This window comes from Paraburkholderia sp. RL17-373-BIF-A (assembly GCF_046030175.1).
Classification (GTDB): Bacteria; Pseudomonadota; Gammaproteobacteria; order Burkholderiales; family Burkholderiaceae; genus Paraburkholderia.
In genome coordinates, this window is record NZ_JARESO010000019.1 from 111,138 (window position 1) to 166,765 (window position 55,628).

The 55,628-nt window shown below is 63.1% G+C and carries 55 protein-coding genes and 1 tRNA gene (1 of these 56 only partly in view); 21 read left to right on the top strand and 35 right to left on the bottom strand.

What is annotated here, in order from left to right:
• The 3 genes from P0D80_RS23735 to P0D80_RS23745 form a co-directional block, all read left to right on the top strand.
• A protein-coding gene (locus P0D80_RS23735) for a ClpXP protease specificity-enhancing factor (RefSeq protein WP_132376758.1) crosses the window boundary here: on the top strand, positions 1-60 show its final stretch. 450 nt of this gene lie to the left of the window's left edge; the window shows 60 of its 510 coding nt (coding positions 451-510); the start codon falls outside the window, past its left edge; its stop codon occupies positions 58-60.
• A 19-nt stretch (positions 61-79) separates the two neighbouring features.
• Positions 80-155 (top strand) — tRNA-Thr (locus P0D80_RS23740).
• Between the two features lie 392 nt (positions 156-547).
• Positions 548-1,669, top strand: coding sequence for a methyltransferase (locus tag P0D80_RS23745; RefSeq protein ID WP_408286958.1), 1,122 nt, complete (start codon positions 548-550; stop codon positions 1,667-1,669).
• A gap of 48 nt (positions 1,670-1,717) precedes the next feature.
• On the opposite strand, the gene P0D80_RS23750 is transcribed toward P0D80_RS23745, so the two are convergent.
• Complete coding sequence (locus tag P0D80_RS23750; RefSeq protein WP_408286959.1) at positions 1,718-2,998, bottom strand: TIGR03862 family flavoprotein; 1,281 nt, start codon at positions 2,996-2,998, stop codon at positions 1,718-1,720.
• Positions 2,999-3,380: 382 nt separating this feature from the next.
• Between P0D80_RS23750 and P0D80_RS23755 the strand changes: the two genes are divergently transcribed.
• The gene (locus P0D80_RS23755) at positions 3,381-3,590 is read left to right on the top strand and encodes a DUF1059 domain-containing protein (protein ID WP_132376761.1); all 210 of its coding nucleotides are present in this window, start codon (positions 3,381-3,383) and stop codon (positions 3,588-3,590) included.
• Between the two features lie 90 nt (positions 3,591-3,680).
• On the opposite strand, the gene P0D80_RS23760 is transcribed toward P0D80_RS23755, so the two are convergent.
• Complete coding sequence (locus tag P0D80_RS23760; protein ID WP_012434486.1) at positions 3,681-4,001, bottom strand: type II toxin-antitoxin system HicA family toxin; 321 nt, start codon at positions 3,999-4,001, stop codon at positions 3,681-3,683.
• 384 nt (positions 4,002-4,385) lie between these two features.
• Between P0D80_RS23760 and P0D80_RS23765 the strand changes: the two genes are divergently transcribed.
• Positions 4,386-5,228, top strand: a complete 843-nt coding sequence (locus P0D80_RS23765) for a class I SAM-dependent methyltransferase (protein WP_408286961.1) — start codon at positions 4,386-4,388, stop codon at positions 5,226-5,228.
• Positions 5,229-5,273: 45 nt separating this feature from the next.
• Here the strand turns inward: P0D80_RS23765 and P0D80_RS23770 are convergent, their stop codons facing one another.
• Both P0D80_RS23770 and P0D80_RS23775 read right to left on the bottom strand, forming a co-directional pair.
• Positions 5,274-5,828: a DUF1415 domain-containing protein gene (locus tag P0D80_RS23770; RefSeq protein WP_408286963.1), complete on the bottom strand. Its 555-nt coding sequence runs from the start codon at positions 5,826-5,828 to the stop codon at positions 5,274-5,276.
• Between the two features lie 91 nt (positions 5,829-5,919).
• Positions 5,920-6,567 (bottom strand): TetR/AcrR family transcriptional regulator, encoded by a 648-nt coding sequence (locus tag P0D80_RS23775; RefSeq protein ID WP_408286965.1) that lies wholly within the window; start codon positions 6,565-6,567, stop codon positions 5,920-5,922.
• Between the two features lie 155 nt (positions 6,568-6,722).
• Between P0D80_RS23775 and P0D80_RS23780 the strand changes: the two genes are divergently transcribed.
• Entirely contained in the window at positions 6,723-8,006 is a 1,284-nt protein-coding gene (locus tag P0D80_RS23780; RefSeq protein ID WP_132376765.1) for an MFS transporter, read from the top strand.
• Between the two features lie 178 nt (positions 8,007-8,184).
• Positions 8,185-8,778: a nitroreductase family protein gene (locus P0D80_RS23785; protein ID WP_132376766.1), complete on the top strand. Its 594-nt coding sequence runs from the start codon at positions 8,185-8,187 to the stop codon at positions 8,776-8,778.
• 54 nt (positions 8,779-8,832) lie between these two features.
• Here the strand turns inward: P0D80_RS23785 and P0D80_RS23790 are convergent, their stop codons facing one another.
• On the bottom strand, positions 8,833-10,308 hold the full coding sequence (locus tag P0D80_RS23790) for an MFS transporter (RefSeq protein ID WP_408286967.1): 1,476 nt from the start codon (positions 10,306-10,308) through the stop codon (positions 8,833-8,835).
• Between the two features lie 188 nt (positions 10,309-10,496).
• Here P0D80_RS23790 and P0D80_RS23795 point away from each other — a divergent pair, with 188 nt between their 5' ends.
• Positions 10,497-11,747, top strand: coding sequence for an Hsp70 family protein (locus P0D80_RS23795; RefSeq protein ID WP_408286968.1), 1,251 nt, complete (start codon positions 10,497-10,499; stop codon positions 11,745-11,747).
• Between the two features lie 109 nt (positions 11,748-11,856).
• Here the strand turns inward: P0D80_RS23795 and P0D80_RS23800 are convergent, their stop codons facing one another.
• Entirely contained in the window at positions 11,857-12,060 is a 204-nt protein-coding gene (locus tag P0D80_RS23800; RefSeq protein ID WP_007180251.1) for a cold-shock protein, read from the bottom strand.
• Positions 12,061-12,541: 481 nt separating this feature from the next.
• Between P0D80_RS23800 and P0D80_RS23805 the strand changes: the two genes are divergently transcribed.
• Entirely contained in the window at positions 12,542-14,137 is a 1,596-nt protein-coding gene (locus P0D80_RS23805) for an APC family permease (RefSeq protein WP_408179086.1), read from the top strand.
• An 86-nt stretch (positions 14,138-14,223) separates the two neighbouring features.
• Here P0D80_RS23805 and P0D80_RS23810 read toward each other — a convergent pair whose 3' ends face one another.
• From P0D80_RS23810 to P0D80_RS23840, 7 genes are all read right to left on the bottom strand, one after another.
• The gene (locus P0D80_RS23810; protein ID WP_408286969.1) at positions 14,224-15,009 is read right to left on the bottom strand and encodes a DODA-type extradiol aromatic ring-opening family dioxygenase; all 786 of its coding nucleotides are present in this window, start codon (positions 15,007-15,009) and stop codon (positions 14,224-14,226) included.
• Between the two features lie 158 nt (positions 15,010-15,167).
• A complete protein-coding gene (locus P0D80_RS23815) occupies positions 15,168-15,767 on the bottom strand; it encodes a UbiX family flavin prenyltransferase (RefSeq protein WP_408179088.1) in 600 nt (199 codons plus the stop codon).
• Positions 15,768-15,811: 44 nt separating this feature from the next.
• Positions 15,812-16,123: a Grx4 family monothiol glutaredoxin gene (gene grxD, locus P0D80_RS23820; RefSeq protein WP_408286971.1), complete on the bottom strand. Its 312-nt coding sequence runs from the start codon at positions 16,121-16,123 to the stop codon at positions 15,812-15,814.
• A 118-nt stretch (positions 16,124-16,241) separates the two neighbouring features.
• On the bottom strand, positions 16,242-17,102 hold the full coding sequence (prmC, locus tag P0D80_RS23825) for a peptide chain release factor N(5)-glutamine methyltransferase (protein WP_408286973.1): 861 nt from the start codon (positions 17,100-17,102) through the stop codon (positions 16,242-16,244).
• 7 nt (positions 17,103-17,109) lie between these two features.
• Positions 17,110-18,192 carry a peptide chain release factor 1 gene (prfA, locus tag P0D80_RS23830; RefSeq protein WP_408179090.1) on the bottom strand — a complete coding sequence of 361 codons (1,083 nt, stop codon included), beginning with the start codon at positions 18,190-18,192 and terminating at the stop codon, positions 17,110-17,112.
• Between the two features lie 123 nt (positions 18,193-18,315).
• Entirely contained in the window at positions 18,316-19,602 is a 1,287-nt protein-coding gene (gene hemA, locus P0D80_RS23835; RefSeq protein WP_132376774.1) for a glutamyl-tRNA reductase, read from the bottom strand.
• Between the two features lie 63 nt (positions 19,603-19,665).
• Positions 19,666-20,376, bottom strand: a complete 711-nt coding sequence (locus P0D80_RS23840; RefSeq protein ID WP_408286974.1) for a response regulator transcription factor — start codon at positions 20,374-20,376, stop codon at positions 19,666-19,668.
• 204 nt (positions 20,377-20,580) lie between these two features.
• Between P0D80_RS23840 and P0D80_RS23845 the strand changes: the two genes are divergently transcribed.
• From P0D80_RS23845 to P0D80_RS23855, 3 genes are read left to right on the top strand one after another with little or no spacing between them, the layout of a single operon-like run.
• On the top strand, positions 20,581-20,835 hold the full coding sequence (locus P0D80_RS23845) for a hypothetical protein (RefSeq protein ID WP_408179091.1): 255 nt from the start codon (positions 20,581-20,583) through the stop codon (positions 20,833-20,835).
• Positions 20,836-20,854: 19 nt separating this feature from the next.
• A complete protein-coding gene (locus P0D80_RS23850) occupies positions 20,855-22,669 on the top strand; it encodes an aminopeptidase P family protein (protein WP_408286975.1) in 1,815 nt (604 codons plus the stop codon).
• 31 nt (positions 22,670-22,700) lie between these two features.
• On the top strand, positions 22,701-23,324 hold the full coding sequence (locus P0D80_RS23855; protein WP_408286976.1) for an HAD family hydrolase: 624 nt from the start codon (positions 22,701-22,703) through the stop codon (positions 23,322-23,324).
• Positions 23,325-23,515: 191 nt separating this feature from the next.
• Here the strand turns inward: P0D80_RS23855 and P0D80_RS23860 are convergent, their stop codons facing one another.
• The 7 genes from P0D80_RS23860 to ugpB form a co-directional block, all read right to left on the bottom strand.
• On the bottom strand, positions 23,516-24,637 hold the full coding sequence (locus tag P0D80_RS23860) for a DUF748 domain-containing protein (RefSeq protein ID WP_408286978.1): 1,122 nt from the start codon (positions 24,635-24,637) through the stop codon (positions 23,516-23,518).
• A 283-nt stretch (positions 24,638-24,920) separates the two neighbouring features.
• Positions 24,921-26,588, bottom strand: a complete 1,668-nt coding sequence (gene ettA / locus P0D80_RS23865) for an energy-dependent translational throttle protein EttA (RefSeq protein WP_408179095.1) — start codon at positions 26,586-26,588, stop codon at positions 24,921-24,923.
• A gap of 234 nt (positions 26,589-26,822) precedes the next feature.
• On the bottom strand, positions 26,823-27,122 hold the full coding sequence (locus tag P0D80_RS23870) for a DUF3761 domain-containing protein (protein ID WP_408286980.1): 300 nt from the start codon (positions 27,120-27,122) through the stop codon (positions 26,823-26,825).
• Between the two features lie 50 nt (positions 27,123-27,172).
• A complete protein-coding gene (locus P0D80_RS23875) occupies positions 27,173-28,261 on the bottom strand; it encodes a sn-glycerol-3-phosphate import ATP-binding protein UgpC (protein ID WP_408286981.1) in 1,089 nt (362 codons plus the stop codon).
• Between the two features lie 85 nt (positions 28,262-28,346).
• A complete protein-coding gene (gene ugpE, locus P0D80_RS23880; protein WP_007180267.1) occupies positions 28,347-29,192 on the bottom strand; it encodes a sn-glycerol-3-phosphate ABC transporter permease UgpE in 846 nt (281 codons plus the stop codon).
• Positions 29,189-30,073, bottom strand: a complete 885-nt coding sequence (ugpA, locus tag P0D80_RS23885) for a sn-glycerol-3-phosphate ABC transporter permease UgpA (RefSeq protein WP_012434461.1) — start codon at positions 30,071-30,073, stop codon at positions 29,189-29,191. Before ugpA ends, ugpE begins: the two co-directional genes overlap by 4 nt.
• A gap of 71 nt (positions 30,074-30,144) precedes the next feature.
• The gene (gene ugpB / locus P0D80_RS23890; RefSeq protein WP_132376782.1) at positions 30,145-31,470 is read right to left on the bottom strand and encodes a sn-glycerol-3-phosphate ABC transporter substrate-binding protein UgpB; all 1,326 of its coding nucleotides are present in this window, start codon (positions 31,468-31,470) and stop codon (positions 30,145-30,147) included.
• A gap of 270 nt (positions 31,471-31,740) precedes the next feature.
• On the opposite strand from ugpB, the gene P0D80_RS23895 reads away from it, so the two are divergent.
• The gene (locus tag P0D80_RS23895; protein WP_408286983.1) at positions 31,741-32,709 is read left to right on the top strand and encodes a glycerophosphodiester phosphodiesterase family protein; all 969 of its coding nucleotides are present in this window, start codon (positions 31,741-31,743) and stop codon (positions 32,707-32,709) included.
• Positions 32,710-32,830: 121 nt separating this feature from the next.
• Here the strand turns inward: P0D80_RS23895 and ychF are convergent, their stop codons facing one another.
• The gene (gene ychF, locus P0D80_RS23900; RefSeq protein WP_408179100.1) at positions 32,831-33,925 is read right to left on the bottom strand and encodes a redox-regulated ATPase YchF; all 1,095 of its coding nucleotides are present in this window, start codon (positions 33,923-33,925) and stop codon (positions 32,831-32,833) included.
• 315 nt (positions 33,926-34,240) lie between these two features.
• Between ychF and P0D80_RS23905 the strand changes: the two genes are divergently transcribed.
• The 5 genes from P0D80_RS23905 (at position 34,241) to P0D80_RS23925 (ending at position 39,350) form a co-directional block, all read left to right on the top strand.
• Positions 34,241-34,606: a hypothetical protein gene (locus P0D80_RS23905; RefSeq protein WP_408179101.1), complete on the top strand. Its 366-nt coding sequence runs from the start codon at positions 34,241-34,243 to the stop codon at positions 34,604-34,606.
• A gap of 78 nt (positions 34,607-34,684) precedes the next feature.
• Positions 34,685-35,857, top strand: coding sequence for a UbiH/UbiF family hydroxylase (locus P0D80_RS23910; protein WP_408286985.1), 1,173 nt, complete (start codon positions 34,685-34,687; stop codon positions 35,855-35,857).
• A 132-nt stretch (positions 35,858-35,989) separates the two neighbouring features.
• On the top strand, positions 35,990-36,715 hold the full coding sequence (locus tag P0D80_RS23915) for a DsbC family protein (RefSeq protein ID WP_408253554.1): 726 nt from the start codon (positions 35,990-35,992) through the stop codon (positions 36,713-36,715).
• 94 nt (positions 36,716-36,809) lie between these two features.
• Entirely contained in the window at positions 36,810-38,600 is a 1,791-nt protein-coding gene (locus tag P0D80_RS23920; RefSeq protein ID WP_408286987.1) for a M61 family metallopeptidase, read from the top strand.
• Between the two features lie 153 nt (positions 38,601-38,753).
• Positions 38,754-39,350, top strand: a complete 597-nt coding sequence (locus tag P0D80_RS23925) for an FMN-dependent NADH-azoreductase (protein ID WP_132376788.1) — start codon at positions 38,754-38,756, stop codon at positions 39,348-39,350.
• Positions 39,351-39,460: 110 nt separating this feature from the next.
• Here P0D80_RS23925 and P0D80_RS23930 read toward each other — a convergent pair whose 3' ends face one another.
• From P0D80_RS23930 to rpe, 8 genes are all read right to left on the bottom strand, one after another.
• Complete coding sequence (locus tag P0D80_RS23930) at positions 39,461-40,309, bottom strand: uracil-DNA glycosylase (RefSeq protein ID WP_408286989.1); 849 nt, start codon at positions 40,307-40,309, stop codon at positions 39,461-39,463.
• 46 nt (positions 40,310-40,355) lie between these two features.
• Complete coding sequence (locus tag P0D80_RS23935; RefSeq protein WP_408286990.1) at positions 40,356-40,982, bottom strand: CYTH domain-containing protein; 627 nt, start codon at positions 40,980-40,982, stop codon at positions 40,356-40,358.
• A 46-nt stretch (positions 40,983-41,028) separates the two neighbouring features.
• Positions 41,029-41,814 (bottom strand): indole-3-glycerol phosphate synthase TrpC, encoded by a 786-nt coding sequence (gene trpC, locus P0D80_RS23940; protein WP_408286991.1) that lies wholly within the window; start codon positions 41,812-41,814, stop codon positions 41,029-41,031.
• 18 nt (positions 41,815-41,832) lie between these two features.
• Positions 41,833-42,864: an anthranilate phosphoribosyltransferase gene (trpD, locus tag P0D80_RS23945; protein WP_408179107.1), complete on the bottom strand. Its 1,032-nt coding sequence runs from the start codon at positions 42,862-42,864 to the stop codon at positions 41,833-41,835.
• Positions 42,865-42,881: 17 nt separating this feature from the next.
• Complete coding sequence (locus P0D80_RS23950; protein WP_408286992.1) at positions 42,882-43,484, bottom strand: aminodeoxychorismate/anthranilate synthase component II; 603 nt, start codon at positions 43,482-43,484, stop codon at positions 42,882-42,884.
• A 13-nt stretch (positions 43,485-43,497) separates the two neighbouring features.
• Positions 43,498-44,991, bottom strand: coding sequence for an anthranilate synthase component I (gene trpE / locus P0D80_RS23955; protein WP_132376793.1), 1,494 nt, complete (start codon positions 44,989-44,991; stop codon positions 43,498-43,500).
• Positions 44,992-45,361: 370 nt separating this feature from the next.
• A complete protein-coding gene (locus tag P0D80_RS23960; protein WP_132376794.1) occupies positions 45,362-46,078 on the bottom strand; it encodes a phosphoglycolate phosphatase in 717 nt (238 codons plus the stop codon).
• Positions 46,079-46,093: 15 nt separating this feature from the next.
• Complete coding sequence (rpe, locus tag P0D80_RS23965) at positions 46,094-46,777, bottom strand: ribulose-phosphate 3-epimerase (protein ID WP_408286994.1); 684 nt, start codon at positions 46,775-46,777, stop codon at positions 46,094-46,096.
• Positions 46,778-47,056: 279 nt separating this feature from the next.
• Between rpe and apaG the strand changes: the two genes are divergently transcribed.
• Positions 47,057-47,431: a Co2+/Mg2+ efflux facilitator ApaG/CorD gene (gene apaG, locus P0D80_RS23970; protein WP_132376796.1), complete on the top strand. Its 375-nt coding sequence runs from the start codon at positions 47,057-47,059 to the stop codon at positions 47,429-47,431.
• 57 nt (positions 47,432-47,488) lie between these two features.
• Here apaG and P0D80_RS23975 read toward each other — a convergent pair whose 3' ends face one another.
• Positions 47,489-47,650 (bottom strand): hypothetical protein, encoded by a 162-nt coding sequence (locus P0D80_RS23975; RefSeq protein ID WP_012434443.1) that lies wholly within the window; start codon positions 47,648-47,650, stop codon positions 47,489-47,491.
• A 28-nt stretch (positions 47,651-47,678) separates the two neighbouring features.
• Between P0D80_RS23975 and mltA the strand changes: the two genes are divergently transcribed.
• Positions 47,679-48,803 (top strand): murein transglycosylase A, encoded by a 1,125-nt coding sequence (mltA, locus tag P0D80_RS23980; protein WP_408179110.1) that lies wholly within the window; start codon positions 47,679-47,681, stop codon positions 48,801-48,803.
• A gap of 59 nt (positions 48,804-48,862) precedes the next feature.
• Here the strand turns inward: mltA and paaK are convergent, their stop codons facing one another.
• The 5 genes from paaK to paaN all read right to left on the bottom strand — a co-directional run bounded on the left by paaK (position 48,863) and on the right by paaN (position 54,680).
• Positions 48,863-50,167, bottom strand: a complete 1,305-nt coding sequence (gene paaK, locus P0D80_RS23985) for a phenylacetate--CoA ligase PaaK (RefSeq protein WP_408286996.1) — start codon at positions 50,165-50,167, stop codon at positions 48,863-48,865.
• A 180-nt stretch (positions 50,168-50,347) separates the two neighbouring features.
• Positions 50,348-50,809, bottom strand: a complete 462-nt coding sequence (paaI, locus tag P0D80_RS23990) for a hydroxyphenylacetyl-CoA thioesterase PaaI (RefSeq protein ID WP_408286998.1) — start codon at positions 50,807-50,809, stop codon at positions 50,348-50,350.
• Position 50,810: 1 nt separating this feature from the next.
• Positions 50,811-51,602, bottom strand: coding sequence for a 2-(1,2-epoxy-1,2-dihydrophenyl)acetyl-CoA isomerase PaaG (paaG, locus tag P0D80_RS23995; RefSeq protein ID WP_408287000.1), 792 nt, complete (start codon positions 51,600-51,602; stop codon positions 50,811-50,813).
• Between the two features lie 50 nt (positions 51,603-51,652).
• Positions 51,653-52,855, bottom strand: coding sequence for a 3-oxoadipyl-CoA thiolase (gene pcaF / locus P0D80_RS24000; protein ID WP_408179115.1), 1,203 nt, complete (start codon positions 52,853-52,855; stop codon positions 51,653-51,655).
• Between the two features lie 124 nt (positions 52,856-52,979).
• Positions 52,980-54,680 (bottom strand): phenylacetic acid degradation protein PaaN, encoded by a 1,701-nt coding sequence (paaN, locus tag P0D80_RS24005; protein ID WP_408287001.1) that lies wholly within the window; start codon positions 54,678-54,680, stop codon positions 52,980-52,982.
• Positions 54,681-54,816: 136 nt separating this feature from the next.
• Here paaN and P0D80_RS24010 point away from each other — a divergent pair, with 136 nt between their 5' ends.
• A complete protein-coding gene (locus P0D80_RS24010; protein WP_408287003.1) occupies positions 54,817-55,593 on the top strand; it encodes an enoyl-CoA hydratase in 777 nt (258 codons plus the stop codon).
• The last annotated feature ends 35 nt before the right edge of the window (positions 55,594-55,628 follow it).

The following is a 55,628-nucleotide window of genomic DNA, read 5'->3' on the forward strand; positions in this document are numbered from 1 at the left end:
CAGCCTGACGACGATGGATCGAAAGGCGGCGGAAGGGCTCGCCTCAAGATCGTAAAATGAAGTAGAATCACGGCCTCATGCCGGCTTAGCTCATCAGGTAGAGCGCTTGACTTGTAATCATGAGGTGGCGGGTTCGAGTCCTGCAGCCGGCACCAGTTGTACTAAACGGGGTTTCTGTTCAGTCAGAAACCCCGTTTTTATTTGTCCGCGCTTATCGATAAAGGTGACGTATCCGAGCCGCTGCACGGCCTTTCAGCCTGCAGAAAGAACCGGCTTAGTGAAGCATCGGTGAGCTGCGAAACGGTCCAAAATCACCATATCTCTTTCACCTTGTCGATCGTAGACTTTTTAGTCTACGAGTTGCCAGTCGAGGCCTGCAGATAACGCGCTTCAGCCGTCCCGCCGACGAATAGCGCACCGCGAACCCGGACGACAGAGGTACTATGCGGGCGTCAGTCGGCAACGCTATCCAGTACTCCGGCGGGCAACGCCCCCGATGACGCGGCTTATCAGCGCGTCGCTCCCGCAACACCGACCCCACCTCACCATGACCAGCCCTGCAACCATCACCTGGCCCGAAGCCGACGGCCCCCGTTCCGCGCGTTGGCGCTCCGAAGCGGCCGTGCCGCCGCCCAAGCGCGTCATCGTCGCGGACGACCGCACCACCGCCGATTCCGCGTACCGACTCGCATGTGAAGGCACGGCGCTGCTGTGGAACGGCGACTTCCAGAACGCTCGCCAACTGCTGCAAGCGGTCACGCGCCGGCTCGAGCGCAAGCCTCGCAAACACGGCGAAACGCCGATCGACGCGTTCAATCTGCATCGGCAGGCGCAGTCGCAACGCGCGCGCACGCTCGGCATGATCCTGATTCCGCTCGACGCCGCGTACGGTATTCCGCTGCGCCGCGCGCCGGAGGTCCAACAGGCTTGCATCGAGACGTACGGACCGTCCACCGACGAGCCGTCCGTCGTGTCGCTGCGCGAACTGCTTGGCATGATCGGCGCGCATGAATGGCGCAAGAAGGGCGTCGAGATCCCCGCGCTGGGTGACCGGATACATCCGCACTACGGTGTGTTCTCACCGGTGCGCGGCGAGTATGTGGATCTCGTTGCGCGCACGCCGCTGCCTTCGCTGAACAAGGCGTTCGATATCGGCACCGGTACGGGCGTGTTGTCCGCGCTGCTCGCCAAACGCGGCGTGAAGAAAATCATCGCTACCGATCAGGATCCCCGCGCGCTCGCTTGTGCGCGTGAGAACCTGACGCGTCTCGGCTATGACCAGCAGGTCGAGGTCGTGCAGGCCGATCTGTTTCCGGAAGGCCGCGCGCCGCTCGTCGTATGCAACCCGCCGTGGGTGCCGGCGAGACCCGCTTCGCCGATCGAGTACGCCATCTACGATCCGGAAAGCCGCATGCTGCTCGGTTTCCTGAACGGCCTCGCGGAGCATCTGTCGCCGGGCGGCGAGGGCTGGCTGATCATGTCGGATTTCGCCGAGCATCTCGGTTTGCGCACGCGCGACTGGCTGCTTGCCGCCATCGACAAGGCGGGGTTGACCGTGGTGGGACGCGAGGACATTCGTCCGCGACACCCCAAGTCGACCGATGAAACCGACGCGCTGCATGCGGCGCGCATGGCCGAAGTGACGTCGCTGTGGCGTCTGAAGGCGTGAAAAGCGGTGAAGCGCGCTGCTCTCTCTTCCAAGAGCGAGGGCAACACGTCACGCCGCCGCGTCGCTCCCCTTGAGTTTGCCGACATACGCCGCCGCGCCGCGTCCTGCCGCGAGGCCGCTGGCAAAGCAAGCGGTGAGCAGATAGCCGCCCGTCGGCGCTTCCCAATCGAGCATCTCCCCCGCGCAGAAGGCGCCGGGCAGGCGCTCAATCATCAAGTGCTCATCAAGCGCCTCGAAGGGAATGCCGCCGGCGGTGCTGATCGCTTCCGCGATCGGCCGGGCGCGCGTGAGGCGCACGGGCAGCGCCTTGATGGCGTGCGCGAGGCCGTCGGCGTCGGCGAAGGCTTCTTTCGACAAAATCTCGTGCAACAAAGCCAGTTTTACCCCGCCAATTCCGATTCTGCCGTGCAGATGGCTGGACATCGAGCGTGAGCCGCGCGGTCGCGTGACTTCGGCGACGACCCGCTCCAAAGGCAAGCCTGGCGCCAGATCCAGCGTGACCGTGACATCGCCGTCGGCCAGAATCCGCTCCCGGATTACTGCCGACAAGGCGTAAATCAGACTCCCTTCCAAGCCCGTTTCGGTCAGAAGTATTTCACCTTGTCGATTGTGGACTTTATTGTCTACGTCGGTGAGCGCAATGGCCACCGGCTTGACCGGTTGACCCGCGAAACGCTCGCGCAGATAGGGGCTCCAGTCCGCGTCGAAGCCGCAGTTTGCGGACAGCAACGGCGTTACGGGCACGTCGCGCGAGGCCATCAGCGAGACCCAGGCGGCGTCCGATCCGAGCCGCGGCCAGCTTGCGCCGCCAAGCGCGAACACGACGGCGTCGAAGGTCACGGTTTGTTCGCCGTCGGGTGTCGCGAAGTGGAGCCTATGCGCCGCGGCATCGTCCGCTTCGGTGTCCCAGCCAATCCACTTATGGCGCATGTGAAACCGCACGCCCGCCTCGCGCAGTCGATGCAGCCACGCACGCAGCATCGGCGCGGCTTTCATGTCGGTCGGAAAAACGCGTCCCGAACTGCCGACGAACGTCTCCACACCCAAGCTGTGCACCCACGCGCGCAGGGCGTCGGGATCGAAAGCTCGCACGAGCGGCGCGATCTGCTCGCGGCGCGCGCCGTAGCGGCCGAGGAACGGCTCGAGCGGCTCCGAATGCGTGATGTTCATACCGCCCTTGCCCGCCATCAGAAATTTGCGGCCGACCGATGGCATGGCGTCATAGACGTCGACCTGCACGCCTTGCTGGACGAGCGCCTCGGCGGCCATCAAGCCGGCGGGGCCGCCGCCGATCACGGCGACGCGGGCGGAATCGAATGAGGATGACATGCGGGCCTGCGGATGAGCGGAAGAGGCGGCGCGCCCTCGGTTCGGATGATCCGCCGGCGCGAAGGGCGCTATTTTCACACTGCGAGCAGCGCAGGGCAAACGCGCGGGCGGGTCGGCAGGCCGAAAAAGGCTGAGTTCAGGCGGTCCTGCGTACGCCTGGTTCGCGTCGACGGCTTTGTTATCGACCGGCGCGACCTATACTTTTCAGACACCTTCCATCGGATGCCGTGCGCGTCTTCCTCGCGTCATACCAACTCGCCGTCTTCCCCGCCACCCGGCGCTATCCGCGCTATCGGAGCCGCCGTGTCACGGCCGGCGATGTGGTCCGCGCGTCTGCTGCCTGCGTGGATGTCTGAACGTCATCTTGATCAAGGAGACTGCCATGTCCCGCAAATACATCGATTGCCGTGAGTTTCCGAGCGAAATGAACTGCACCGTCGCCCTGTCCGCCGACAGCGAGAGCGAATTGCTCGACGCCGCCGTGCAGCATGCGGTTGCTGTGCACAAACATACGGATTCGCCGGAATTGCGCTCGCAACTCAAGGCGCTCTTTCACGACGGCACGCCACCGGTCGAAGCGACGCGCGGGTGAGCTGCCGTCTTTTGGGGAGCTACAGAACGAGCGACCCGCGCGAGCGGCGTCTTGCCGCCCGCGCGGGTCGCAGCATCGTTGAACTATGTCTTAGCCGGGGTACGCCTCGTCCACTTTTAGCCCGGCGAGCTTGAAAATGACTCGCAGCGTCTGCGGTTTGATATCGCGCCGCGATGCGAGCGTAGTCATGACGAAGTCGAGCACCTTGGCGTACTTGAGCATGGTCAGGCAGGTTTCCATGTCCACGCTACCGTCGCGCATGACTTCGGCCAGCCGCAGCATCTCCGTTGAGATGTCGCGGGCCATTTCCAGTTCGAGTTGCTGCTTCTCGGACCACGCTGGGGTGGCGATGAGTTTCGCCAGCATTTCCTGAAATTTCTGTTCGACGTTTCCGTTGGGTACCGTATCCATTGCCGCCTCTTCTATTTTCCGAGCGCGCGTCCGCTTGACGTCTCGGCGCGCTGCTGGTTACGTAACGTTCGGCCCGTGTTCCGGGACCGTCCTCCCCACATTCATTCGGTTCGCGTGGTGAAAGCCACGGCCGCAGCCCGTTGTTATAGGCGGCACGGCCGGCACCATCGGGCCCGGCCGTCACGCAAGCTGCTTTTGCGCCTTTCTGGAACCTTCCGCGTGACGCTTTTTTACGCAGGAAGTGTTCCAGTTGATGCCCTTTATCACATGCTTCGCGCGGCTCCTTCGGTCAGCAAGCCGCACTTTGGGTAAACTGGCAGCAACTTTTCCCTTTTTCCGTCACCTGTCGCACGTTCACGTTGCAATTCTTGGCGGTTTCCCCCGATGTCCAGCAAAACGCACGAAATCCGTCCGAACCAGTCCGTCGAGTTGTTGAAGGAGCTTCACATCCTCACGCGCGACGGCAAGATGAATCAGGACAGCCGCCGCAAGCTGAAACAGGTCTATCACCTGTTCCAGTTCATCGAGCCGCTGCTCAAAGACCTCAAGGACAAGCAAGGCGCCGTTACCCTCGTCGATCACGGCGCGGGCAAGTCGTATCTAGGTTTTATCCTGTATGACCTTTTCTTCAAGGAGTTTCAGGAAGATGCGGGTGTTGCGTCACATATATACGGTATTGAGACGCGCGAGGAGCTCGTCGCGAAGTCGGAAGAGCTGGCTGGAAGGCTGGGTTTCAAGGGCATGTCGTTTCTGAATCTGTCAGTAGCGGACTCGATTACGTCGGACCGCTTGCCGGCCCAGATCGACATCGTCACGGCGCTGCACGCCTGCAATACCGCGACCGACGACGCGCTGCGCTTCGCGCTCGAAAAGAAGGCGAAGTACATCGTGGTCGTGCCGTGCTGTCAGGCCGAGGTGGCGGGGGTGTTGCGGCAGAACAAGGGCAAATCGCTCGGCAACGCCTTGACGGAGATCTGGCGGCATCCGTTGCACACGCGGGAGTTCGGGAGCCAGATCACGAACGTGCTGCGGTGTTTGCAGCTCGAAGCGCACGGGTATCAGGTCAGCGTGACCGAACTGGTGGGCTGGGAGCATTCGATGAAGAATGAACTGATCATCGCCCAATACAAGGATCTGCCGAGACGCCGGCCGACCGAGCGCTTGAACGAGGTGATGGAAACGCTTGGGATCGAGGAACTGAAGGAACGGTTCTTTGTTTCGGCCTGATCGGACGGCGTGGGCGCGGTGGCTCGTTGCGAGCCGCTGAGCGAACTAGCGCTTCATCAACGCGGCCCAGCCGGCCAGGCCGATTCGCCGGAGCGTTTCCTGATTCCGCTCGTAAATCTCTTCCGCATCGGGAAAAGCCTGAACCGCGCGTTCAATGCTGTCTTCGCGCAGCAGATGCAAGATCGGATAGGGCGCGCGATTCGTGTAGTTCTCGATATCGTCGGGCTCGCTGCCTTCGAACTGGTAAAAGGGATGGAAGCTCGCGATCTGAACGATGCCTTCGAGCCGAAGCTGCTTGAGCATGCGTTCGGCGAAAAACAGGCTGTCATTGTAGTCGAGAAAATCGCTGAGCGCCTGCGGCACGATCAACAGCGTCGTATCCACGGCATCCGGGTTGGCGGCGACCAGCGTCTGAAGCTCGGTTTCCAGATCGGCCAGCACACCTTCCATGTCCACGGCATCGCTGACGGCATAGCGAATCTGCCCCTTTACGTGGACTGCCTTCGCGAACGGACACAAGTTGAGCCCGATCACAGCCTCGGTCAGCCAGTGACGAGTAGCGGCAACAACGGCATCGTGGGATTCGGCGGGCAACGACATGGCAGGTGGCGCGGGAGATAAAGCGCCATTTTAGCGGGGCGGATGGGCATCGATTCGCGCCTCGCGCAAACAGAACCGCAAAGCAGACAATTCAGTCAGTCGACGCCGCCGGCGCGCCGCACGCAGCGGCGATCAACTGCGCGGCGACTTTCGGCGCGGCCAGAATGGGCCCGCAACCGGGGCCGTACGTCTGGCTGGCCGCATACACGCCTTCGATCATCAAACCGAGCGCATTGGCGAGCGCGACCGGATCATCGGCGCCCGCTGCCGTCGTCAGTTCCGTGAGCCGCGCCATCAGGCGCGCTTTGTTGTGAAACACGAACTGCCGCGCCGGATGCGCCGTGTCCGGAAACTCCACCGACACGTTCACGAAGGGACAGCCGCGATAGTCATCGATCGACGCGCGCACGGCGAGGTCGTCGAAATATTGCTGAAGCTGCCGGGCCGGCTCGCGCGGATGTTTGGCGAAGCTCCTCTCCACGTAGCCGAAGAACTGCTCGTCCTTACGGTCCAGATAAGCCATGACCAACTCGTCCTTCGACGAAAACTGCCGGTACAAGCTCATCTTGTTCACGCCGGCGCGCTCGACCACTGCGTCCACCCCGACGGCTCGCACACCCTCGCGATAGAACAGCTCGTCCGCGGCACGGAGCAAGTGCTGTTGCGCCTGCGGCCCGGCGGTCTGCGCGCCGCGCGAGCGACGGGCCGCGGCCGGTTTGAGGGATTCACTGTCGGACATGGATGATCACCTGAACTCAATTAACGCCTTGACATGTTACCGACCAGTAACTAAGATCGCAACACCTATTGTGACTGATCTGTCACAAATCCTTTACCGAACGCGTAACAATACAAGCGGCGACGCCTGCGGGGCAGGTGTCGATTGGAGAACCGATGAACTGGGCAGCAAAACTGATTGGCGGACGTTTCCACTACGGCTGGTTGACCGTCGCGGTGGTGTTTCTGGTACTGCTGGCGGCAGCCGGCACGCGCGCCACGCCGAGCGTGATGATGGTGCCGCTCGAGCATCAATTCGGCTGGAGCCGCGCAACGATTTCATTGGCGATCTCCGTTAACATCGCGCTGTACGGTCTGATGGGACCGTTCGCGGCGGCGGCAATGCAACGTTTCGGTGTGCGCCCCACGTTGTTGGCCGCGCTCGGCACGATGGCGGCCGGTGTGGGCCTCTCGTCGCTGATGACGCACCCGTGGCAGATGATATTGATCTGGGGCGTGATGGTCGGCGGCTCGACGGGCGTCGCGGCGTTGTCGTTGTCGGCGACGGTGGTCACGCGCTGGTTCACCACGCACCGCGGCCTCGTCATGGGCATTCTCACGGCAAGCTCGGCAACCGGCCAACTGGTGTTCCTGCCGATGCTCGCGGCCATCGCCGAGCACTACGGCTGGCGGCAAGTGGTGTGGGTCGTCGCCATTGCGGCCGCGATCGTGATTCCGCTGGTTGCGTTTCTGTTGCCGGAGCGCCCGGCCGACATGAAGCTGCGTCCTTATGGCGAGCCACACGATTCGCCCATCAACAGCACGGTCACCAAACAGAACCCGCTGGCAATCGCCTTCGGTACACTCGCCATGGCGAGCAAGACCCGCGACTTCTGGCTGCTGTTTTTCAGCTTCTTTATCTGCGGCGCGAGCACCAACGGCTACGTCGGCACCCATCTGATCGCGATGTGCGGCGACTACGGCATGACGGAAGTGCAGGGCGCCTCGCTGCTCGCCGCAATGGGCATCTTCGATCTGTTCGGCACGACTCTTTCGGGCTGGCTGTCGGACCGCTTCAATAGCCGCGTGCTGCTGTTCTGGTACTACGGTCTGCGCGGGTTGTCGCTGATGTTTCTGCCGCACGCGTTCGGCATCGACTTCTTCGGTCTGCCGCTGTTCGCCGTGTTCTACGGCCTTGACTGGATCGCAACCGTGCCGCCGACCGTGCGTCTGGCCACCGACGTCTACGGCAAGGAATCAGCGCCGGTAGTGTTCGGCTGGGTCGTCGCCGGCCATCAACTCGGCGCGGCGTTCGCGGCGCTCGGCGCGGGCATGCTGCGCGCGAGCCTCGGCACCTATACGGTAGCGTCGATGATTTCCGGCGGCTTGTGCCTCGTGGCTGCGGTGATCGTGTTGCGGATCAACCGGCCCGCCAAAGTGCCGGAACCGCAGGCGGCATAAAACCGCACGCGGCGAACCGAGCATCGCGAGAACCACGGCCCCGCAAGGGGCCGTTTCGCTATCGAAGCCGGCACTAAACAAACTGCTCGCTTGTTGGCGCACGCGCGCTGAAGCCCGGTTATGCTATGTGACCCCGGGCAGTTGCCCGTCGATCATGAATTTCGACTGAGAGAAGCGCATGACCCATAAACCCGCCCCTACCGCAATTGCCATTCACGAGCTGATTGCAGGCCGCTGGAGCCCGCGCGCGTATTCGAGCGAGCCGGTGAGCCGCGAGCATCTGCAAGCCGTGCTCGAAGCGGCACGCTGGGCGCCGTCTTCGTACAACGCGCAGCCGTGGCGTTTTCTCGTATTCGACCGCAGCGTCGATGAAGTCTCGTTCAAGCAGGCTTTTGCCACGCTGGTGCCGTTCAACCAGGGCTGGAATGCGCCGGCGCCGGTGCTGATCGCGGTGACCACGCACACGCTCACCAACAAGGGCGACGTGAATCGCTGCGCGCCGTACGACGCGGGCGCCGCCGCAATGGCGCTGGTATTGCAGGCGCATGCGCTCGGACTTGCCGCGCACCAAATGAGCGGCTTCGACCCGAACGCGTTCCGCACGGCATTCAAGCTGCCGAGCGACGTCGACGTGATCGCGATGATTTCGCTCGGCCATTACGGCGACGTCGACAAGCTGGATCCGGTGTTGCGCGAGCGCGAGAAGTCGGTGCGTCAGCGTCTGCCGCTGGCGGAAATCGCCTATGCTGGCGGCTGGAAGAAGGCGTTCTGAGCGGCCTGCGATTTGTGAATTGAAGTAGAACGCGCGGCGACAACCGCGCGTTTTTTATTCCACATCCTCCGTGACGCTCGACAGCGGCGTAGCCACACTCTCCAGCGACTTGCGCTCCGCGTCCACGCCCCAGATCGCCGCGATCACCGCCGCCGCGAGCATCAGCCCCGAGCCGACGAGATAGCCCAAAAACACTTCGCTGCGCTGATGCGTGTCGATCAGCCGGCCGAAGAACGCCGGCCCGGCGATGCCGCCGAGCGCCGTGCCCAACGCGTAGAAAACCGCAATGGCCAGCGCGCGAATTTCCAGCGGAAACGATTCGCTGACGGTCAGATAAGCCGAGCTCGCAGCTGCCGACGCGAAGAAGAAAATCACCATCCACGCGATCGTCTGCGTCACGACGGTGAGCATCTGCTGCTCGAAGAGGTAACCGCTGAGCGTCAGCAGAATGCCGGAGATCGCGTAAGTCGCCGCGATCATCTTGCGCCGCCCGATGACGTCAAAGAGCCTGCCGAGCAGCAGCGGTCCGAGGAAATTGCCGAGCGCGAAGGGCAGCAGATACCAGCCGATGTGGTCGCCCGGCACGTGGTAGAAATCGGTGAGCACCAGCGCGTAGGTGAAAAAGATCGCGTTGTAGCAGAACGCCTGCGCGGTCATCAGCGACAGGCCGACCAGCGCGCGCCGTCGATGCACGTTGAAGAGCGTATGGAATACCTCGCGCAGCGGCGTATGTCCACGAGCACGCAGCCGCAGGCGCAGGAGGCCTTCGTCGGAGAGCGTGTGACCTTCGTGGCGAAAGCGCGTTTCGATGCCTTCGACGATCGCGCGCGCGTCGCGCTCGTCGCCGTGCGTGAGCAGCCAGCGCGGGCTTTCGGGCAGCCAGATGCGCATCGGCAGAATCCCCAGCGCGAGCACCGCGCCGATGAAGAAGCAGGCGCGCCAGCCCCAATCGGCCGGCAACAGATGCGGATCGAGCAGCACTAGCGAGCCGGCCGCGCCGAGCCCCGCGCCGACCCAGAACGTGCCGTTGATGCCGAGATCGGTCCAGCCGCGCAGGCGCGCCGGCGTGAATTCCTGGATCGTCGAATTGATCGCCGTGTATTCACCGCCGATCCCGGCGCCGGTCAGGAAGCGAAGCAGCAGAAAGCTGGCCAGATTCCACGACAGCGCGGTTGCCGCAGTCGCTGCCAGATACAGCGCGAGCGTGATAAAAAACAGCTTGCGGCGGCCCAGCCGGTCGGTCAGCCAGCCGAATCCCAGCGCGCCGAGCACCGCGCCGGCGATGTAGGCGCTACCGGCCAGGCCGACGTCGGCGTTGGAAAAGTGCAACGATGGGCTAGACTTCAACGCACTCGCAACCGCGCCCGCCAGCGTGACTTCCAGACCGTCGAGCAGCCACGTCACGCCAAGCGCCACCACGAGCAGCGAGTGAAACCGGCCCCACGGCAGACGGTCGAGCCGCGAGGGCAGATCGGTTTCGACGACCGTGGCGTTTTTTTCGTGAACAGCGGCAGTAGGCGGCGCGCTCATTGCTTGAAGTCTCCTCAATTCCGAAAATTGGCGGCGTATCCTGTCAAAATGAGCAATATTCGTTCCGTTGAGTTGGGTTCTTCCATTATCTGGAGCGTGTCCAAGCGTCAGTTGATGCTGATTGGGCTTTCGTGTTACAAAGCCGCTCCCCTTTCTGTCCGCGCCAGCCGTGAGCGGCGATTCCTGCCATGAACTATTGCGCGATTGACTTCGGTACTTCCAACTCGGCTGTGGCCGTTCCTGTCGGCGGCGCGCTCAAGCTCGCGCCGGTCGAGGGCGCCTACACGACGCTGCCCACGTCGGTCTTTTTCAACACCGACGAAAACACCCGCGAATTCGGGCGGGCGGCGCTAGCAGCCTACATCGACGGCTTCGACGGCCGCCTGATGCGCTCGATGAAGAGCATTCTCGGCTCGCCGCTCGCCGAGAACTCCACCGACCTCGGCGACGGTTCCGCGATCAAGTACACGGATGTGATCGCGATTTTCGTCGAGCACCTCAAGCGCTCGGCCGAAAAAAGCGCGGGCGGCGCGATTCATCGCGCCGTGCTGGGCCGGCCCGTGTTTTTCGTCGACGACGATCCGCGTGCCGATCAGATGGCGCAGCAGCAGCTCGAAGCCGCTGCGCGCTCGGTCGGCCTGCGGGAAATTCACTTTCAGTATGAGCCGATCGCGGCCGCGTTCGACTACGAATCGCATCTGACGGAAGAAGGACTCGTGCTGGTGGCCGACATCGGCGGCGGTACGTCGGACTTTTCGCTGGTGCGGGTCGGGCCGGAGCGGATGAAGCGCGTCGAGCGCAAGGACGACGTGCTGGCGCACCACGGCGTGCACGTCGCCGGTACGGATTTCGACCGGCGCGTGGAACTGGCGACGATCCTGCGCGAACTGGGCTATCAGACGCTGGACCCGGAAGGCCGCGAAATCCCGAACCGGATCTATTTCGATCTGGCGACCTGGCATTTGATCAACACCGTCTACGCCCCGAAGCGCGTCAGCGAACTCGCGCTGATGCGGCACCTGTTCACTGAGGTCAAGCACCATGATCGGCTGATGCGCGTCGTGGACCGCCGGCTGGGCCATGCGCTGGCAGCGCACGCGGAAGAGGCGAAGATCGGCGTGGCGGCGGGCGGAGAGACCGTGATCGACCTCGATGAAGTCGAAGACGACCTGCGCCTCGCGTTCGACGAGGTGCAACTCATCAAGGCCGGCCACGACGAAACGGCCCGCATCGTGCAGGCGGCTCGCGACACGGTGCAGGCGGCCGGCGTCGCGACACGCGACGTCCACGCGATTTACTTTACGGGCGGTTCGACCGGATTGGCGTTTTTATCGGGCGCATTGGCGGCGGCATTTCCGGATGCCAAAGCAGTATTCGGCGACCGACTTGCGAGTGTCGCGACTGGACTGGGTATTCACGCGCGGCGTCTATTCGGATAACCAAATCACCAATCGCATACTGCGAAGATAATCACCATTCGCAATGGCGATGGATATAAAAAACCCCGCCGAGGCGGGGTTTTTTTGCGTCCAGAAGGAAGCGTGTTGCTTACACCGGCTTGATGTTAGCAGCTTGCTTGCCCTTCGGGCCCGTCTTCACTTCAAACGTAACCTTTTGGTTTTCTTGCAGCGTCTTGAAGCCTTCCGTGCGGATTTCCGAGAAATGCGCGAACAGATCTTCGCCGCCGCCGTCCGGCGTGATGAAGCCAAAGCCCTTTGCGTCATTGAACCACTTGACGGTACCGGTTTCCATATTACTTGTTCCTAAAGATGGTAAATAAGGCCGAAGCCCAGAGGGTGCATGAAAATCAAGGAAGGGGTAATGGGACCAACCGGAGTACCGTTGATGGGCGAACTACGAAAGACCAATTCACTCGCCGCTTGAAATCCTGCCCGAACGTTATACGGCGATTTCGAGAGAAGGTCAACAGTCTCCCCACAACTTTACAAACTTTCGTCAGCTTGGCGTAAAAGTTGCTTACAAAGCTTGCTATTCGTCTGAATTTTTTGCTAGGGAGAACCCTTGGTTTCGCTGCAGAGGCTGGGTGCAACCGTTAAACTACGCGCCTCGCGTCGGTTGCACCTGTCTGGAATGGGCCGTCGCGTACGAATGCGCGTCACCCGTCTGCAACGCCCCAAGGCGATGTCACGCGGTGCCGTCATGGTTCTGCAGCAAACTTGCATGGGGCGGAGGGAGTGCCGAGGCGCTCACTCCGGCCGACACAGGAGAAGACGTGAAAAGTTCTATACAACGGAACATTGGGCCGTTCGCGCTGATGCTGACGGGCTTGGGTTCGATCATCGGGTCCGGCTGGCTGTTCGGCGCGTGGAAGGCCGCAAAAATCGCCGGTCCCGCTGCCATTTGTGCATGGGTGATCGGCGCGGTCGTGATTCTCGCGATCGCATTGACCTACGCGGAACTCGGCGCGATGTTCCCGGAGTCCGGCGGCATGGTGCGTTACGCGCGCTATTCGCACGGTGCGCTGGTTGGTTTCATTAGCGCATGGGCCAATTGGATCGCGATTGTCTCGGTGATTCCCATCGAGGCTGAAGCGTCCATTCAATATATGAGTACGTGGCCCTATCCTTGGGCGCATGCGCTATTCGTGGATGGCTCATTAACTACGAATGGATTATTGCTATCCGCTGCGCTCGTGATCATTTACTTCATGCTGAACTACTGGGGCGTGAAACTGTTCGCGCGCGCCAACTCGGCGATTACGATTTTCAAGTTCCTGATTCCCGGCGCGACGATCCTCGGCTTGATGCTGACGGGCTTCCACAAGGAAAACTTCGGCGAAGCGAGCACCTTCGCACCGTACGGCTGGTCAGCGGTGCTGACGGCCGTGTCGACGAGCGGCATCGTGTTCGCGTTCAACGGTTTCCAGAGCCCGATCAATCTCGCGGGTGAAGCGCGCAATCCGGCCAAGAGCGTGCCGTTCGCGGTGATCGGCTCGATCCTGCTCGCGCTGGTGATCTACGTGCTGTTGCAGGTCGCGTATATCGGCGCGGTGAACCCGGGCGACGTGATGAAGGGCTGGAGCCACTTCAACTTCGCTTCGCCGTTCGCGGAACTCGCGATTGCGCTGAACCTGAACTGGCTGGCAATTCTGCTGTACGTCGACGCATTCGTCAGCCCGAGCGGCACCGGCACGACCTATATGGCGACCACGAGCCGCATGATCTACGCGATGGAACGCAACAACACCATGCCGAAGATGTTCGGCAACGTGCACCCGTTCTACGGCGTGCCGCGTCAGGCGATGTGGTTCAACCTGCTGGTGTCGTTCATTTTCCTGTTCTTCTTCCGCGGCTGGAGTTCGCTCGCGGCGGTGATCTCGGTCGCAACGGTGATTTCGTATCTGACCGGCCCAATCAGCCTGATGGCCCTGCGCCGCGCGGCGACGGACCTCGATCGTCCGCTGCATATCCCGGGCATGAAGATCATTGCGCCGTTCGCGTTCGTCTGCGCGTCGCTGATCCTGTACTGGGCGAAGTGGCCGCTGACCGGCGAAATCATTCTGCTGATGGTCGTCGCGTTGCCGGTGTACTTCTACTTCCAGGCGAAGTCGGGCTTTGCCGGCTGGGGACGTGATCTGAAGGCGGCGTGGTGGCTGGTCGCCTATCTGCCGGTGATGGCGATTCTGTCGCTGATCGGCAGCAAGCAGTTCGGCGGTCACGACCTCATCCCTTACGGCTGGGATATGGTGGTGGTGATCGCGTTTTCGCTGGTGTTCTACTACTGGGGCGTGACGAGCGGTTATCGCTCGGAATATCTGGACGAGCGCACAGAGCACGACGAAGTGCTCGAAGGCATGGGCGCGCATTAAGGTGCTGCACTGAAGTCTGTAAAAAACCCCCGCCTGAGTTGCTCAGGCGGGGGTTTTTCTTTTCTGCCGCACTTATTGACGCTGCGTCAGGCGGTGCCGAACACGTAGTTCGTCATGGCCAGCGAGCGCTGGTAGGTCCCAAGCGACTGGATGGCCAGCGAGTAATCGTCGTCCGCAGCGCCCAACGCGGCGAAGACCGGCAGTAGATGCTCGTCGGTGGGATGCATCAGCACGGCATGCGGCGCCTGGCGGCGGTAGTCGAGCAGCGCTTCAATGTCGTGCGCGGCGAGCTTTTCCTCGAACCAGTCGGTGAATTCGGCGACGCGCGGATCGGCGTCTTCAGGGCGCGCGGAAAAGTCGGCGGCGCGCAGGTTGTGCGTGATCTGGCCGGAGCCGATCACCATCACGCCGTCGTCTTTCAACGACCGCAGCGCCCGGCCGACGCGGAAGTGATGCGCCGCGTCCATGTGCGGCTGGATCGACAACTGGGCGACGGGTACGTCTGCATCCGGAAACATGAGCAGCATCGGCACCCATGCGCCGTGGTCGAGTCCGTGCGGCTGCGCGCCCGTGAGGATGCCGTTTTCGCCGAGCAGCACCGCCGCGCGGCGCGCCACATCGGGCGCGCCAGGAGCCGGATACTGAATTTCGTACAGCTGACGCGGAAAGCCGTAGAAATCGTGGATCGTCTCTGGCGCCGTGGACGTGCTCGCCACCGGCTGCGCCGTGCCCCAATGGGCCGACAGCATCAGCACGGCTTGCGGACGCGGCAACTGGGCGCTCAGCGCGCCGAATTCGGCGGACGGCAACGACGGGTCGATCGGCAGCGTGGGCGCGCCGTGGGACAGGAAAAGCGAAGGTAAGCGGTTCATGGCGGCAGCGCAGCCGCGAGAGCGCGGCGCAGAGATTGGGTTGCTACCAATATAGGGCTGCACCGCGATTTGATAAACGGGTGAAAACAGAATTGATTGTGTCGCAGATGTTGTGAATCCGTGCTTATGCACGGTCATCGCACGCTGTGGCTACGGCGCTATTCCTGTACGCCGCGCAGCCCGGCCCACGCCGGCGACAAAGCCGGTCCGAGCGCGAATAGATCCAGCACGCGCGCCACGGTGTGATCGACCATTTCGTCGATGGAAGCGGGTTGGTTGTAGAAAGCAGGCAAGGGCGGGAAGATCACGCCGCCCATTTCAGTGACGGCCGTCATATTGCGCAGATGCGCAAGATTGAACGGCGTCTCGCGCACGAGCAGCACGAGGCGGCGGCGCTCCTTGAGGGTGACGTCGGCGGCGCGCGTGATCAGGTTGTCCGAGAAACCGTGCGCGACGCTGGCGAGCGTCTTCATCGAGCAAGGGGCGACGACCATGCCGTCGGTGGCGAACGAGCCGGACGCGATGCTCGCGCCGACGTCGCGCACCGAATGAACGACATCCGCGAGCGGATGCACGTCTTCTTTGCTCAACCGGAGTTCGTGCTGAATATTGAGCCAGCCCGCGCTCGAAATCAGCAGATGGCTCTCGACGCCGCCCAGCCTGCGCAGCGTTTCGAGTATCCGGATGCCGTAGATGGCACCCGTCGCGCCGGTAATCGCGACGATCAGCCGGCGTGGCGCCGCAGCGCGTGTTTCCATGGCTCGCGGCGCCTTGGGGATAGAAGCGTGTGGACCGTGGCCGCTCAGGCCGCGGCGAACAGTTGCTGCAGTTCGCCCGATTCGTACATTTCCATCATGATGTCCGAGCCGCCGACGAATTCGCCCTTCACGTAGAGCTGCGGAATAGTCGGCCAGTTCGAGAACTGCTTGATGCCCTGGCGGACTTCGTCGTCTTCCAGGACGTTGACGGTCTTGAGCTCGCCGACGCCGCACGCCTTCAGGATCTGGATGGCGCGGCCCGAGAAGCCGCACATCGGGAACTGAGCAGTGCCCTTCATGAAGAGGACGACGTTGTTCTCGTCGACGATTTGCTTGATGCGTTGTTGCGTATCCATGACTGACCTTGCGGTTCCGTTATGTGTAGGGAATAGGTTGAAATGATAGCGGATTTCGATACGGCCGGCCGAGCGCCGCTTTGTCCGTGCAGCGTTTGTGGATATTAGGCGATGCGCGTCAGCCGTCCAAACGCCCGCCGCTGATCCGCTCGATGCCGGCCAGGTCCCGCTCCGAGCGGACTTGCGCGAAACCTTGCGCCGTCAGCAGTGCGCGCACGGCTTCGGCCTGGTCGTAGCCGTGCTCGATCCACAATACGCCATCGGCGGCGAGCCGTGTGGGCGCACCGGCGATGATGGCGCGGATCGCGCTGAGCCCGTCGGCTTCGTCGGTGAGCGCGCCGCGCGGTTCGAAGCGCAGATCGCCTTCGTCCAGATGCGGATCGCCACTCGCGATATACGGCGGATTGCTGACGATCAGGTCAAAGCGCAAGGTGGCGTCGAGCGAGTCGTACCAGTCGCTTTGCGTCAATGCCAAGGCGCCGCCGGGCCGTTTCGCGTCGAGCAGGCGGGCGGCGTTGCGTGTGGCGACCGCCAGCGCTTCGGCGGAACGGTCGAGCGCCCAGACTTGCGCGTCGGGCCGCATCGAGGCGATCGCGACGGCAATGGCGCCGGTGCCCGTGCCGAGATCGAGCACGCGAGGCCGCGAGAGGTTTTCCAACGCCGTCAGCGCCGTTTCGACCAGCAGTTCGGTTTCAGGGCGCGGAATCAGCACGTGTGGTGTGACTTCGAAATCCAGCCCGAAAAATTCCCGAGCGCCGACCAGTTGCGCTACCGGTTCGCCCGCTACGCGCCGTGCTTCCAGCGCCTGGTAACGCTCGACAAACTCGTCGCTGAGCGCTTCGTCGCTGCGCGTAATCAGCTGCGTGGGCCGCCAGCCGAGCACATGCGTGAGCAGGATGCGCGCTTCGAGCAGCGGCAGCGGCGAGGCGCGCAACAAAGCGGCGGGCGTGTTGGGCGTGGCGGGCGTGGCCGAACTCATGCGCGCTTTAGTCCGCGTCGCCCAGCGAGGCCAGCAACTCGGCCTGATGCTCGCTGACGAGCGCCGCGATCAGTTCGTCGAGATCGCCGTCCATGATTGCGTCGAGGCGGTAGAGCGTCAGGTTGATGCGGTGATCCGTCAGACGCCCTTGCGGGAAGTTGTACGTGCGAATCCGCTCCGAGCGGTCGCCCGAGCCGATCAGGCTCTTGCGCGTGGCGGCTTCCTTCGCCTGCTGCTCGTGCGATTGCTTGTCCTTGATGCGCGCGGCCAGCACCTTCAGCGCGCGGTCCTTGTTCTTGTGCTGCGAACGGTCGTCCTGACATTCGACGACGATACCCGTCGGCAAGTGCGTGACGCGCACCGCGGAATCGGTCTTGTTGATGTGCTGCCCGCCCGCGCCGGACGCGCGGAACGTGTCGATCCGCAAATCGGCCGGATTGATCTCGACTTCGCCGATTTCGTCCGCTTCCGGCATGACCGCGACCGTGCACGCCGATGTATGAATGCGGCCTTGGGTTTCAGTCGCCGGCACGCGCTGCACGCGATGGCCGCCGGACTCGAACTTGAGCTTCGAATAAGCGGCTTCGCCCGCGATCCGCACGATCACTTCCTTGTAGCCGCCCAGATCCGATTCGCTCGCCGACATCATCTCGACTTGCCAGCGGTTGCGCTCGGCAAAGCGCAGGTACATGCGCAGCAGGTCGCCGGCGAACAGCGCGGATTCGTCGCCGCCCGTTCCGGCACGGATTTCGAGAAAGATGTTGCGATCGTCGTTCGGGTCTTTCGGCAGCAGCATTTTCTGCAACTCGGCGCCGAGTTTTTCCATGCGCTCGCGCGCCGCGCGAATTTCATCTTCGGCGAAGTCGCGCATCGACACATCGGCCAGCAATTCCTGTGCGGTGGCCGCGTCGTTCATGGCCTGGCGCCACAGCGCGTAGTGGTCGACCACCGGCCCGAGCTCGGCGTGTTCCCGCGTGAGCTTGCGGTATTGGTCGAGATTCGAGGTGATGTCCTCGCGGCTCAACAGATCATTCAGTTCGGCCAGCCGGGTGGTGAGCTGGTCGAGCTTGCGTTGCATGCTCGTTTTCATCGGACGGGTATCGGAGCGGGCTCCGGCAAGGACGGCGACTAGGGGAGTGGGCGGATGCCCTGGTCAGAAGCATGTCGCGGGCCACTTGCGGGTAGCCCGGACAGCGCGGCGGTGGCTGCGCCGCTAACGCTCCGTGGACCCGGAGTGTTTGTAGAAACCGCTCATGAGTTCGATGAGCGTGTCACGGTTCTCGCTGCTCGCACGATTGAGCGCGTGCGTGGGACCGTGGATCAGTTTATTGGTGAGCGATTGCGACAGCGCTTCGAGCACGGCAGCCGGATCGTCGCCGCGTGCGAGCATTTTCTGCGCGCGTTCGACTTCGGCACGGCGCAGCACGTCGGCTTGCGTGTGCATATGGCGGATCACCGGCACGATGCTGCGCGCGTCCAGCCATTGCATGAAATTCTGCACGCGCGTTTCGATGATCGCTTCGGCCTGCGCAACCGCGGCTTGCCGCGACGCATTGCCTTCGCGGACGATCGCGCCGAGGTCGTCGACGGTGTACAGGAACACGTCTTCGAGCTTGCCGACTTCGGGTTCGATATCGCGCGGAACGGCCAGATCGACCATGAAAATCGGCCGGTGGCGGCGCGCTTTGACCGCCCGCTCGACCGCGCCCAGGCCGATGATCGGCAAGGTGGACGCCGTGCACGACACGATAATGTCGAACTCATGCATGCGCGACGGCAGCTCCGACAGCGGAATGGCCCGGCCGTTGAAGCGCTCGGCGAGACGCGTGCCGCGCTCGGCCGTGCGGTTGGCGACTACGAGTTCCTTCGGCTGCTGCGCGGCGAAATGCGTGGCGCACAACTCGATCATTTCGCCCGCGCCGATGAACAGCACGCGCTGGTTCGAGACCTTGTCGAAAATCCGTTGGGCGAGGCGCACGGCGGCGGCTGCCATGGAAACCGACTGCGCGCCGATTTCAGTCGTGCTGCGCACTTCCTTCGCCACGGCGAAGGTTCGCTGAAACAGCTGGTTCAAATAGGTGCCGAGGGCGCCGGCTTCGGACGCGGTACGCACTGCATCCTTCATTTGTCCGACGATTTGCGTCTCACCCAGCACCATCGAATCCAGCCCGGACGCGACGCGGAACGCGTGACGCACGGCTTCCGATTGCGGCAGCGCGTAGACGTGCGGCGCGAGTTGGTCGATGGGCAGGTTGTGGTACTTGGACAGCCACTGGATCGCGGCTTCGCGCGCGGCCTGGTCGTCGGTCGCGCAGTAAAGTTCGGTGCGATTGCACGTGGACAGAATTGCCGCTTCCGGCGCCGTGCGGGCCGACGGCCCCAGCCAGACGCTCTTGAAGGTGTCCAATGCAGGCTTGATCTGTTCGAGCGGAAACGCCACGCGTTCGCGCAGGGCGACAGGCGCAGTGTGGTGATTGATTCCGATCGTTAGAAGCTGCATTTGGGGGAGCTATGGTTTAGCCCAATATTATAGCGTTTCCACGATTTTCACATTGTGCGTGGCTTATTCCGCGTTTACAACGGCTTCCGGCGGGATCGCGTCGAGTTGATAGCCGTAGCCGTACAGCGGCGTCAGGCAATAGCCGTGTTCAGGATGAAGCTGCAATTTGCTTCGCACGCGCGACGCGTGCGTGTCGACCGTGCGCGACCTTACGTCGCGGCGGCGCGTCCAGACGTTTTCAAGAATATGCGCTCGCGACACCGGCCGCGAGAGATTGCTGAACAGCAGCAGCGCGAGGTGGAATTCCTTTGGCGTGAGCGTGACCGTTTGCTTACGAAATGTGACGGCAAATTGCGCCGCATCGAACGCATATTCGCCGATGACGTCGCGCCGCCGGTTGGGCAGCCGCCGCAAGCCGGCGCGGCGCAACAGCGCGTCCACGCGGGCCAGCATCTCCGGACCGCGGACCGGTTTGGTCAGGCAGTCGTCGGCGCCGGCGTGCAGCGCGGCGACAATCTGGCTTTCGCGTGGCGCCGACATCAGCACGATCACCGGCAAGCCCGGCAGGATGGCGCGGGCGCGCGCGATGACGTCTTCGGCGGAGTGGTCGCCGGCCCAGCTTTCGGTGATGAGAAGGTCGAAGAATTCTTCGTTGGCGCGCGTCAGAAACGGCACGCTCGCGATGAAGTGCTGACACAGATGACCGCCGGCGAAGACCAGCCGGCCGACCAGTTCAGCATGCCGCAAGTCCGGCTCGATAAGGGCGATTCGCATGAAGCGCTTTCAGCGTGGCAATGACCGGGGACCAGGCTTTTCCGTAAGGCTCACAGCTTGCCTAACATCACCCCGACCCCTAAACTCAACCGCTATGCGGAAAGCGCCGTGCTGAACTTCTATAGTTAATGAGACAAAAATGCTATCTGTGTTGGCCCCTTGCGCCCATGAGACGAATCCGAAACTGCGCGAGGCCAGCCGTTAATGGGGTGGCCCGGCCTTGTAGTGTTGGGGGCGGCGATCGGCCTTGCGGGCTGGTGGTTGCATCCGCTGCGACGCGCGAGCCGCGCCCGGTGGTGGGTGGCGCTGCTGGCCGGCGTGCTGGGCGCGGCCGTCGCGCACATGGCCGGCAATGTGATTGGTCTCTTCCATGACGGTGATACGCTCGAATGGCCGGTTTGCACCGCCGTCGCGTTGATCGCCGTCGCCGTGACGGTCGGCTTGCTTTCCCGTCGATGAATATTTGCAGGTGACTCCGATGAATGCCCGACTCCCCGAAACTTCCTCCATTCCCGAACGTCTTGCCACCTTGCGCAACGCAATGGCGCGCGAAGGCGTCGCCGCCTACCTGGTGCCGTCCGCCGACCCGCATCTGTCCGAGTATCTGCCTGGGCGCTGGCAAGGCCGGCAGTGGCTGTCCGGCTTCACCGGCTCGGCCGGCACGCTGGTCGTGACCGCGGACTTCGCCGGCGTCTGGACAGACAGCCGTTATTGGGAACAGGCCAACGCGCAACTAGCCGGCACCGGCGTTCAGTTGATGAAGATGACCGGCGGCCAGCAGACCGTGCCGCATTTCGAATGGCTCGCTCAGAACGTGCCGGCAGGCGCCACGGTCGGCGTGGACGGCGCCGTGCTCGGCGTGGCGGCGGCGCGGGCCTTGAGCCAGGCGCTGAGCGCGCGCGGCGTGCAACTGCGCACCGACGTCGATCTGTTCGACGCGATCTGGCCGCAGCGTCCGTCGCTGCCGGCGGCCGCCGTGTTCGAGCACGCCGCGCCGCATGCGAGCGTCGCTCGGTCGGACAAGCTCGCGCAAATTCGCCGCGCCATGGCGGACAAAGGCGCGCAATGGCACTTCATCTCCACGCTCGACGACCTCGCGTGGCTGCTGAATCTGCGCGGCGCCGACGTCAGCTACAACCCGGTGTTCGTGGCCCACGCGCTGATCGGCGTCGACCACGCGTCGCTGTTCGTCGCCGACGGCAAGGTGCCGCAGGCGCTGGCCGATGCGCTGGCGAAAGACAATATCAGCGTCGAGCCGTATGCGAAGGCCGCGGACGCGCTGGCCGCGCTGCCCGCCGGCAGCACGCTGCTGATCGACCCGCGCCGCATCACGTTCGGCTCGCTGCAATCGGTGCCGTCAACGGTTACGGTGGTCGAGGCCGTCAATCCGTCCACCTTCTTCAAATCGCGCAAGACCGAGGCGGAAGCCGAGCATGTGCGCGAGACGATGGAACAGGACGGCGCGGCGCTGGCGGAATTTTTCGCGTGGTTCGAAGGCGCGCTGGGCCGCGAGCAGATCACCGAACTCACCATCGACGAGCGTCTGACGGCGGCTCGCGCGCGCCGTCCGGGTTTCGTGTCACTGAGCTTTGCGACGATCGCCGGCTTCAACGCGAACGGCGCGATGCCGCACTACCGCGCTACCCAGGAATCGCATTCGGTGATTGAAGGTAACGGCCTGTTGCTGATCGATTCCGGCGCGCAGTATCTGAGCGGCACGACCGACATCACGCGCGTGGTGCCGATCGGCACCGTCAGCGAAGCGCAGCGGCGCGATTTCACGATCGTGCTGAAGGGCACCATGGCGTTGTCGCGCGCGCAGTTCCCGCGCGGCATCCGTTCGCCGATGCTCGACGCGATCGCCCGCGCGCCGATCTGGGAAGCCGGCGCCGATTACGGTCACGGCACCGGCCACGGCGTGGGCTATTTCCTGAACGTGCACGAAGGCCCGCAGGTGATTTCGCACTACGCGCCGGCCGAACCGTGGACCGCAATGGAAGAGGGCATGATTACCTCGGTCGAACCGGGCATTTACCGTCCGGGAAAATGGGGCGTACGGATCGAGAATCTCGTTCTGAACGTGCCGGCCGGTCAAACCGAGTTCGGCGATTTCCTCAAGTTCGAGACGTTGACGCTGTGCCCGATCGACACGCGCTGCCTCGATCTGTCGCTGCTGCGCGAGGACGAACGCGCGTGGCTGAACGCGTATCACGAGTCCGTGCGCACGCGTCTGTCGCCGCACGTGTCCGGCGACGCCAAAGCGTGGTTGGAGTTGCGCACGCAACCCATTTGATTGCGATCGGAAATCAGCTTACGGAGAGTGCATGGCCATCAAGGCAGTGGTGTTCGATTTCGGCGGCGTGCTGATCGACTGGAGCCCGGAGTATCTGTATCGGGAACTGATCCCTGACGAGACCGAGCGCCGCTGGTTTCTGACTCACGTCTGTTCGATGGACTGGGTGATCCGTCAGGACGGCGGGCAGCCGATCGTCGAGGCCACCGAGGAACTCGTCGCAAAGTTTCCCGATCACGAAGCGCTGATCCGCGCGTTCTACGAACGCTGGCACGACATGGTGGCCGGTGTGCTGGAAGAGGGCGTGGCGATCATGGAAAAGCTCGAAGCGGCCGAGGTGCCGCTCTTCGGGCTGACCAACTGGTCGGCGGAGACCTTTCCGTATGCGTGGGAGCATTACCCGGTGCTGCGGCGGTTTCGCGACATCGTCGTCTCGGGGCGAGTGAAGATGGTGAAGCCAGATCCGGCCATTTTCGCGGCCATGCGCGAACGGATCGAGGCGCAAATGCCGGGCATCGAGCCCGGCGAACTCGTCTTCATCGACGACAACCTGAAGAACGCGGAGGCCGCAACCGCGCTCGGCTGGCACGGCGTGCATCACACCAGCGCCGCGCGAACCGAAGCGAAACTGCGCGAGTTGGGGCTGTCGGTTTAAGGCTGGGACGGTTCCGAAGAAATAGCGAGGCAGTTGCGTTCCAGTTTCAGCGCGCCTCGCAAATTGAAGGGAGACTGCGCGAGCTTGGGCCAGCAGTTCGAAGCTCGTGCGTTTCTGGCAGCAAAGCGGCGCGGCCGCGCTCCAACGGCGCTGCTTTAACTCTGCCCGCATCGACGCAGTTTTGCCCCGGCCTACTGCCCAAGCAGATTTTTCAACGCGTTCCCTAAGCCTTTCACAGTTTCCCCCGCGCCCTTTGCCACGTCCTCGACGCTCACTCCGAGCGCCTTCGCAAAGCCGGTGCCGATGCGCTTCATCAGGCCTTCCTGCACCGAGAATTTCGGGTCGCGCAAATTCCCATCCAGAACGAAATGCAACGTGATGTCGCCGTTGTGCGACTTGAGCGCGGCGACCGCAGCCTTGGTCGGAATCGACATGAAGGTGTCGAGCGGGTTGCCGGTGTCGGCGAGCTGCAGATTGTGGACCGTCAGCGAGCCGGGTGCGTGCAACTGATAGTTGCGTACCGTCGAGTCGACCGTCAGGTCGATCGTGCCGCCGGTCACTTGCGCCTTGGTGCCGGCCTTTTTGATCAGGTACGGGTCGAGCATCACGATGTCGACACCGCGCAGTTTGCTGGTGGTCTGCGAATCCTTGCTGGCGATCTTGATCCAGCCGGCAAACGACACGGTGCCCGTATGCGCCGGGCCTTTGATCGAGCCCGTGACATTGACGTTGGTCGGCTCAGTGAGGGCGGGCAGGTGCAGATTGTCGACGGTCGCGTTGGCATTGCTGACCGTCACTTTGAACGGCGGCGGCCCAACCGTCATGTCGTAGAAGTGGAAGTTGCCCTGCTCGAAGCTGATGTGATCGACCTGCTTTTCGCGGGGAGTGGACGCCGCCGCGCCGCTGGCTTCGATGTCGTACCGGTTCACCGATTCCCGCAGATTCGGCATCAAGCGAATCGTGCCGTCTTTGGTGCGCAACACGGCGATATCGAAGCCGCGCACCACGACGCTACGGATATGCATGCGCCGCGCGATCAGATCGCGAATATCGGGCGTGACGGTGATGTCGTCCGCCCGGAGCGGATCGCCGGCCGGCCAACCGGGCGGCGCTTTGAGAAGAACGTTGGTGAGATGAACCGAGGTGAGGCCGACGTCGATGGTTTCGGCGCTGCCCAAGGGACCGAGCGCCGCGATCACGCGCTCCTTGACCTCGCGTTGCGCGAACTGCAAGGCGCCAACCACGACGACGATCAGCACCAGCAGCACGCCGCCCACGGCGACGGCCCAGCGCTTGCCCTTCGACATCGCCATGCTTGCCTCCTCATCACCGCGTGGCGCGCGGCGTGGCAGTGATCGGCCTTGTGCGCTCATCGGGTGGGCGCGCCTAGAGGTGTTCGTCCGGGCGGAACGAGGAATGCGTACGTCTCGCCGCGATGACGTGTATCACGCCATGGCACGCAATGCGTGTGCCCTACCGCTCATACCGTCGACGCCAGGTGTTTGCGGCGCACGCCACGCTCGAGCGCCCGGAAAAACGGCCGTCGAGGCGGCCTGCGCGTCAGCCCAGCCAACGCGCAGGCCAGCCGGTCTCAGCTTATCGTGTGATCGGCTTGTAACGCAGACGCTTCGGACGCGCCGCTTCTTCACCCAGACGAGCGCGCTTGTCCGCTTCGTATTCCTGGTAGTTGCCGTCGAAGAACGTGATTTGCGAATCGCCTTCGAACGCGAGGATGTGCGTGGCGATCCGGTCGAGGAACCAGCGATCGTGCGAGATGACCATCACCGAGCCGGCGAACTCGAGCAACGCGTCTTCGAGCGCGCGCAGCGTTTCGACGTCCAGATCGTTCGACGGTTCGTCGAGCAGCAGCACGTTGCCGCCCGCGATCAGCGTCTTGGCCAGGTGCAGCCGGCCGCGCTCACCGCCCGACAGATTGCCGACCACCTTCTGCTGGTCGCCGCCCTTGAAGTTGAAGCGGCCGATGTACGCACGCGACGGCGTTTCGTACTTGCCGACCGTCAGCACGTCGGCGCCGCCGGAGATTTCCTCGAACACGGTCTTCGAACCGTCCAGCGCGTCGCGGCTTTGATCCACGTACGCGAGCTTGACGGTCGGGCCTTGCACGATCTCGCCCGAATCCGGCTGTTCGCGGCCGGTCAGCATGCGGAACAGCGTCGACTTACCCGCGCCGTTCGGCCCGATGATGCCGACGATCGCGCCCGCCGGAACCTTGAAGCTGACGCTGTCGAGCAGCAGACGGTCGCCATACGACTTGCTGACATTCTTGAACTCGATCACTTCATTGCCCAGACGATCGCCGACCGGAATGAAGATTTCCGAGGTTTCGTTGCGCTTCTGGTAGTCCTGGCTGTTCAGTTCCTCGAAGCGGGCGATACGCGCCTTCGACTTCGCCTGACGGCCCTTCGGGTTCTGGCGCACCCACTCCAGTTCTTTCTTGATCGCCTTCTGACGCGCCGACTCCGACGATTCTTCCTGCTTCAGGCGCTCTTCCTTCTGGTCGAGCCAGCTGCTGTAGTTGCCCTTCCACGGAATGCCGTGGCCGCGGTCGAGTTCGAGAATCCACTCGGCGGCGTTATCGAGGAAGTAGCGATCGTGGGTCACAGCGACCACGGTGCCCGGAAAGCGCGTGAGGAACTGTTCGAGCCAGTCGACCGATTCCGCATCCAGGTGGTTGGTCGGCTCGTCGAGCAGCAGCATGTCCGGCTTTTCGAGCAGTAGCTTGCACAGCGCGACGCGACGCTTTTCGCCGCCCGACAGATGTTCGATCTTCGCGTCCCAGGCCGGCAGGCGTAGCGCGTCGGCGGCGATTTCGATCTGCTGCTCGGCGTTGCCGCCGTCGGAGGTGGCGAGGATCGCTTCGTACTTCGCCTGTTCGGCGGCGAGCGCGTCGAAGTCGGCGTCCGGTTCGGCGTAGGCCGCGTAGATTTCGTCGAGCTTCTTTTGCGCGTTGAACACGTCGCCGAGACCTTCCTCGACCGCTTCACGCACCGTCTTGTTCGGATCGAGTTGCGGTTCCTGCGGCAGATAGCCGATGTTCAGGTTCGGCATCGGCGTGGCTTCGCCTTCGATGTCCTTGTCCACACCGGCCATGATGCGGATCAGCGTCGACTTGCCCGAGCCGTTCAGGCCGAGCAGGCCGATCTTCGCGCCGGGGAAAAACGACAGCGAGATGTCTTTCAGGATTTGACGCTTGGGCGGCACGATCTTGCCGACCCGGTTCATGGTGAAGACGTATTGGGCCATTTGCTTGCAATAGACGTTGACGACGCCGGCCGCGTAGGGGGCGGGCGATCGTGGGTGGATGGGTAATCGGTGTTATGGCCGGGCGGAGCGCCCGGCGCCGGCCGGCGCGGCGTGAAGCATGGCGTCGAACTTCGCGACGCCCCGCGCGCGGGCGGGTTCTTCAGGTGGCATTGTACTTCGGCAGGGGCGCCGGACGGCAGTGGGTGTCCGTCCGGTCCGGGCCCGCTCGGATGATCAGAGCCAATCCGCGACACCGCCATGCCGCGAACACGTGCCGCTGCGATGCCGGCTGAAGCTGTACGTGGCATCGCGGCAGCGCGCGGTCGCGCCTTCCGGCGCCTTGCCGGATAACGAGCGGGCTGGCGCGTGCACCGTGTTGCCGTCGCGATTCGTATAGGTGTTGTGATTGCTGAGGTTCGCTTCGTCGGGCGTGGCGCCCGGTGCGACATACGCGAACGCGGAGGACACGCTGAACAACAGCGCCGCGGCAGCTGCCGTGCAGGCGCGCAAGGTGTTACGAGTCATGCCTGTCATGGTCTTTCGAGTGCTTGTTATTCTGACCTCACGCGCGCTTTGCGAGCTCTTCAATTCGCGCGCCGTCCGCTCGCCGGATCGAAGAAATGCAGATGCCGCGCGGGCAGCGCCACTTGCAGCGCCTCGCCTGCCGCGGGCCGATGCGCGTGCGGCAAACGCACCGTCACGTCGTGCTTGCCCCAGCGGCCGTGCGCGAGATTGTCTGCGCCGAGCAATTCGCAGGAATCGACGGTGAGCGTCGCGTGCGGCGCATCCGCCTGACCCGGGCTCATGTGCTCCGGGCGAATGCCGAGCGTCCACTCGCGTCCTTTGGCGACTTCCCGGTCGATCGACGCGACGTCGGCCAACGGCAGCTTCGGACCGTTCCCAGCCACTTCGAAAACTGAGCCGTCGTCCGACACGCGGCCTTCCAGCAAATTCATCCCCGGCGAACCGATGAAGCTCGCGACGAACACCGTGGCGGGCCGTTCATAGACCTCGGTCGGCGCGCCGATCTGCTCGGCGTGGCCCTTGTTCATCACGATCACGCGCTGGGCCAACGTCATCGCTTCGATCTGATCGTGCGTCACGTACAGACTCGTCGTTGCAAGCCGCGCATGCAGGCGCTGGATTTCGAGCCGCATCTGCACGCGCAAGCGCGCGTCGAGATTCGACAACGGTTCGTCGAACAGGAACACGGCCGGCTCGCGCACGATCGCGCGCCCCATCGCGACACGTTGGCGTTGCCCGCCAGATAGCTCGCGCGGCTTGCGCTGCAACAGCGCTTCGAGTTCGAGAATCTGCGCGGCGGCCTGCACGCGCTTTTCGATCTGCGCACGCTCGACACCCGCGATCTTCAGCGCATAGCCCATGTTCTCGGCCACGCTCATATGCGGATACAGCGCGTAGTTCTGGAACACCATCGCGATGTTGCGATCCTTCGGCTCGAGCTGATTGACCACTTTGCCGGCGATCGAAATATTGCCATCGGAGATGCGCTCGAGTCCCGCCACCATCCGCAGCAAGGTCGATTTGCCGCAACCGGACGGGCCGACCATCACGACGAACTCGCCGTCGGCGACGTCCACGTCGATGCCGTGCAACACGAACTGTTTGCCGTCGTAGGTTTTTTTCACGCCTTGCAGAGTCAGTGCAGCCATGCCGTTTTAGCCTTTCGTTACGTGCCGCGGATCGCGCGGTGTTGTGATTTCAATGCCGGAAGAAGCTCGCTCAAACGGGCGCCGCTTACTTCTCCGCGTCCACGAGTCCGCGCACGAACCAGCGCTGCATCGTCAGCACGACTGCGAGCGGCGGCAGCATGGCGAGCAGCGTTGCGGTCATTACAAGATGCCATTCGGTAGCGGTGTCGCCCGACGCGATCATGCTTTTGATGCCGACCACGGCCGTGGTCAGCGATTGCTGGCTCGTGATCAGAATTGGCCACAGGTACTGATTCCAGCCGTAGATGAACGTGATCACGAACAGGGCAGCCATGTTCGTCTTCGACAGCGGCAAGACGACGTCCCAGAAGAACCGCATGGCGCCGGCGCCGTCGATGCGCGCGGCTTCCATCAATTCGTCCGGCAGCGTCATGAAGAACTGGCGGAACAGGAAGGTTGCGGTGGCCGAGGCGATCAGCGGCAACGTCAAACCGCTATACGTATTGCTCAGATGCATCGACGAGACGACTTGCACGGTCGGAAAGATCCGCACTTCGACCGGCAGCATCAGCGTAATGAAGATCAGCCAGAACGCGAGGTTGCGAAACGGGAAACGGAAGAACACGATCGCGTACGCGGAGATCATCGAGACGGCGATCTTGCCGATCGAAATCACCAGCGCCATCACGAGGCTGTTGAACAGCATGCGGCCGAACGGCGCCGCCGCGTTGCCGCTGCCTTGCGACCAGACGGTCGCGATGTTCTCGAACAGATGCGTGCTCGGCACCAGCGAAAGCGGCACGCTGAACACTTCGTGCTCGCTCATGGTCGCCGCGCAGAACGCGACGTACACCGGAAACACCACCAGCACGACGCCCAGAATCAGCACCGCGTGGCAGAAGAGGTCGAAACCGCGGCGGTTCTCGATCATGAGTATTGAACCCTGCGTTCGATGAAGCGAAATTGCACGACCGTCAGCGCGACGACGATCACCATCAGGATGACCGACTGCGCGCCGGAACTGCCGATGTCGAGCCCCTGAAAACCTTCGGCGAAGATCTTGTAGATCAGCGTGCGGGTGGCTTGCGCGGGACCGCCGCCGGTGGCGGCGTCGATCACCGGGAAGGTGTCGAAGAATGCATAGGTGATGTTGATCACCAGCAGGAAGAAACTGGTCGGTGACAGGAGCGGTAGTGCGATGCCGAAAAAGCGCCGCACCGGACCGGCGCCGTCGATTGCCGCCGCTTCGATGAGCGAGCGCGGAATCGCCTGCAAGCCCGCATAGAAGAACAGAAAGTTATAGCTGACCTGCTTCCAGACGGACGCGAGCACCACGAGGAACATCGCCTGGCCCGCGTTCAGCGCGTGATTCCACACGATGCCGTACTTGGCCAGCGCGTAGGTGACGAGGCCGATGCTCGGGTTGAACAGGAACGACCACAGCACGGCGGCGATCGCGGGCGCGACCGCGTACGGCCAGATCAACAGCGTTTGATAGGTCTTGGCGCCGCGCGTCACGCGATCGGCGCAGACCGCGAGCAGCAGCGAGATCACGAGCCCCGACACCGTGACGAGCGCGCAGAAGATCAGCGTCGTATAGAACGACGAGAGGTAGAGCGGATCGGCGAAGAGTTGCTTGAAGTTGGCGAGCCCGACGAACTCACTCGATGTTCCGAACGCGTCCTGGCTTTGCGTGGATTGCCAGAGCGCCTCACCGGCCGGCCACAGAAAGAACAGCAGCGTGATCGCGAGTTGCGGCGCGACGAGCAGGTAGGGCAGCAGGCTGGTGCCGAAGCTGGAGCGCTTTTCCATCGATGATTTCCAAGGTTCTGCTGCAAGCACGGGTTTCGGTGCGGGCGCACCGAAACCCTGCCGACGACCGCTTAGTTGCCGGCTTTCTCGAAGCGGCGCAGCAGTTCATCGCCACGCGACACGGAGGCGTCGAGCGCCTGTTGCGGCGTCTTCTTCTGTGCCCAGACCTGTTCGAGTTCTTCGTCGATGATGGTGCGGATCTGCGGCATGTTGCCCAGACGCAAGCCCTTCGTGTACGGCAGCGGCGGCTTGTTGAGCATCTGCTTGATGGCGGTGTCGCTGCCCGGGTTCTTTTCGTAGAAGCCTTGTTGCTGCGTCAGTTGATAGGCGGCGGTGGTGACCGGCAGATAGCCGGTGTCCTGATGCCACTTGGCGGCAACCGGCGCCGACGACAGATACGAGAGGAATTTCGCCACGCCCTTATAAACCGCCGGATCCTTGCCCGACAGCACCCACAGGCTCGCTCCGCCGATGATCGCGTTCTGCGGCGCGCCCTTCACGCTCGCGTCGTACGGCATCATGCCGGTGCCGAAGTTGAACTTCGCGTACTTCTTGATCGTGGCGAGCGACCCCGACGAGTTGGTGATGATCCCGCAGTCGCCGCTATAGAACTTCGACACCGGTTCGTCCTTGCGGCCGACGTACGTGAAAGTGCCGTCCTTCTGCATGTTCTGCAGGAACTGGATATGCGCGACTTGCAGCGGCTTGTTGAACTCCAGTTGCGCGTCGGGGCCGTCGAAGCCGTTGTTCTTCGTCGCGAACGGCGCGCCGTGCCAGGCACTGTAGTTCTCGAGTTGAATCCAGCTCTGCCAGCCCGATGAATAGCCGCACGCCATGCCCGACGCCTTCAGCTTTTGTGCGTCGGCCTGCAGTTCGGCCCAGGTTTTCGGTGGCTGGTTCGGGTCGAGGCCGGCTTTCTTGAAGGCGTCCTTGTTGTAGTACAGCACCGGGGTCGAGCTGTTGAACGGCATCGAGATCAGCTCGCCGGTTTTGGCGTCGCTGTAATAGCTGGCGATGGTCGGCACGAAGGCCTTTTCATCGAGCGGCACGCCGGCTTGCTTGAACACTTCCGAGACGGGGATCACGGCCTTCTTCGCCTGCATCATGGTGGCGGTGCCGACTTCGTAAACCTGCAGGATGGCCGGCGCATTGCCGCTGCGATACGCGGCGATGCCGGCGGCGAGAGTCTGGTCGTAGGTGCCTTTGAAGACCGGCACGATCTTGTAGTCGCTTTGCGATGCGTTGAACGCGTTGGCGATGTCGTTCAGCCGTTCGCCCAATGCGGCTTCCATGCCGTGCCAGAACTGGATTTCAGTCGCGGCGTGGGCCGCCTGGCTGAGGCCGACACTCAATACGGCGGCAACGGAAAGCGAACGGATTAGCGGCTTCAAACTCATCGATTTGTCTCCAGATTGGAACGGGCGCGGATGCGAATCGCGCGATTCTATTTGTGTTCGATGACAGTCCGGCGACGGTGGCCGGGCGGCGTGCACCATTTTTGACGGGCGCCGAATGCCGCAATTTAACACCGGTGTCACAAAACGGAAACAGTCGGTGGTTGAAGGCGACGGTCTGTGCGAGGCCTTAGTCTGCTCGGCGCCTACGAGTTTGAGTTGCTCGCGTGGATTCGTGTACGTTACGTCACGGTGCGTTAATCAGGATTGCAGATGCTGGGTTCTTCATTGCGATTGGTAGCAGGTAGCTGGGTGGCGGGCCTGGCGTTGGCCGGTTGTTCGCTCGCGCCAGTGAGGAGCAACGATGCCGTCACTCAGGTGAGTTCATTGCCGGAGATCATCGCCCACCGTGGCGGCACGGGCGATGCGCCGGAGAACACGCTCGAAGCGATCCACCTGTCGATCGAGCATCATGCCGACGCGATGTGGCTCACCGTGCAGTTGAGCAAGGACGGCGTGCCGGTCTTGTATCGACCAGCGGACCTGTCGGCGTTGACCTACGCGAAAGGACCGGTGTCCGCCTATACCGCGGCTGAACTCGCCCGCGTGAATGCCGGGTGGAGTTTCCGCCGCGGACAGGCGTATCCATACCGTGATCATCCTTCGGGCATTCCGACGCTACGCGAGGCACTGCGCGCGATGCCGGCGGGCATGCCGGTCATCCTCGACATGAAGGCGCTGCCTGCCGGGCCGCAGACGCAAGCCGTCGCGCGCGTGCTCGACGAAGAAAACGCGTGGCAGCGTGTATCGATCTATTCGACCGAAGCCGATTATCAACAGAGCTTTGCCGCGTATCCGCAAGCCAGACTGTTCGAATCGCGCGATGCAACGCGTGAGCGGCTCGTGCGCGTCTTGCTGAATCAAGGCTGTGTGGATGCGCCGGCCGGACACGCAATGACCGCGTTCGAGTTGCATCGCGCGCTGACGGTGGTCGAGAAATTCACGCTGGGAGAAGGGCGGTCGGATGTGCAGGCTACGCTGTGGACGGCGGCAACGGTCGCGTGCTTCCGGCAGAAGCCCGACGTGCGCATCGTCGCGATTGCCGTGAACGATGCGGACGATTACCGCATGGCGGCGTGCCTCGGCATCGATGCGGTGCTCACGGATTCACCGGCAAGAATGGCGGCGATCAGGGACGGCATCGCGTTGCCGCTGCGCTGCGCGCGCTCCAAGGCAAACTAGCGGCCAATAAAAAAAGCCCGCTTTGAAAAGCGGGCTCTCTTGAAGTCACTTGCTGCGGGCGACAACGCTCAGGTTTTCACCCGTGGCCGTCTCATGCCGAAGCCGAAGCCCAGGCAGAAACTCAGACGTTGAACAAGAAGTTCATCACGTCGCCATCATGCACGACGTATTCCTTGCCTTCCGCACGCATCTTGCCGGCTTCCTTCGCGCCTTGCTCACCCTTGTAAGTGATGTAGTCGTTGAACGCGATCGTCTGCGCGCGAATGAAGCCGCGCTCGAAGTCCGTGTGAATCGCGCCCGCGGCCTGCGGCGCCGTATCGCCGACGTGGATCGTCCACGCGCGCACTTCCTTCACGCCAGCCGTGAAGTAGGTTTGCAGGCCCAGCAGCTTGAAGCCGGCGCGGATCACGCGGTTCAGACCCGGCTCTTCCATGCCCATGTCGGCGAGGAACACTTCCATGTCGGCTTCGTCGAGGTCGGCGATTTCCGCTTCGATCGCGGCGCACACGGCGACGACCGGCGCGCCTTCGGCCGCTGCGAACTTCGCGACCGCGTCCAGATGCGGGTTGTTCGCGAAGCCGTCTTCCTTCACGTTGGCCACGTACATAGTCGGCTTGGCAGTGATCAGGCAGAACGGCTTGAGCGTGACCTTTTCTTCGTCCGACAGGTCGAGCGCGCGGACCGGCTTGGCCTGGTCGAGTTGCGCACGCACCTTTTCCAGCACCGCAGCGTTCTTGATGGCTTCCTTGTCGTTACCCGACTTGGCGGCCTTCGAATAGCGCGCCAGCGCCTTTTCGACGGTGGCGAGGTCGGCCAGCGCCAGTTCGGTGTTGATCACTTCGATATCCGACAGCGGATCGATCTTGTTCGCGACGTGAATCACGTTCTCGTCTTCGAAGCAGCGCACCACGTGCGTGATCGCGTCGGTTTCGCGGATGTTGGCGAGGAACTGGTTGCCCAGACCTTCGCCCTTGCTCGCACCGGCCACCAGACCGGCGATGTCGACGAATTCCACCACGGCCGGCAGGATGCGCTCCGGCTTGACGATCTCGGCGAGCGCCTTCAGACGCGCGTCCGGCACCTCGACGATGCCGACGTTCGGCTCAATCGTGCAGAACGGATAGTTTTCGGCGGCAATGCCCGCCTTGGTCAGCGCGTTGAACAGGGTGGACTTGCCGACGTTAGGCAAGCCGACGATGCCGCATTTGAGGCTCATGGAAATCCTTCAGTGAATCAGTAAGTTGCGTGATGCGCTCGACGCTGTGTGCAGGATTCGAGAAGCCTTCGCGTGTGGCGTGGCGGACCAATGCAGCGGAGCGGGACAAGACACCGGATCGGGGCGTTGCTCGACGACCGGGCGCAAGTTTTCACGGAAAGCGCAATTGTAACCCGTTCGGATCGGCGCACCGACGCGGCAGCGGGAAAGCGGCGCCCATCGCTCGATCGGCGATTGCAAGGTTCAGGTAAGAATTTCTCGAACGCATTGTAGAATCGCCGGTTCAGGGCCGCTAGAGCCCAATCCGAGGAAAAAATGAGAACAATACGATGGGTCATCACGGGCGTGGCTGTCGTCGCGCTGGGCAGCGCGATCGCGTCATGGGTATCGCCGAACTTCGACGACGCCCAGGCGAACTCGGACCGGCAGACGGTCAACTGCCTCGCCAGCCGTTTGACGTTGGACGATAAAAAGCAGATCGCCCAATACGCCGATGCCAACGACTTCGATTCACTGTGGCACGTGTATGACCGCATTTTCCCGGACTGCGCCGTGCGCGGCGATCAGCGGGAGCGCAAGGGCGACCTCGAGGCGAGCGCCTGGCGGCTCCTGTCTTCCGACCGCGAATTCACGCGGCTGCGCGAAGCGAACGCGGCACACGCGGCCGCCGGTCGCCTGTGAGCATCGGCGCGATTGTTTGGGCTCAAACGCCGTGTGCATCGATCCGTCCCCCGCAACCCCCGCGGCTATAATGCGCGGATGAACGCACACCACCAGACCTTTGATGCCGCCGTGATCGGCGGCGGGCTCGTCGGCAAGACCGCGGCGCTCGCGCTGACTCAAGGCGGGTTGCGCGTGGCGCTGCTCGCGCAACCCTGCGCGGCACTGCCCGCCGCCGTCGCCTTCGACTCGCGGGTCTACGCGTTGTCGTCGAGTTCACAGGCTTTGCTGGAGCGTTTGCGGGTCTGGCAGGCGCTGGATCTGGCGCGGCTCGGGCCCGTCTACGACATGCGCGTCTACGGCGACGCGCACGCCGAACTGCATTTCTCCGCGTTCCAGGCTTCGGTGCCGCAACTGGCGTGGATCGTCGAGTCGTCGGTGATCGAACGTGCGCTGGATGCGGCGCTGCGCTTCCAGCCGAATCTCACCTGGATCGACACGCGCGCTCAGGCGCTGGACTTCACCGCGGATAGCGCGAGCGTCGGGCTAGCCAACGGCAATGTGCTCGACGCCGATCTGGTGGTCGGCGCGGACGGTGCACATTCGTGGGTGCGTGCTCAGATCGGCTCGAAGATGGACCGGCGCGACTACAAGCAAACCGGCGTGGTCGCCAATTTCAAGGCCGAAAAGCCGCACGGCGAAACCGCTTACCAATGGTTCAAGGACGGCGAGATCATCGCGCTCCTGCCCATGCCGGACGGCCACGTTTCGCTGGTCTGGTCGGCGCGCACCGAGCACGCGGAGCAACTGATCGCGCTCGATCCGGCGCAACTCGCCGCGGAAGTGGAACGCGTGACCGGCGGCCAGTTCGGCGCGCTCGATTGCGTGACGCCCGCGCAAGGTTTCCCGCTCGCACTGCAAACGGTCGACCGGCTGGTGGCGCCACGCGTCGCACTGGTCGGCGACGCCGCGCATCTGATTCATCCGCTGGCCGGGCAGGGCATGAACCTCGGCCTGCGCGACGTCGCGGCGCTCGCCGACGCGGTCGCCGGCAAGGAATCGTTCCGCGATCTCGGCGACATGGTGCTGCTGCGCCGCTACGAACGCGCCCGCCGCGAAGACATCCGCGCGCTGATGATTGCCACCGACGGGCTGCAAAAACTCTTCTCGGTTCCCGGTCCGTTTGCCAAAGTGTTGCGTAATACCGGCATGGCGTTCGTGGGCGCGCAGCCGTTCATCAAGCGCTGGCTGGTGTCGGCCGCGCTGGGTTGAAGCACCCGGCCGGGCATGCCGCGGCCGGCGACACAGGTATCATGAGCGGATGGACGCCGTTCCGGTCAGACTGGAAACGTCAGGAAACGAGCAATGCGTGCGCATGGCGCACGATTGAACCAGGAATTCAGGATGAAAAAAACTTTCCGCATGGCCGCCGCCGTGCTTGCCATCGCCGCCGTCACGATCGGCTGCTCCGCGCAGGCCGACCAGACCACCGACAAGCTCAAAGCCACGCTGCAGACGCGTCTCGCCGACGTGTCGATCAAGAGCGTGACGAAGTCGCCGATTGCCGGCCTGTACGAAGTGAACCTCGGCACGCAGATCGTCTATAGCGACGCGAACGGCGATTACCTGATGCTCGGCGACATGGTCGACGCCAAGACCCGCAAGAATCTGACCGAAGCGCGCCTCGCTGAAACCAACCGCATCGATTTCGCGAGCCTGCCGTTCGGGAACGCGGTGAAGGTCGTGAAGGGCAACGGCGCGCGCAAGATCGCCGTGTTCTCCGACCCGAACTGCCCGTACTGCAAGCAGCTCGAAACGTCGCTCAAGTCGATCGACAACGTGACGGTCTACACGTTCCTGTACCCGGTGCTGTCGCCGGATTCGACCGCCAAATCGAAATCGATCTGGTGCTCGACGGATCGCGCGAAGGCTTGGGAATCGTGGATGCAGGACCATCAGGCGCCCACCGCCGCCGGCACCTGCGACACTGCCGCGATCGACAAGAACCTGGCGCTCGGCCACGCAATGAACGTCGACGGCACGCCCACGGTGTTCCTAGCCGACGGCCGCCGTCTGCCCGGCGCCGTGCCGGCCGACCGGCTGGACAAGGAAATGTCCGCAGTGCACTGAGCACGCGGAACACAACGAACAAAGGAGGCGCGACGTGCGCCTCCTTTCGCATCAAGCCCGAACATCCCCGCCTCACCTCTTCTAATCGCCGCCGATGAAGCCGATCCGCTACACCATCGTTCCCAAGCAACCCGCCGCTCACTTGTTCGAAGTCACCGTGACCGTCGCCGATCCCGATCCGGCCGGCCAGCGTTTCATGCTGCCGGTGTGGATTCCGGGCAGCTACATGGTGCGCGAGTTCGCCCGCAACATCGTGACGTTGCGCGCCTTCAACGACGCGGGCCGCAAAGTGCGCGTCGAGAAGACCGACAAGCACACGTGGCAGGCTGCGCCGGTCAAGGGCGCGCTGACGTTGCGCTATGAGGTCTACGCGTGGGATCTATCGGTGCGCGCGGCGCATCTCGACGATACGACGGGCTTTTTCAACGGCACGAGCGTGTTCCTCTCGCCGCTCGGCCATGAAGAGGCGCAGTGCGTGGTCGATATTCAGAAACCCGAAGGCGCGGCGTATCGCAACTGGCGTGTCGCGACCGCGCTGCCGGAGGCGCGCGGCACGAAGCGTTACGGTTTCGGCGAGTATCGCGCGCATAACTACGACGAACTGATCGATCATCCCGTCACGCTGGGCGAATTCGCGCTGGCGACGTTCAAGGCGCATGGCGTGCCCCACGACATCGTGATCGCAGGACGCGTGATCGGGCTCGACATGGTGCGTCTGTCCGCCGACCTGAAGCGCATTTGCGAAGCGCAGATCGCGTTGTTCGAGCCGAAGTCGAAGAAAGCGCCGATGGATCGCTACGTATTCATGACCCAGGCCGTCACCGATGGTTATGGCGGCCTCGAACACCGCGCTTCAACCGCGTTGATCTGCAATCGCGGCGATCTGCCGGTGGCAGGGCGCGAGGCGCTCACCGAAGGTTACCGGACCTACCTCGGCCTGTGCAGTCACGAATACTTCCACACCTGGAACGTGAAGCGCATCAAGCCGGCCGTGTTCGCGCCGTACGATCTGAGCGTCGAAAACTATACGTCGCTGCTGTGGTTGTTCGAGGGCTTCACCTCTTACTACGACGACCTGATCCTCGTGCGCAGCGGCCTGATCTCGCAGGACGACTACTTCGGCATGCTCGGCAAGGTGATCGGCGGCGTGCAGCGCGGCAGCGGACGTCTCAAGCAGACCGTCGCCGAAAGCTCGTTCGACGCGTGGGTCAAGTACTACCGCCAGGACGAGAACGCGCCGAACGCGATCGTCAGCTACTACACCAAGGGCTCGCTGGTCGCGCTCGCGTTCGATCTGACGATCCGCGCGCAGACCAACAACCGCAAATCGCTCGACGACGTGATGCGTCTGCTGTGGCAGCGCTTCGGCCGTGACTTCTATCGCGGCAAGCCAGTCGGCGTCGACGAAAGCGAGATCGAAGCGATTTTTGCGGAAGCGACCGGCGCGAAATTGGCCGAGTTGTTCGCCGAAGCCGTCCACGGCACGCGCGATCTGCCCCTCGACACGCTGCTCGCACCGTTCGGCGTCGAAATCGCGCCCGAAGTGGACAAAAACGCCAAGCCGTCGCTCGGCGCGCGCATGCGCGGCGGCGCGGATTGCACGCTGGCAGCGGTTCATGACGGCAGCGCCGCACAAAAGGCAGGGCTCTCGGCCGGCGACGTGCTGATCGCGCTCGACGGCCTGCGCGTGACGGGCTCGAATCTTGACGGGCTGCTCGCGCGCTACCAGCCGGGCGCGAAAGTCGAGATTCACGCCTTCCGCCGCGACGAGTTGCGCATCGCGCAAGTCAAGCTGGACGGGCCTGAGGTAGCGCGCTACAAGCTTAGCGCCAGCGACAAGCGCCCCGCCGCGCGCAAGGCTCGCGAGCGCTGGCTGGCTAGCTGATCGTCATCCGGGCCGTCCCAACGGACGGCCCGTGGTGGCGGATTGTTCTACCAGTGCAACGATCCGTCGCCGCCGGATGGCTTTTTCCCGAGGCGGTAAAAAAACACAATGGCTCCATTCGCGCAACACTGCGCGCCCCAACTGGAGTCAACCATGACCACGATCCTGCAAATCAACTCGGCAGCCCGCTCGCAAGGCGCAAACTCGACGTTGCTCGTCAACGAGCTGACCGCAAAACTGCAACAATCGAATCCGGGCGCGCAAGTCGTCGTCCGCAATCTGCAAGCTGAACCGCTGCCGCACCTGGACGACGCCGTCCTCGGCGCGTTCTTCACGCCGGCTGAGCAACGCACGGCCGAGCAAGCCGCGATCGCCGCGCGCAGCGAAGCGCTGATCGCCGAACTGCAAGCCGCCGACATCGTCGTGATCGGCGCACCGATGTACAACTTCGGCATCTCGTCGCAACTGAAGACGTACTTCGACTTCATCGCCCGTGCCGGCATCACGTTCCAGTACACGGCGAACGGTCCGGAAGGTCTCGTGAAGGGCAAGAAGGTTCACGTCGTGTCGGCACGCGGCGGCAAGTATCTGGGCACGCCGAACGACAGCCAGACGCCGTACCTGACGAGCTTCCTGGGCTTCCTCGGTATGACCGATGTCAACTTCATCTACGCCGAAGGCCTGAACATGGGCCCGGACGCTGCCGGCGCCGCGCTGGCTTCCGCGCGCGAAGCGATCGCTGCTGCGTAAATCTGGCTGCGCCGCTTCGATGCGGTCGATAGCACCGGAATGAAAAACGCCACGAACCTTGGGTCCGTGGCGTTTTTTCTTTGTGGCGCGATGCCGGATGCCGGCGGTTTTTACGCGAGCATTTGCGCTTCGTCGGGCAGGCGCCAGTCGATGGGTTCGCGGCCGTGCTGCGCGAGATAGTCGTTGGCCTTCGCAAAATGCCCGCAGCCGAGAAAACCGCGATGCGCCGACAGCGGCGACGGATGCGGCGCCTCCAGGACGTAATGCGACTTGCCGACGAGCAGCGCGCGCTTGGCTTGCGCATGCGCGCCCCACAGCATGAACACGAGGCCGTCATGGCGCATCGCTAGTTCATGGATCAGCGTGTCGGTGCATTTTTCCCAGCCACGTTTCGCGTGGCTGGCGGCGGAATCACGCTCCACGGTCAGCACCGTGTTCAACAGCAGCACGCCTTGCTTCGCCCATGTGTCCAGACAACCGTGACGGGGCGTCTCGTGACCGAGGCTTGCGGCGATTTCCTTGAAGATATTGCGCAGCGACGGCGGCGTGCGCACGTCCGGCGCCACGGAAAACGCGAGGCCGTGCGCTTGCGGCGTGCCGCGGTCTTCGCCGTGGTACGGGTCCTGGCCGAGGATGACGACTTTCACTTCGTCAGGACTGGTCAGACGCAGCGCGCGGAACACGTCGGCGGGATAGACGGTTTTGCCGGCGGCGCGCTCACCGTCGACGAAACGGCAGAGCGGCGCGTAGGCGTCGCTTTCGATAAACGGTTTGAGGTGTGCGCGCCATGCGGGCGGCAGGGTGTCGAACTGGGCCTCGAGTGTTGGCGGCCGCGTGGCGGCGCTGGCGCTGGTTTGCTGCGGCTGCGCGTGCGTCATGTCAGTGGCCGGTGCAGACGCGGCGTCGCCGAACAGCGATGCCTGCGACGGATTGGAGCGGGTACGGGAAGCGGAGGTCATGGCGGGGAAGTGTCGCAGCAAACGCGGCGTTGCTCAAGGTGTCGCCTCAACCAGCCCGCAACTTATAACCGCGCTGCGCCTTGCTGATATTGTCCGGTGCGAGACCGGCTATCTGTTTACCGAGTTCCGCGGCGAGTGTGTGAAGCGCGGCTTCGTCGCCGGACTTCAGTTCGAGCTCGACTTCCGAGATCGGCGCGCGACGCGTTTCGCTATCGACCTCGGCGAACACGTCGCCCTGATCGATCGCCGCTTCGATGTCCGAGCCGTCCACTTCGACACGCCACAGCGTCCGGGTGAAATTCGTGCGGAACAATTCGACGAGTTCGGGCGCTGCCTGACGCAAAGCATCCGCGGCGGACGGTTCGTCGCACTCGCGTAACAACGCATCGATCTCCAGCTTTTCACCCGCCACCGGCATTTCCCATTCATGCCGGCTGTGCAAACCTTCTCTGGCGTTGCCCACCGTCTTGAAGGTCTGCAGCCAGCCGTCCGGCGTCTGACGCAGACGCAACGCGCTCTTCGAACCCGCCAGCGTCAGCTCGGGCGTGTCGAAGTAAATATTCACCAGCTTGATCGGACGGCCCGTCCCACCTGCGCGCGCGATGAACCATTGCGTCGCCGCTTGCACCTGCGCGGGCGGCAGCGCCAGTTTGATTTCGCGTTCCATGCCCATGATCTGCTCCGCTATGTGCGCCGCGTGCCGTGTGTCGACACCGTGCTCAGAAAAACATCCGAGCAAGCTCCACGCCCGGCTCGTCCGCGCGCATGAACGCTTCGCCGACGAGGAACGTGTGCACGTCCATCGCGCGCAGGCGTTCCACATCGGCGCGCGACAGAATGCCCGACTCCGTGACGACGATGCGGTCCTCCGGAATCGCTTCGAGCATGCCGATCGTCGTTTCGATCGACGTCTCGAAGGTGCGCAGATTGCGGTTGTTGATACCGATCAACGGCGTTTTCAGCGTGAGGGATTCCATCAGCTCATGCTGGTCGTGGACTTCGACCAGCACGGCGAGACCGAGCGAATGCGCGAGCGCTTCGAGATCCTGCATCTGCGAGGTTTCGAGCGCGGCGGCGATCAGCAGGATCGCGTCCGCGCCCATCGCGCGGGCTTCGACGATCTGGTACGGATCGACGATGAAGTCTTTGCGCAGCACCGGCAAATTGCAGGCCGCGCGTGCTTCCTGCAGATACGCGACGCTGCCTTGAAAGAACTGCACGTCGGTGAGCACGGACAGGCAGGCCGCGCCGTGCTTTTCATACGAACGCGCGATCTCGGCCGGCACGAAGTGCTCGCGCAACACGCCTTTGGACGGGCTCGCTTTTTTGACTTCGGAGATCACCGCGGCGAGACCCGCCGCGTGTTTCGCGCGCAATGCGCCGACGAAATCGCGCAGGTCGCGCGACGACGCTTCCAGGCGCAGCTCTTCGAGCGGCGCGCTCTGTTCGGCCGCGCGGACTTCTTCGCGTTTGACCGCGATGATACGGTCGAGGATGTCGCTCATAAATGTCTCGCTACGTGATTACTGCTTGAATTGCTGGGTGAAGCGGACCAGCTCGTCGACTTTCGCGCGGGCCTTGCCGCTCGCGATCGCTTCGCGCGCCAACTGGATGCCATCCGCGATCGACGAAGCCACGTTCGCCGAATACAGGGCAGTGCCCGCATTCAGCGTGACGATCTCGCGGGCGACGCCCGGCTTGTTGTCGAGCGCTTCGAGCAGCATTGCTTTCGATTCGGTGGCGTCGGCCACTTTCAGCGTGCGGTTCGACACCATCTGCATGCCGAAGTCTTCCGGGTGAATTTCGTACTCGTGGATCTGGCCGTCGCGCAGCTCGCCGACTTGCGTCGCCGCGCCGAGCGAGACCTCGTCCATGCCGTCCATACCGTACACCACCAGCACGTGCTTCGCGCCGAGGCGCTGCATCACGCGCACCTGAATGCCGACGAGGTCCCCGTGGAACACGCCCATCAGTTGATTGGGCGCGCCGGCCGGATTGGTCAGTGGCCCGAGAATATTGAAGATGGTCCGCACGCCGAGTTCGCGGCGCACCGGCGCGATGTTCTTCATGGCCGGATGATGGTTCGGCGCGAACATGAAGCCCATGCCGGTTTCCGCAATCGACGCCGCCACCTGTTCCGGCTGCAGATCGATATTCACGCCGAGCGCTTCGAGCACGTCCGCGCTGCCCGACTTGCTCGACACGCCGCGGCCACCGTGCTTTGCGACCTTCGCGCCGGCCGCGGCGGAGACGAACATGGTCGCCGTGGAAATGTTGAAGGTGTGCGAGCCGTCGCCGCCGGTACCGACGATATCGACGAAGTTCGAGTTGTCCGGCACGTCGACGTGCCGGGCGAATTCACGCATCACCGTGGCGGCGGCGGTGATTTCGCCGATGGTCTCTTTTTTGACGCGCAAGCCGGTGATGATCGCGGCCGCCATCACGGGCGAGAGTTCGCCGCGCATGATGAGCCGCATCAAATGCAGCATTTCGTCGTGGAAAATCTCGCGGTGCTCGATGGTCCGTTGCAGCGCTTCCTGGGGCGTAATCGACATGATGTCGTCTCTCTTCATCAGGCGTTGCGGTTGGACGTTTGCGCGCTCGCGAGCTTCGACTGCTTCACGAAGTTTTCGAGCAGCGCGTGGCCGTGTTCGGACAGGATCGATTCCGGATGGAACTGCACGCCGTCCACGGCCAGTTCCTTGTGGCGCACACCCATGATCTCGCCGTCTTCGGTCCATGCCGATACTTCGAGGCAGTCGGGCAGCGATTCGCGTTCGATCGCGAGCGAGTGGTAGCGGGTCACGACGAAATGCTTCGGCAGGTCGGCGAACACGCCTTTGCAGTCGGTTTCGATCGTGCTGACCTTGCCGTGCATGATGGTTTGCGCGCGCACCACGCGCCCGCCGAAAGCCTCGCCGATCGCCTGATGGCCGAGACAGACACCGAGAATCGGCGTCTTGCCGGCGAATTCACGCAGCACGTCGAGCGTGATGCCGGCATGTTGCGGATTGCTCGGACCGGGCGACAGACAGATGCGCTCGGGGTTGAGCTTCGCGATTTCGTCCAGCGTGATTTCGTCGTTCCGATAGGTGCGCACGTCTTCGCCGAGTTCGCCGAAGTATTGCACCAGGTTGTAGGTGAACGAGTCGTAGTTGTCGATCATTAGCAGCATGGTGTGTCTCCGGTCAGAAGTCGCTATCGAGGCCGTCTTGAACCTGTTCGGCGGCGCGCAACACGGCGCGCGCCTTGTTCTCGGTCTCTTGCCATTCGGATTCCGGCACCGAATCCGCGACTACACCCGCTGCCGCCTGCACGTACAGATTGCCGTTCGCGATCACGCCGGTGCGGATCGTGATGGCCAGATCCATTTCGCCGGTGAACGACAGATAGCCGACCGCACCGCCGTACAGGCCGCGCTTCACGGGCTCCAGTTCGTCGATCAATTCCATCGCGCGGACCTTCGGCGCGCCCGACAGCGTGCCGGCCGGGAAGGTGGCGCGCAGCACGTCGAAATTGGTGGTGCCGGGTTTCAGCTTGCCTTCGACCGAACTCACGATGTGCTGCACGTGCGAGTACTTTTCGATCACCATCTTGTCGGTGACGACCACCGAGCCGATTTGCGCGATGCGGCCTACGTCGTTACGCGCGAGGTCGATCAGCATGACGTGTTCGGCGATTTCCTTCGGGTCGTTCAGCAGCTCGGTGGCGAGTTCCGCATCGCGTTCCGGCGTATTGCCGCGCGGACGCGTACCGGCGAGCGGCCGGATCGTGACGATGCGATCCTCACCGCGCTTTTCCTGGCGCACCAGGATTTCCGGCGATGCGCCTACCACGTGGAAGTCGCCGAAGTTGTAGTAATACATATACGGCGACGGATTCAGCGAGCGCAGCGCGCGGTACAGCGAGAGCGGATTGTCGCGGTACGGCTTGATCAGGCGCTGGCCGACCTGCACCTGCATCAGTTCGCCGGCGGCGATGTATTCCTTCGCCTTGCGCACGGCCGCCAGGTAATCGTCCTTGGCGAATTCGCGGTAGGTCTCGGTGCGCACACTCGCCGACGTGACCGGCGGTTGCACGGTGGTGCGCAAACGCTGGCGCAGTTCGCGCAGCCGCTGTTTGGCTTTCGTGTACGCCTCGGGCTGCGTCGGATCGGAGTAGACCACCAGGTAGAGCTTTCCCGCGAGATTGTCGATCACCGCGACTTCCTCAGTCAGCAGCAACTGGATGTCGGGCAGATTCAGATCGTCTTTCGGTGCCGTGTGCGCGAGCTTTTTCTCGATGTAGCGCACCGCGTCGTAACCGAAATAACCGGCCAGACCGCCCGCGAAACGCGGCAAGCCGGGGCGCTGCGCCACTTTGAAGCGGCCCTGGAATTGCTGGATGAATTCGAGCGGGTCGCCCTCGTGCGTTTCGACGACCTTGCCGTCGCGCACCACTTCTGACACGCCGTTGCGGGTGCGCAGCAGCGTGCGCGCCGGCAGGCCGATGAACGAATAGCGGCCGAAACGTTCACCGCCCACCACCGACTCCAGCAGGAACGAGTTCGCGCCGTTGCGTTCGCTCTGCGCGAGCTTCAGGTACAGCGAGAGCGGCGTTTCGAGGTCGGCGAGCGCTTCGGCGATCAGCGGAATGCGGTTGAAGCCCTCATTGGCGAGGGACTGAAATTCGAGTTCGGTCATGTTCCGATCCTGTACGGTGGTCCGGCGGCAGTGTGCGTCGGACAAAGCGGGTCATTGCGCGGCCGGTCAGGCGTTCGTTCGACGTATCGACACGATGATACCGACCGGCGCGAGTTTCCCATCGACGCGTGCAAGGGATTTCAGCGCACAGATGTACTTTGCGGGTACACGCAGGCCGAATCAACCGATGCAGCGAAACAAGATGATGGAAAAAACGCGTGAGCGCAGCGAAGTAAAAAACGGTTGCCGAAGACGAGCTTCAGCGTACCTCAGGCGAGGTTAGCGCGACCAGCGACGCCAGGGCCAGGCTCCCCGGTCGATGCTAATCAGACTCCGTTTTTTATTCAGAAACATGAGGATGAAGGACTTTTCAAGTCGTGGAATGGTGCGCTGCGATCGCCTTGGCGGCGCCGAGCAGCGAGTCAACTATACCATCGGATTTTATTGTTTGTATAGCTTGGCCGTGGTTGTAGCCGTACGGCACCGTGAGCGTCGCCATGCCCGCCGCGCGGCCCGCCAGCGCGTCGTTTTCCGAATCGCCGATGGCCACCGTGGCTCGCGGTTCGACGCCCAGTTGTGCCGCGGCGGTCAGCATGGGCAGCGGATCCGGCTTCTTTTTCGCCAGGCTGTCGCCGCCGATCACGACGCTGAAATACTGCGCGAGCCCATACTGCTGCAGCAACTCCACTGCGAACCGGTGCGGCTTGTTGGTCACGCAGGCGAGTTTGAGACCGGCCTCGCGCATGGCGATCAGGCCGGCTTCGACATCGGGATAAAGCCGCGTGTGCGTGCCGTTGATCTTCGCGTACTCCTCCTGATAGATCGCGAGCGCTTCGTCGAAGCGGTCTTGCGCATGCTCCGTTTCGAAGCGCGGCGCCAGCACGCTGCGGATCAGATGCTCTGAACCCTTGCCCACATAACCGACCACCTCCTCGCGCGACGTTTCTTCTGCGTCGAGTTGCGCGAGCATGCCGTTCAGGCCGGCGGTGAAGTCGTCGGCGGTATCGATCATCGTGCCGTCCAGGTCGATGATCGCGGCTTGCAGGCGTGGGCTGGTGAAGGTCGGAGCGGGGAACGGAGTAGTCATGTTGCTTACAAGTGCTCAGTGCTGAATGTTGGCGAGCGCCGCGCGCATCTTTTCGATCACGACCTTGTGGTCGGGCTGGCCGAAAATCGCCGAACCGGCCACGAAGGTGTCCGCGCCGGCCGCCGCGATTTCAGCGATGTTGTCGACCTTCACGCCGCCGTCCACTTCCAGGAAGATCTGGCGGCCGGTGCGTTCCTTGTAGGCGTCGATCCGCTTGCGCGCTTCGCGCAGCTTGTTGAGCGCTTCCGGAATGAACGACTGCCCGCCGAAGCCCGGATTCACCGACATGATCAGCACAAGATCGAGCTTATCCATCACGTGATCCAGATAATTCAGCGACGTGGCCGGATTGAACACCAGGCCGGCCTTGCAGCCGTGGTCGCGGATCAGCGACAGCGTGCGGTCGATATGGTCCGAGCCTTCCGGGTGAAAGCTGATCAGGTTCGCGCCGGCCTTGGCGAAGTCCGGGACGATGCGGTCGATCGGGCGCACCATCAGATGCACGTCGATCGGCACGTCGACATGCGGGCGGATCGCTTCGCAGACCAACGGGCCGATGGTCAGGTTCGGCACGTAATGGTTGTCCATCACGTCGAAGTGAATCCAGTCGGCGCCGGCGGCGACGACGTTGCGGACTTCCTCGCCGAGGCGGGCGAAGTCGGCTGACAGAATGCTTGGAGCGATGCGGAATTGCGTCATGGCAGGGGCGGAGGCAAGCGGGAAAGCGCCATTTTACAGTTTTGTGCGCGGGCGTTCCGGTTCACGGACGCATTCGGGGGCGGCTCGTCGTTTGAGCGGCGAACGCGACAAAACGCCTTACTCGCTCTTGTCCAAAGGGATTTGTCCGGTTGCGGGCGTGCCGCGCATCAAGCAGAATGCCAAAACCATCAGCGCCGCTTCGCCAATGCGCCCGCAAACCATTGGCGTTCGGGCTTTCCCGCGATTTTTCACACCCCGTTTCAGCAGACCGGAATCAGGATGAGCCAGTACGAATTCAGCGTCTCGGCGCAGGTGCAATATCTGCCCGAAGAGTCGGACCCGGAGCGCCGCCAGTATGCGTTCGCATACACGCTGACTATCCGTAACACCGGCCAGGTGCCCGCGCAATTGATCGCGCGCCATTGGGTGATCACCGACAGCGACAAGAACGTGCAGGAAGTGAAGGGCCTGGGCGTGGTCGGGCACCAGCCGTTGCTCAAACCGGGCGAGCATTTCGAGTACACGAGTTGGGCGGTGATTGCCACGCCGGTCGGCACCATGCGCGGGGAATACTTCTGCGTGGCCGAGGACGGCGAGCGTTTCGAAGCGCCAGTGCCGGAGTTCATCTTGCGCATGCCGCGCACCTTGCATTGAACCGAGGGCGTGGCCCGCGGTCTTTAAGAAGCTCAATGCGCGGTTAAGCGCGCAGCATTACTGCGATTTTTGCTGCTTTTGCTGTTCACTCGCGTTGGCGCGCGCCGCTTTCTTCTTGCCGGACGACGTCCACACAACGATAAAGACGAGCAGGAAGAGCGCGAGGAGCGATTCCAGCGCGAAGATGAGCATCGGGTATTCGTCGAACAGATCAGACATGGCGGTTTCCATCAAGAACGAACATTGTATGCGTTTTGTCCGCACGGCCGGAGCATGGCTCGGAGCGCTTTCGGTTGCGGTGATGCTGGCGTCCTGCGGTGGCGGCGGAGCGATCCGGCCTTCGGTTTCGCCCCCCACGGGTGCCGCGATCATACCCGGACAGATCGCCGCGACACGACTGACCGCCGTTGCGTGGCAGCAAGTGCCGGGTTGGCAGGACGACTCGTTGATAGGCGCAACGGCCGCGTTGCGGCAAAACTGCGTGAGGCTCGCACGTCAACCGAACTGGGCGCGCGCATGTGCCGCAGCCTCGCAAATCGACGACCTCGACGTCACCAGTGCGCGGGCTTTTTTTGAAGCCTATTTCACGCCATTCCAGTTAGCGAATACCGACGGCACCCTCGACGGTCTCGTCACGGGCTACTACGAGCCCTTGCTGCGTGGTTCGCGTACGCGGCACGGTGTGTATCAGACCGCGTTGTATCGCTGGCCGGCGAGTTATCGCGCGGGCGCGCCGCTGCCGGCGCGTGCGCAACTCGAACGCGCAGGTGTGCTCAACGGTAACGAACTCGTGTGGGTCGATGATCCGATCGAAGCTTTCTTCCTGCAGGTGCAGGGGTCCGGGCGCATCGTGATGGAAGACGGCAGCGTCATGCGTCTGGGCTTCGGCGGTACCAACAATCAGCCGTACAAGTCGATCGGACGTTGGCTGCTGGATCGCGGCGAACTGACGCCCGCGCAGGCGACCATGCAGGGCATCAAGGCGTGGGCACGCGCGAACCCGACGCGCGTCGATGCGTTGCTCGATACGAATCCGCGCTTCGTTTTTTTCCGCGAGATGCCTTCCGGCGAAAGCGTGCCGAGCGGCGGCGCGGACGGCCCAATCGGCGCGCTGGGTGTGCCGCTAACGCCGGAGCGGTCGATTGCAGTCGATCCGACGTCGATTCCACTTGGTACGCCGGTGTTTTTGCAGACCACGCGTCCGTTGACGAACTCGCCGATGAATCGCCTCGTCTTCGCGCAAGACACGGGTTCCGCGATCAAGGGCGGCGTGCGCGCCGATTATTTCTGGGGCCTCGGCGACGACGCCGGCGATCTGGCCGGCAAGATGAAGCAGGGCGGCCGGATGTGGCTGTTGCTGCCGAATTCTTGAGGGTTGAGTAGCGCGTGGCGCGGTGCGGGTCCGCCGCGCCGCGCGTTACTTCCTGCTTGTTACAGCCCCGACTTGCGCTTGTCCACCACGCGCCGCGCCTTGCCGACCGAACGCTCGATCCCGTTCACACCCAGCACGTTCACCACCGCGCTCACGCCGATCAGCGCCTTGATGTCATAGGTCAACGCCTGCTTGGCCGTGTTCAACGCGGCCGTATCCGGCGCCGATTCCGGGCAAGGTTCGACGTTCAACGTCAACACGTCGAGCGGGCCTTCCTTGGTCAGCACGATCTGATAGTGCGGCGCGAGCGCGTGCTGCTTGAGCAGCAGTTCCTCGATCTGCGTCGGGAACACGTTCACGCCGCGCACGATCATCATGTCGTCCGAGCGGCCGGTGATCTTTTCCATCCGACGCATGGTGCGGGCGCTGCCCGGCAATAGGCGCGTCAGGTCGCGCGTCCGGTAACGGATGATCGGCAGCGCCTCTTTGGTCAGCGACGTGAACACCAATTCGCCGAGTTCGCCGTCCGGCAGCACCTCGCCGGTTTCGGGATCGATGATCTCGGGATAGAAATGATCTTCCCAGATGGTCGGGCCGTCTTTCGTTTCCACGCACTCAGACGCCACACCCGGGCCCATCACTTCGGACAGGCCATAGATGTCGACAGCATCGATGCCCATGCGCTTTTCGATTGCCTGACGCATGTCGTTGGTCCACGGTTCCGCGCCGAAGATGCCGAGGCGCAGCGAACAATTGGCCGGGTCGATGCCTTGACGCTCGAGTTCGTCGGCAATGGAGAGCATGTAGCTCGGCGTCACCATGATGATGTCCGGCCGGAAGTCCTGGATCAGTTGCACCTGCTTTTCGGTCTGGCCACCACCGAACGGGATCACAGTGAGCCCCGCGCGTTCGGCGCCGTAGTGCGCGCCGAGACCGCCCGTGAACAGGCCGTAGCCATAGCTCACGTGAACCTTGTCGCCACGCTTCGCACCGGCGGCGCGGATCGAACGCGCGACGAGATTCGCCCACGTGTCGATGTCGCGCGCGGTGTAGCCCACGACGGTCGGCTTACCCGTGGTACCGGACGATGCGTGAATCCGTGAAATCTGTTCCTGAGGCACGGCGAACATACCGAACGGGTAGCTGTCGCGCAGATCCTTCTTGGTGGTGAAGGGGAACCGCGCCAGGTCCGCGAGGGTTTTCACTTCGCTCGGATGAACCCCGGCTTCGTCGAATTTGTGTCGATAAACCGGCGAGTTTTCATAAGCGTGGTTCAACGACCATTTAAGCCGTTCAAGTTGAAGCGCGGCAAGTTCGTCGCGGCTGGCGGTCTCGATCGGATCGAGCGGAAGGGCGGTGGTCATCGAATGTCTCCTTGCTGCCTCAATGCTTGGGTCTGAAATACGCGCGCTTGCGCGCAAAAACCTGGGGCTGGCTGCTGTTTAGCGGTGTGGCGGCGAAGAGCCGCTACTGGGCCGCGAATCTGTCATTGGTTTGCTGCGTGGTGTCTCGGAGTTATAGCGTTTGCTGCGAGGTTGCTGTTATCACTCGCCTGTCGGAATCAGATTGCCTTTGATTTGCGCCGATTTGCCGCGGAACATTGCAACGGTTTCTTCGGCACGGTTCGTCACGCGAATGTCGTAGATGCCGGTTCGGCCACTCAGCGTCTGCTCGACGGCTTCCGCTGTCAGCACGTCGCCCCCTCGCACGGGCCGCAGAAACTCGATCGAGCATCCGGCGGCAACCGTGTTGATGTTGTACGTGTTGCAGGCGAACGCAAAGGTCGAATCTGCGAGCGTGAAAATCAGGCCGCCGTGGCAAATCTGATGGCCGTTCAGAAAGTCCTCACGTACGGCCATGCGCAGGCGCGCGTATCCGGGGCGTACTTCGACGATTTCGAGGCCGAGCGCGCGGCTGCACGCGTCGTTCTCGTACATTGCAGCAGCAGTCGCGCGGGCGAGTTCGTCGGGTGTCATCTGATTGGGATGGTTGGCTTGAGCGGACATGTCAGCGGCCCTCGAAGCGCGGCGCGCGCTTTTCAACAAAGGCTTGCACGCCTTCTGCGTAGTCGTGGGAAGCACCCAGTTGACGTTGCAAATCGCGTTCGAGATCGAGTTGCTGGTCGAGCGTTTGCGTCGCGCCCTTCCGCATGGCCTGCTTGATTGCGGCGATGGCGCGCGTGGGTTGTTGCGCAAGTTGAGTCGCAAGTTTCGCCGCAATGGCGGCGAGTTCCGCGTCGTCGACTGCTTGCCAGATCAAGCCCCAGCTTTCGGCTTTTTCCGCGCTGAGTTTGTCGCCGGTGATGGCGAGCCCTAACGCGCGAGCCATGCCGACGCGCTGCGGCAGGAACCATGTGCCGCCCGAGTCCGGCACGAGGCCGATCTTCACGAACGCCTGAATGAAGCTGGCGGAGCGAGCCGCGAGGACGAGGTCGCACGCGAGCGCGAGATTGGCGCCCGCGCCGGCGGCCGTGCCGTTCACCGCGGCGATGACCGGCAGCGGCAAAGCTTGCAGGCGGCGAATCAGCGGATTGAAATGTTGCTCGATCAGTTCGCCCAGATCGGTCATGGCGCCTGGCGTGAAGTCGAGGTCGGCGAGATCCTGGCCGGCGCAAAAGCCGCGGCCCGCGCCGGTGAGCACAAGCGCGCGGGCGCCGGACGTTTCGACCTCGTCGAGCGCGGCGCTCAATTCCTGATGCATCGCGCGCGTGAAGCTGTTGAGTTTGTCCGGCCGGTTCAGCGTGATGGTTGCGACATGGCTCGACGCGTCGATGTCCAGTCGAATCGCTTCATATGACATTGGGTGTCTCCTCAAAGTCTCTTTGACCGATGCGCGCTGTGGCGTCGACCTCAGATTCGCTCGATGACCAGCGCGATGCCCTGGCCTACGCCGATGCACATTGTGCAAAGCGCAAAGCGGCCATTGGTCCGTTCCAACTGGTACAACGCGGTCGTGATCAAACGCGCGCCTGATGCGCCCAGCGGATGACCAAGCGCAATGGCTCCGCCGTTCGGGTTGACGCGCGGGTCGTTGTCGCGCAGACCGAGCGTGCGCAGAACAGCCAGGCCTTGCGATGCGAAGGCTTCGTTCAACTCGATCACATCGAGCTGTTCGAGCGTCATGCCGAGTTGCTTCAACAGCTTTTGCGTGGCCGGCGCCGGACCGATACCCATGATGCGCGGCTCGACGCCTGCTGTTGCCATGCCCACCACGCGGGCGCGGCGACGCAGTCCGTATTGATCGGCGGCCTGCTGGTTTGCGAGCAACAGTGCGCACGCGCCGTCGTTCACGCCCGACGCATTGCCGGCCGTCACGCTGCCGTCCGGACGGACCACGCCCTTGAGCTTGCCCAAACTTTCGAGCGAAGTTTCGCGCGGGTGTTCATCGAGCAGCACGCGTACGGGGTCACCCTTCTTCTGCGCGATGTCGACGCCGACAATTTCTTGGGCCAGCGTGCCGTCCTGCTGGGCCCGAGCGGCTTTTTGCTGGCTCGCCAGCGCAAACGCGTCCTGATCAGCACGGCTCACGCTGAATTCGACGGCAACGTTTTCCGCGGTCTCAGGCATTGAATCGACGCCGTACTGACGTTTCATCAGCGGATTGATGAAGCGCCAGCCGATGGTCGTGTCGTAAATGTCGGCCTGACGCGAGAACGCGCTAGTCGCCTTGCCCATGACGAACGGCGCACGCGTCATGCTTTCGACGCCGCCGGCGATCATCAGGCGTGCTTCCCCCGCCTTGATGGCGCGCGCCGCGGTGCCGACCGCGTCCATACCCGATCCGCACAAGCGGTTGATGGTTGCGCCGGGTGCTTCGGTGGGCAAGCCGGCCAGCAACGCGGACATACGGGCGACGTTGCGATTGTCTTCGCCGGCCTGGTTCGCGCAGCCATAAATGACGTCGTCGAGAGCGCGCCAGTCGACGCCGGGATTGCGTTCGATCAGCGCCTTGATCGGCACCGCGCCGAGGTCGTCGGCGCGGACATCTTTCAGGGCGCCGCCGTAGCGGCCGATTGGAGTGCGAATCGCATCGCAAATGAAGGCGTCGTTCATATGGATTCCTGCTGGGGCGGATCGGCGTGAGGTGCCGATCCGATGTCTCATGTTAGTTTGGGTGCACAGCCAGGTCCATTCGGCCAAACGGCATAGGACGAAGCCGTGTTTTGTCTTATGCCATTCAGCCAGCTACCGCCGGCGCCGCTTTCGGTTCAACATGAACCCGGCTTTGAACTACGCGGAAGCGATTCGATACGAAGGCGGCGTCCGCCAGCGCGGCATTGGCCGCCGGGTTCGCGCCCGTGCCGTGGAAGTCGGAAAAGGCTGCCGACTGATTGACGAACACACCGCCGGTCAAATTGATCGACAAGGCCACACCACCGCGGATCGATGCTTCGTGCGCTTCTTCCAGCACCGCGTCGTCCGTGCTGTACACCGACAGCGTCAGCGCACCGTGCTCGGCGGCGATCGCGCCGGCGAGATCGAGCGACTGCGCAGTCGAGTCCGTCGCGATCACGAACGAGATCGGGCCGAACCATTCTTTGGTGAACTGTGCTTGGTCGGTGGCGGCATCCAGTTGAAGCACGAGCGGCGTGCGCACGCGGGCCGCGGCAAATGCGGGATGTTCGAGCGTCAGGCTCTCGACGAGCACGCGGCCGAGTTTTGCGGCATCGTCGATGCGTTGAGTCACGCCTTCGTTCTGAATCGCGCCGAGTAGTTCGACAGCGCGAGCCGGGTCGGCCACGAGTTTTTGCACGGCGCCGGCAATGGCTTGAGCGACTTCGTCAAAACCGAGCGTGCCTTCCGCAGTGCGGATGCCGCCGCGCGGCACATAGATGTTTTGCGGCGCGGTGCACATCTGGCCCGAGTACAGCGCGAGCGAGAAGGCGATGTTGCGGGCGGCGGCCTTGATGTCGTCGACCGAGTCGATCACGATCTGGTTCACGCCGGCTTTTTCGGTGTAGACCTGCGCCTGATGCGCATTGCGCTCGAGCCACGTGCCGTTTTGCGTGCTGCCCGTGAAGTCGATGAGTTTGATTTCCGGGCGCAGGGCCAAGTCTTGGACGAGTGCACCGTCGTTCGGTTCGGTGGCCAGCAAGGTAACGACGTTCGGATCGAATCCCGCTTCGCGCAAAACGTCACGCGCAATTCGCACGGTCAGCGCGAGCGGCAGAATTGCGCCCGGGTGCGGTTTGACGATGACCGTGTTGCCGGTGGCCAGATCGGCGAAGAGGCCCGGATAGCCGTTCCACGTCGGGAAGGTGCAGCAGCCGAGCACGAGGCCGGTGCCGCGCGGCACAACGGTGTAACGCTTGTGCATGGCGAGCGGCGGGTTCTTGCCTTGCGGCTTTTCCCAATAGGCGTCGCCGGGAATGCGGCGCAATTGGTCCCATGCGTACACGACGGCTTCAAGCGCGCGGTCTTGCGCGTGCGGGCCGCCGGCTTGGAAGGCCATCATGAACGCCTGACCGGTCGTGTGCATCACGCTGTAGCCGATTTCGAAGCTGGCGCGATTCACGCGGGCAAGGATTTCGAGGCACACGCCGATCCATGCCCGCGGGCCCGCCGCGCGCCAGTCGCGCTGGGCGGCGGCGGCGGCCGCGATCAGAGCGGCGGGGTCGGCCTTCGGATAGCGCACGCCGAGCGGGAATCCGAACGGTGAGACTTCGGCGCCGACGGTTTCGCCCGTCGACGGTTGGTCCAGCTGGAACGTTGCGTTGAGGTGCGCTTTGAATGCGGCTTCGCCGTCCGCGTTGGCCGTTTCCCCGTACACTTTCGGACTGGGCATTTCGACGAACGGGCTCCAGTAGCCGCGCGTTTCAACCGCGGTGAGTGCCTTTTGCAGCGTGTCTTCGTGCTTGGTGAATAGCGGATGTGTCATGGCAGAGGGGCTTGGCTGTACGTTGGGAAAAGCCTGTCGAATAATTGACCGACCGGTTGGTTGGTGAATGGTAGCATTATTAAGATGGCCGCGCGAAGTGTTTTCGCGCGCAATTTTTCTACCCTTGGGAGGCGGCATGGCTTACGAGAACATTCTGGTTGAGACGCGGGGACGAGTCGGCTTGATCATGTTGAATCGTCCGAAGGCGTTGAACGCTCTGAATGACGCGTTGATGGACGAGTTGGGGACGGCGCTGCGCGAGTTCGATGCGGACGACGCGATCGGCGCGATCGTGGTCACGGGCAGTGAAAAAGCGTTCGCGGCCGGTGCCGACATCGGCATGATGTCCACCTATACCTATATGGATGTCTATAAGGGTGACTACATCACCCGCAACTGGGAAACTGTTCGCTCCATTCGCAAGCCGATCATTGCCGCAGTGGCCGGGTTCGCGCTCGGCGGCGGCTGCGAGTTGGCGATGATGTGCGACATCATTTTCGCCGCCGACACGGCAAAGTTCGGCCAGCCGGAAATCAAGCTCGGCATCATGCCGGGCGCTGGCGGTACGCAGCGCTTGCCGCGCGCCGTCTCCAAGGCGAAGGCAATGGACCTCTGCCTGACCGCGCGGTTCATGGATGCCGCCGAAGCTGAGCGCGCCGGATTGGTGTCGCGTGTGATTCCGGCTGCTTCCTTGGTGGACGAAGCGGTGGCTGCGGCTGCGACGATTGCAGAATTCCCCCTGCCGGCAGTGATGATGGTGAAGGAATCGGTCAATCGCGCCTACGAAACGACGCTCGCGGAAGGCGTGCATTTCGAGCGGCGCCTGTTCCATTCGCTCTTCGCTACCGAAGATCAGAAGGAAGGTATGGCCGCGTTCGTGGAGAAGCGCAAACCGGTGTTCAAGCATCGTTAATACGCTTGTCAAAATAACGCTTGCAAGGCGGAGTC

Excerpts from the sequence above, each read along its gene's own strand:
- P0D80_RS23745 (WP_408286958.1), top strand. The coding sequence starts at position 548 with ATGACCAGCCCTGCAACCATCACCTGGCCCGAAGCCGACGGCCCCCGT.
- P0D80_RS23750 (WP_408286959.1), bottom strand. The coding sequence starts at position 2,998 with ATGTCATCCTCATTCGATTCCGCCCGCGTCGCCGTGATCGGCGGCGGC.
- P0D80_RS23755 (WP_132376761.1), top strand. The coding sequence starts at position 3,381 with ATGTCCCGCAAATACATCGATTGCCGTGAGTTTCCGAGCGAAATGAAC.
- P0D80_RS23760 (WP_012434486.1), bottom strand. The coding sequence starts at position 4,001 with ATGGATACGGTACCCAACGGAAACGTCGAACAGAAATTTCAGGAAATG.
- P0D80_RS23765 (WP_408286961.1), top strand. The coding sequence starts at position 4,386 with ATGTCCAGCAAAACGCACGAAATCCGTCCGAACCAGTCCGTCGAGTTG.
- P0D80_RS23770 (WP_408286963.1), bottom strand. The coding sequence starts at position 5,828 with ATGTCGTTGCCCGCCGAATCCCACGATGCCGTTGTTGCCGCTACTCGT.
- P0D80_RS23775 (WP_408286965.1), bottom strand. The coding sequence starts at position 6,567 with ATGTCCGACAGTGAATCCCTCAAACCGGCCGCGGCCCGTCGCTCGCGC.
- P0D80_RS23780 (WP_132376765.1), top strand. The coding sequence starts at position 6,723 with ATGAACTGGGCAGCAAAACTGATTGGCGGACGTTTCCACTACGGCTGG.
- P0D80_RS23785 (WP_132376766.1), top strand. The coding sequence starts at position 8,185 with ATGACCCATAAACCCGCCCCTACCGCAATTGCCATTCACGAGCTGATT.
- P0D80_RS23790 (WP_408286967.1), bottom strand. The coding sequence starts at position 10,308 with ATGAGCGCGCCGCCTACTGCCGCTGTTCACGAAAAAAACGCCACGGTC.
- P0D80_RS23795 (WP_408286968.1), top strand. The coding sequence starts at position 10,497 with ATGAACTATTGCGCGATTGACTTCGGTACTTCCAACTCGGCTGTGGCC.
- P0D80_RS23800 (WP_007180251.1), bottom strand. The coding sequence starts at position 12,060 with ATGGAAACCGGTACCGTCAAGTGGTTCAATGACGCAAAGGGCTTTGGC.
- P0D80_RS23810 (WP_408286969.1), bottom strand. The coding sequence starts at position 15,009 with ATGAACCGCTTACCTTCGCTTTTCCTGTCCCACGGCGCGCCCACGCTG.
- P0D80_RS23815 (WP_408179088.1), bottom strand. The coding sequence starts at position 15,767 with ATGGAAACACGCGCTGCGGCGCCACGCCGGCTGATCGTCGCGATTACC.
- grxD (WP_408286971.1), bottom strand. The coding sequence starts at position 16,123 with ATGGATACGCAACAACGCATCAAGCAAATCGTCGACGAGAACAACGTC.
- prmC (WP_408286973.1), bottom strand. The coding sequence starts at position 17,102 with ATGAGTTCGGCCACGCCCGCCACGCCCAACACGCCCGCCGCTTTGTTG.
- prfA (WP_408179090.1), bottom strand. The coding sequence starts at position 18,192 with ATGAAAACGAGCATGCAACGCAAGCTCGACCAGCTCACCACCCGGCTG.
- hemA (WP_132376774.1), bottom strand. The coding sequence starts at position 19,602 with ATGCAGCTTCTAACGATCGGAATCAATCACCACACTGCGCCTGTCGCC.
- P0D80_RS23840 (WP_408286974.1), bottom strand. The coding sequence starts at position 20,376 with ATGCGAATCGCCCTTATCGAGCCGGACTTGCGGCATGCTGAACTGGTC.
- P0D80_RS23845 (WP_408179091.1), top strand. The coding sequence starts at position 20,581 with ATGGGGTGGCCCGGCCTTGTAGTGTTGGGGGCGGCGATCGGCCTTGCG.
- P0D80_RS23850 (WP_408286975.1), top strand. The coding sequence starts at position 20,855 with ATGAATGCCCGACTCCCCGAAACTTCCTCCATTCCCGAACGTCTTGCC.
- P0D80_RS23855 (WP_408286976.1), top strand. The coding sequence starts at position 22,701 with ATGGCCATCAAGGCAGTGGTGTTCGATTTCGGCGGCGTGCTGATCGAC.
- P0D80_RS23860 (WP_408286978.1), bottom strand. The coding sequence starts at position 24,637 with ATGGCGATGTCGAAGGGCAAGCGCTGGGCCGTCGCCGTGGGCGGCGTG.
- ettA (WP_408179095.1), bottom strand. The coding sequence starts at position 26,588 with ATGGCCCAATACGTCTTCACCATGAACCGGGTCGGCAAGATCGTGCCG.
- P0D80_RS23870 (WP_408286980.1), bottom strand. The coding sequence starts at position 27,122 with ATGACAGGCATGACTCGTAACACCTTGCGCGCCTGCACGGCAGCTGCC.
- P0D80_RS23875 (WP_408286981.1), bottom strand. The coding sequence starts at position 28,261 with ATGGCTGCACTGACTCTGCAAGGCGTGAAAAAAACCTACGACGGCAAA.
- ugpE (WP_007180267.1), bottom strand. The coding sequence starts at position 29,192 with ATGATCGAGAACCGCCGCGGTTTCGACCTCTTCTGCCACGCGGTGCTG.
- ugpA (WP_012434461.1), bottom strand. The coding sequence starts at position 30,073 with ATGGAAAAGCGCTCCAGCTTCGGCACCAGCCTGCTGCCCTACCTGCTC.
- ugpB (WP_132376782.1), bottom strand. The coding sequence starts at position 31,470 with ATGAGTTTGAAGCCGCTAATCCGTTCGCTTTCCGTTGCCGCCGTATTG.
- P0D80_RS23895 (WP_408286983.1), top strand. The coding sequence starts at position 31,741 with ATGCTGGGTTCTTCATTGCGATTGGTAGCAGGTAGCTGGGTGGCGGGC.
- ychF (WP_408179100.1), bottom strand. The coding sequence starts at position 33,925 with ATGAGCCTCAAATGCGGCATCGTCGGCTTGCCTAACGTCGGCAAGTCC.
- P0D80_RS23905 (WP_408179101.1), top strand. The coding sequence starts at position 34,241 with ATGAGAACAATACGATGGGTCATCACGGGCGTGGCTGTCGTCGCGCTG.
- P0D80_RS23910 (WP_408286985.1), top strand. The coding sequence starts at position 34,685 with ATGAACGCACACCACCAGACCTTTGATGCCGCCGTGATCGGCGGCGGG.
- P0D80_RS23915 (WP_408253554.1), top strand. The coding sequence starts at position 35,990 with ATGAAAAAAACTTTCCGCATGGCCGCCGCCGTGCTTGCCATCGCCGCC.
- P0D80_RS23920 (WP_408286987.1), top strand. The coding sequence starts at position 36,810 with ATGAAGCCGATCCGCTACACCATCGTTCCCAAGCAACCCGCCGCTCAC.
- P0D80_RS23925 (WP_132376788.1), top strand. The coding sequence starts at position 38,754 with ATGACCACGATCCTGCAAATCAACTCGGCAGCCCGCTCGCAAGGCGCA.
- P0D80_RS23930 (WP_408286989.1), bottom strand. The coding sequence starts at position 40,309 with ATGACCTCCGCTTCCCGTACCCGCTCCAATCCGTCGCAGGCATCGCTG.
- P0D80_RS23935 (WP_408286990.1), bottom strand. The coding sequence starts at position 40,982 with ATGGGCATGGAACGCGAAATCAAACTGGCGCTGCCGCCCGCGCAGGTG.
- trpC (WP_408286991.1), bottom strand. The coding sequence starts at position 41,814 with ATGAGCGACATCCTCGACCGTATCATCGCGGTCAAACGCGAAGAAGTC.
- trpD (WP_408179107.1), bottom strand. The coding sequence starts at position 42,864 with ATGTCGATTACGCCCCAGGAAGCGCTGCAACGGACCATCGAGCACCGC.
- P0D80_RS23950 (WP_408286992.1), bottom strand. The coding sequence starts at position 43,484 with ATGCTGCTAATGATCGACAACTACGACTCGTTCACCTACAACCTGGTG.
- trpE (WP_132376793.1), bottom strand. The coding sequence starts at position 44,991 with ATGACCGAACTCGAATTTCAGTCCCTCGCCAATGAGGGCTTCAACCGC.
- P0D80_RS23960 (WP_132376794.1), bottom strand. The coding sequence starts at position 46,078 with ATGACTACTCCGTTCCCCGCTCCGACCTTCACCAGCCCACGCCTGCAA.
- rpe (WP_408286994.1), bottom strand. The coding sequence starts at position 46,777 with ATGACGCAATTCCGCATCGCTCCAAGCATTCTGTCAGCCGACTTCGCC.
- apaG (WP_132376796.1), top strand. The coding sequence starts at position 47,057 with ATGAGCCAGTACGAATTCAGCGTCTCGGCGCAGGTGCAATATCTGCCC.
- P0D80_RS23975 (WP_012434443.1), bottom strand. The coding sequence starts at position 47,650 with ATGTCTGATCTGTTCGACGAATACCCGATGCTCATCTTCGCGCTGGAA.
- mltA (WP_408179110.1), top strand. The coding sequence starts at position 47,679 with ATGCGTTTTGTCCGCACGGCCGGAGCATGGCTCGGAGCGCTTTCGGTT.
- paaK (WP_408286996.1), bottom strand. The coding sequence starts at position 50,167 with ATGACCACCGCCCTTCCGCTCGATCCGATCGAGACCGCCAGCCGCGAC.
- paaI (WP_408286998.1), bottom strand. The coding sequence starts at position 50,809 with ATGTCCGCTCAAGCCAACCATCCCAATCAGATGACACCCGACGAACTC.
- paaG (WP_408287000.1), bottom strand. The coding sequence starts at position 51,602 with ATGTCATATGAAGCGATTCGACTGGACATCGACGCGTCGAGCCATGTC.
- pcaF (WP_408179115.1), bottom strand. The coding sequence starts at position 52,855 with ATGAACGACGCCTTCATTTGCGATGCGATTCGCACTCCAATCGGCCGC.
- paaN (WP_408287001.1), bottom strand. The coding sequence starts at position 54,680 with ATGACACATCCGCTATTCACCAAGCACGAAGACACGCTGCAAAAGGCA.
- P0D80_RS24010 (WP_408287003.1), top strand. The coding sequence starts at position 54,817 with ATGGCTTACGAGAACATTCTGGTTGAGACGCGGGGACGAGTCGGCTTG.